Annotated in this window: 53 protein-coding genes and 1 pseudogene (1 of these 54 only partly in view); 25 read left to right on the forward strand and 29 right to left on the reverse strand. The window is 54.8% G+C overall.

Annotated features, from left to right (window positions below; genetic code table 11):
• The 11 genes from TAM4_RS03950 to TAM4_RS04000 all read right to left on the reverse strand — a co-directional run.
• On the reverse strand, positions 1 to 783 hold the 5' portion of the coding sequence (locus TAM4_RS03950) for an MFS transporter (RefSeq protein ID WP_014121950.1). Its footprint begins 378 nt before the window's first position; 783 of the gene's 1161 nt are visible here — the first part of the coding sequence; the start codon lies at positions 781 to 783; its stop codon lies off the left edge, out of view.
• Positions 784 to 791: 8 nt separating this feature from the next.
• The gene (locus TAM4_RS03955; protein ID WP_014121951.1) at positions 792 to 1712 is read right to left on the reverse strand and encodes an isoaspartyl peptidase/L-asparaginase family protein; all 921 of its coding nucleotides are present in this window, start codon (positions 1710 to 1712) and stop codon (positions 792 to 794) included.
• 53 nt (positions 1713 to 1765) lie between these two features.
• On the reverse strand, positions 1766 to 2635 hold the full coding sequence (locus tag TAM4_RS03960; RefSeq protein WP_014121952.1) for a DMT family transporter: 870 nt from the start codon (positions 2633 to 2635) through the stop codon (positions 1766 to 1768).
• A gap of 160 nt (positions 2636 to 2795) precedes the next feature.
• A complete protein-coding gene (locus TAM4_RS03965) occupies positions 2796 to 3875 on the reverse strand; it encodes a hypothetical protein (protein ID WP_148258607.1) in 1080 nt (359 codons plus the stop codon).
• 201 nt (positions 3876 to 4076) lie between these two features.
• Complete coding sequence (locus TAM4_RS03970; RefSeq protein ID WP_014121954.1) at positions 4077 to 4376, reverse strand: hypothetical protein; 300 nt, start codon at positions 4374 to 4376, stop codon at positions 4077 to 4079.
• 66 nt (positions 4377 to 4442) lie between these two features.
• Positions 4443 to 5168, reverse strand: a complete 726-nt coding sequence (locus tag TAM4_RS03975) for a tRNA-binding protein (protein ID WP_014121955.1) — start codon at positions 5166 to 5168, stop codon at positions 4443 to 4445.
• Positions 5128 to 6228, reverse strand: coding sequence for a tetratricopeptide repeat protein (locus TAM4_RS03980; RefSeq protein WP_237702124.1), 1101 nt, complete (start codon positions 6226 to 6228; stop codon positions 5128 to 5130). Before TAM4_RS03980 ends, TAM4_RS03975 begins: the two co-directional genes overlap by 41 nt.
• Positions 6182 to 7345 carry a hypothetical protein gene (locus TAM4_RS03985; protein WP_014121957.1) on the reverse strand — a complete coding sequence of 388 codons (1164 nt, stop codon included), beginning with the start codon at positions 7343 to 7345 and terminating at the stop codon, positions 6182 to 6184. The genes TAM4_RS03980 and TAM4_RS03985 overlap by 47 nt, the downstream gene beginning before the upstream one ends.
• A gap of 58 nt (positions 7346 to 7403) precedes the next feature.
• Positions 7404 to 8066, reverse strand: coding sequence for a 16S rRNA methyltransferase (locus TAM4_RS03990; protein WP_014121958.1), 663 nt, complete (start codon positions 8064 to 8066; stop codon positions 7404 to 7406).
• Positions 8044 to 9117, reverse strand: a complete 1074-nt coding sequence (locus tag TAM4_RS03995) for a saccharopine dehydrogenase family protein (RefSeq protein ID WP_014121959.1) — start codon at positions 9115 to 9117, stop codon at positions 8044 to 8046. The genes TAM4_RS03990 and TAM4_RS03995 overlap by 23 nt, the downstream gene beginning before the upstream one ends.
• A gap of 1 nt (position 9118) precedes the next feature.
• Positions 9119 to 9784 (reverse strand): HAD family hydrolase, encoded by a 666-nt coding sequence (locus TAM4_RS04000; protein WP_048149938.1) that lies wholly within the window; start codon positions 9782 to 9784, stop codon positions 9119 to 9121.
• 148 nt (positions 9785 to 9932) lie between these two features.
• On the opposite strand from TAM4_RS04000, the gene eif1A reads away from it, so the two are divergent.
• From eif1A to TAM4_RS04045, 9 genes and pseudogenes are all read left to right on the forward strand, one after another.
• Positions 9933 to 10301 carry a translation initiation factor eIF-1A gene (eif1A, locus tag TAM4_RS04005; RefSeq protein ID WP_014121961.1) on the forward strand — a complete coding sequence of 123 codons (369 nt, stop codon included), beginning with the start codon at positions 9933 to 9935 and terminating at the stop codon, positions 10299 to 10301.
• Positions 10302 to 10321: 20 nt separating this feature from the next.
• The gene (locus tag TAM4_RS04010; protein WP_014121962.1) at positions 10322 to 11098 is read left to right on the forward strand and encodes a serine protein kinase RIO; all 777 of its coding nucleotides are present in this window, start codon (positions 10322 to 10324) and stop codon (positions 11096 to 11098) included.
• A gap of 4 nt (positions 11099 to 11102) precedes the next feature.
• Entirely contained in the window at positions 11103 to 11801 is a 699-nt protein-coding gene (locus tag TAM4_RS04015; protein WP_014121963.1) for a KH domain-containing protein, read from the forward strand.
• Positions 11802 to 11803: 2 nt separating this feature from the next.
• A complete protein-coding gene (gene top6B / locus TAM4_RS04020; protein ID WP_014121964.1) occupies positions 11804 to 13486 on the forward strand; it encodes a DNA topoisomerase VI subunit B in 1683 nt (560 codons plus the stop codon).
• Positions 13479 to 14639 (forward strand): DNA topoisomerase IV subunit A, encoded by a 1161-nt coding sequence (locus TAM4_RS04025; protein ID WP_014121965.1) that lies wholly within the window; start codon positions 13479 to 13481, stop codon positions 14637 to 14639. The genes top6B and TAM4_RS04025 overlap by 8 nt, the downstream gene beginning before the upstream one ends.
• Positions 14636 to 15884: pseudogene (locus TAM4_RS04030) on the forward strand (DUF530 family protein); the annotation flags it as partial. The gene TAM4_RS04025 and the pseudogene TAM4_RS04030, both read left to right, overlap by 4 nt.
• A gap of 207 nt (positions 15885 to 16091) precedes the next feature.
• The gene (locus tag TAM4_RS04035; protein WP_014121967.1) at positions 16092 to 16295 is read left to right on the forward strand and encodes a helix-turn-helix domain-containing protein; all 204 of its coding nucleotides are present in this window, start codon (positions 16092 to 16094) and stop codon (positions 16293 to 16295) included.
• The gene (locus TAM4_RS04040) at positions 16271 to 17041 is read left to right on the forward strand and encodes a DUF4129 domain-containing protein (protein WP_014121968.1); all 771 of its coding nucleotides are present in this window, start codon (positions 16271 to 16273) and stop codon (positions 17039 to 17041) included. Before TAM4_RS04035 ends, TAM4_RS04040 begins: the two co-directional genes overlap by 25 nt.
• 45 nt (positions 17042 to 17086) lie before the next feature.
• Positions 17087 to 17890, forward strand: a complete 804-nt coding sequence (locus tag TAM4_RS04045; protein WP_014121969.1) for a GTP cyclohydrolase IV — start codon at positions 17087 to 17089, stop codon at positions 17888 to 17890.
• On the opposite strand, the gene TAM4_RS04050 is transcribed toward TAM4_RS04045, so the two are convergent.
• Positions 17887 to 18453, reverse strand: coding sequence for an Era-like GTP-binding protein (locus TAM4_RS04050; protein ID WP_014121970.1), 567 nt, complete (start codon positions 18451 to 18453; stop codon positions 17887 to 17889). The genes TAM4_RS04045 and TAM4_RS04050 overlap by 4 nt on opposite strands.
• Positions 18454 to 18528: 75 nt before the next feature.
• Between TAM4_RS04050 and TAM4_RS04055 the strand changes: the two genes are divergently transcribed.
• From TAM4_RS04055 to TAM4_RS04085, 7 genes are all read left to right on the forward strand, one after another.
• A complete protein-coding gene (locus TAM4_RS04055; protein ID WP_014121971.1) occupies positions 18529 to 18843 on the forward strand; it encodes a hypothetical protein in 315 nt (104 codons plus the stop codon).
• Between the two features lie 2 nt (positions 18844 to 18845).
• Positions 18846 to 19400: an HD family hydrolase gene (locus tag TAM4_RS04060; RefSeq protein ID WP_014121972.1), complete on the forward strand. Its 555-nt coding sequence runs from the start codon at positions 18846 to 18848 to the stop codon at positions 19398 to 19400.
• Between the two features lie 41 nt (positions 19401 to 19441).
• Positions 19442 to 23698: a PKD domain-containing protein gene (locus TAM4_RS11510; RefSeq protein WP_083820410.1), complete on the forward strand. Its 4257-nt coding sequence runs from the start codon at positions 19442 to 19444 to the stop codon at positions 23696 to 23698.
• An 84-nt stretch (positions 23699 to 23782) separates the two neighbouring features.
• The gene (gene wtpA, locus TAM4_RS04070) at positions 23783 to 24811 is read left to right on the forward strand and encodes a tungstate ABC transporter substrate-binding protein WtpA (RefSeq protein WP_371136996.1); all 1029 of its coding nucleotides are present in this window, start codon (positions 23783 to 23785) and stop codon (positions 24809 to 24811) included.
• Positions 24812 to 24848: 37 nt separating this feature from the next.
• The gene (gene wtpB, locus TAM4_RS04075) at positions 24849 to 25601 is read left to right on the forward strand and encodes a tungstate ABC transporter permease WtpB (protein ID WP_014121975.1); all 753 of its coding nucleotides are present in this window, start codon (positions 24849 to 24851) and stop codon (positions 25599 to 25601) included.
• Complete coding sequence (wtpC, locus tag TAM4_RS04080; RefSeq protein ID WP_014121976.1) at positions 25588 to 26622, forward strand: tungstate ABC transporter ATP-binding protein WtpC; 1035 nt, start codon at positions 25588 to 25590, stop codon at positions 26620 to 26622. The genes wtpB and wtpC overlap by 14 nt, the downstream gene beginning before the upstream one ends.
• A 107-nt stretch (positions 26623 to 26729) precedes the next feature.
• Positions 26730 to 26948, forward strand: a complete 219-nt coding sequence (locus TAM4_RS04085; protein ID WP_014121977.1) for a hypothetical protein — start codon at positions 26730 to 26732, stop codon at positions 26946 to 26948.
• Position 26949: 1 nt separating this feature from the next.
• Here the strand turns inward: TAM4_RS04085 and glp are convergent, their stop codons facing one another.
• The gene (gene glp / locus TAM4_RS04090) at positions 26950 to 28140 is read right to left on the reverse strand and encodes a gephyrin-like molybdotransferase Glp (protein ID WP_014121978.1); all 1191 of its coding nucleotides are present in this window, start codon (positions 28138 to 28140) and stop codon (positions 26950 to 26952) included.
• A gap of 1 nt (position 28141) precedes the next feature.
• A complete protein-coding gene (locus TAM4_RS04095; protein ID WP_014121979.1) occupies positions 28142 to 28657 on the reverse strand; it encodes a molybdenum cofactor biosynthesis protein B in 516 nt (171 codons plus the stop codon).
• 118 nt (positions 28658 to 28775) lie between these two features.
• On the opposite strand from TAM4_RS04095, the gene TAM4_RS04100 reads away from it, so the two are divergent.
• A complete protein-coding gene (locus tag TAM4_RS04100; protein WP_014121980.1) occupies positions 28776 to 28988 on the forward strand; it encodes a hypothetical protein in 213 nt (70 codons plus the stop codon).
• Here TAM4_RS04100 and TAM4_RS04105 read toward each other — a convergent pair.
• The 3 genes from TAM4_RS04105 to TAM4_RS04115 all read right to left on the reverse strand — a co-directional run bounded on the left by TAM4_RS04105 (position 28972) and on the right by TAM4_RS04115 (position 31516).
• Entirely contained in the window at positions 28972 to 29958 is a 987-nt protein-coding gene (locus TAM4_RS04105; RefSeq protein ID WP_014121981.1) for an asparaginase, read from the reverse strand. The genes TAM4_RS04100 and TAM4_RS04105 overlap by 17 nt on opposite strands.
• A gap of 86 nt (positions 29959 to 30044) precedes the next feature.
• Positions 30045 to 31226 (reverse strand): MFS transporter, encoded by a 1182-nt coding sequence (locus TAM4_RS04110; RefSeq protein ID WP_014121982.1) that lies wholly within the window; start codon positions 31224 to 31226, stop codon positions 30045 to 30047.
• Positions 31227 to 31228: 2 nt separating this feature from the next.
• Positions 31229 to 31516 carry a PadR family transcriptional regulator gene (locus TAM4_RS04115; RefSeq protein WP_014121983.1) on the reverse strand — a complete coding sequence of 96 codons (288 nt, stop codon included), beginning with the start codon at positions 31514 to 31516 and terminating at the stop codon, positions 31229 to 31231.
• A 184-nt stretch (positions 31517 to 31700) separates the two neighbouring features.
• Between TAM4_RS04115 and TAM4_RS04120 the strand changes: the two genes are divergently transcribed.
• On the forward strand, positions 31701 to 32744 hold the full coding sequence (locus tag TAM4_RS04120) for a P1 family peptidase (RefSeq protein ID WP_014121984.1): 1044 nt from the start codon (positions 31701 to 31703) through the stop codon (positions 32742 to 32744).
• Here the strand turns inward: TAM4_RS04120 and TAM4_RS04125 are convergent.
• The 6 genes from TAM4_RS04125 to TAM4_RS04150 form a co-directional block, all read right to left on the reverse strand.
• Complete coding sequence (locus TAM4_RS04125; protein WP_014121985.1) at positions 32741 to 33586, reverse strand: deoxyribonuclease IV; 846 nt, start codon at positions 33584 to 33586, stop codon at positions 32741 to 32743. The two genes, TAM4_RS04120 and TAM4_RS04125, sit on opposite strands and share 4 nt — an antisense overlap.
• A gap of 73 nt (positions 33587 to 33659) precedes the next feature.
• Positions 33660 to 34325, reverse strand: a complete 666-nt coding sequence (locus tag TAM4_RS04130; RefSeq protein WP_014121986.1) for an ATP-binding cassette domain-containing protein — start codon at positions 34323 to 34325, stop codon at positions 33660 to 33662.
• Positions 34326 to 36734, reverse strand: a complete 2409-nt coding sequence (locus TAM4_RS04135; protein ID WP_148258609.1) for a hypothetical protein — start codon at positions 36732 to 36734, stop codon at positions 34326 to 34328.
• A gap of 155 nt (positions 36735 to 36889) precedes the next feature.
• Positions 36890 to 37921 (reverse strand): hypothetical protein, encoded by a 1032-nt coding sequence (locus TAM4_RS04140; RefSeq protein WP_048149946.1) that lies wholly within the window; start codon positions 37919 to 37921, stop codon positions 36890 to 36892.
• Positions 37869 to 39032: a DUF373 family protein gene (locus TAM4_RS04145; protein ID WP_014121989.1), complete on the reverse strand. Its 1164-nt coding sequence runs from the start codon at positions 39030 to 39032 to the stop codon at positions 37869 to 37871. The genes TAM4_RS04140 and TAM4_RS04145 overlap by 53 nt, the downstream gene beginning before the upstream one ends.
• A 2-nt stretch (positions 39033 to 39034) precedes the next feature.
• Complete coding sequence (locus TAM4_RS04150) at positions 39035 to 39337, reverse strand: MTH1187 family thiamine-binding protein (RefSeq protein ID WP_048150890.1); 303 nt, start codon at positions 39335 to 39337, stop codon at positions 39035 to 39037.
• A 98-nt stretch (positions 39338 to 39435) separates the two neighbouring features.
• Here TAM4_RS04150 and TAM4_RS04155 point away from each other — a divergent pair, with 98 nt between their 5' ends.
• Positions 39436 to 40053 (forward strand): TIGR00296 family protein, encoded by a 618-nt coding sequence (locus TAM4_RS04155; RefSeq protein ID WP_014121991.1) that lies wholly within the window; start codon positions 39436 to 39438, stop codon positions 40051 to 40053.
• 20 nt (positions 40054 to 40073) lie between these two features.
• On the opposite strand, the gene TAM4_RS04160 is transcribed toward TAM4_RS04155, so the two are convergent.
• The 3 genes from TAM4_RS04160 to TAM4_RS04170 form a co-directional block, all read right to left on the reverse strand.
• Positions 40074 to 40751: an ABC transporter ATP-binding protein gene (locus TAM4_RS04160; RefSeq protein WP_048149949.1), complete on the reverse strand. Its 678-nt coding sequence runs from the start codon at positions 40749 to 40751 to the stop codon at positions 40074 to 40076.
• Positions 40752 to 40754: 3 nt separating this feature from the next.
• Positions 40755 to 43211, reverse strand: coding sequence for a hypothetical protein (locus TAM4_RS04165; protein ID WP_014121993.1), 2457 nt, complete (start codon positions 43209 to 43211; stop codon positions 40755 to 40757).
• 186 nt (positions 43212 to 43397) lie between these two features.
• Complete coding sequence (locus TAM4_RS04170) at positions 43398 to 44753, reverse strand: RsmB/NOP family class I SAM-dependent RNA methyltransferase (RefSeq protein ID WP_014121994.1); 1356 nt, start codon at positions 44751 to 44753, stop codon at positions 43398 to 43400.
• An 80-nt stretch (positions 44754 to 44833) separates the two neighbouring features.
• On the opposite strand from TAM4_RS04170, the gene TAM4_RS04175 reads away from it, so the two are divergent.
• The 3 genes from TAM4_RS04175 to TAM4_RS11955 are packed head-to-tail and all read left to right on the forward strand — an operon-like array spanning position 44834 to position 50659.
• Positions 44834 to 45106 carry a hypothetical protein gene (locus tag TAM4_RS04175; RefSeq protein ID WP_014121995.1) on the forward strand — a complete coding sequence of 91 codons (273 nt, stop codon included), beginning with the start codon at positions 44834 to 44836 and terminating at the stop codon, positions 45104 to 45106.
• Complete coding sequence (locus TAM4_RS04180; protein WP_048149952.1) at positions 45090 to 45563, forward strand: DUF3368 domain-containing protein; 474 nt, start codon at positions 45090 to 45092, stop codon at positions 45561 to 45563. The genes TAM4_RS04175 and TAM4_RS04180 overlap by 17 nt, the downstream gene beginning before the upstream one ends.
• Complete coding sequence (locus TAM4_RS11955; protein WP_014121997.1) at positions 45560 to 50659, forward strand: DNA polymerase domain-containing protein; 5100 nt, start codon at positions 45560 to 45562, stop codon at positions 50657 to 50659. The genes TAM4_RS04180 and TAM4_RS11955 overlap by 4 nt, the downstream gene beginning before the upstream one ends.
• A 9-nt stretch (positions 50660 to 50668) precedes the next feature.
• Here the strand turns inward: TAM4_RS11955 and TAM4_RS04190 are convergent, their stop codons facing one another.
• Both TAM4_RS04190 and TAM4_RS04195 read right to left on the reverse strand, forming a co-directional pair.
• A complete protein-coding gene (locus TAM4_RS04190) occupies positions 50669 to 51370 on the reverse strand; it encodes an HAD family hydrolase (RefSeq protein ID WP_014121998.1) in 702 nt (233 codons plus the stop codon).
• A 46-nt stretch (positions 51371 to 51416) separates the two neighbouring features.
• The gene (locus TAM4_RS04195; RefSeq protein ID WP_014121999.1) at positions 51417 to 51671 is read right to left on the reverse strand and encodes a hypothetical protein; all 255 of its coding nucleotides are present in this window, start codon (positions 51669 to 51671) and stop codon (positions 51417 to 51419) included.
• Between the two features lie 133 nt (positions 51672 to 51804).
• Here TAM4_RS04195 and TAM4_RS04200 point away from each other — a divergent pair, with 133 nt between their 5' ends.
• Positions 51805 to 53298, forward strand: a complete 1494-nt coding sequence (locus tag TAM4_RS04200) for a hypothetical protein (RefSeq protein WP_014122000.1) — start codon at positions 51805 to 51807, stop codon at positions 53296 to 53298.
• Positions 53299 to 53340: 42 nt separating this feature from the next.
• On the opposite strand, the gene TAM4_RS04205 is transcribed toward TAM4_RS04200, so the two are convergent.
• On the reverse strand, positions 53341 to 55566 hold the full coding sequence (locus TAM4_RS04205; RefSeq protein WP_014122001.1) for a DHH family phosphoesterase: 2226 nt from the start codon (positions 55564 to 55566) through the stop codon (positions 53341 to 53343).
• Positions 55567 to 55677: 111 nt separating this feature from the next.
• Between TAM4_RS04205 and TAM4_RS04210 the strand changes: the two genes are divergently transcribed.
• Positions 55678 to 56172 (forward strand): DUF2391 family protein, encoded by a 495-nt coding sequence (locus tag TAM4_RS04210; protein ID WP_014122002.1) that lies wholly within the window; start codon positions 55678 to 55680, stop codon positions 56170 to 56172.
• On the forward strand, positions 56173 to 57195 hold the full coding sequence (locus tag TAM4_RS04215) for a DUF3226 domain-containing protein (protein WP_014122003.1): 1023 nt from the start codon (positions 56173 to 56175) through the stop codon (positions 57193 to 57195). It abuts the gene before it with no gap.
• The last annotated feature ends 6 nt before the right edge of the window (positions 57196 to 57201 follow it).

The following is a 57201-nucleotide window of genomic DNA, read 5'->3' on the forward strand; positions in this document are numbered from 1 at the left end:
GCTCTTACCGCCAACAACGCGCGTCATGAATGAGAACAGCCCGATGACCATCATGTAGTAGCCGAAGAGACTCTGGGGAAGGGAGAGGGACTTGTAGAGGGCTGGGAGGTATGTGGTAACCCCCGCGTAGCTCATAGAGAAGAGGAAGAGCGTCAGCGATGCTGAGACGAAGGTTACCCTTAACAGCTCGCGGTAGCTGGCCCTCTCGTGCTCTCTCGGCTTGACGACTTCACCTGCCTCGCACCACGCGATGAGCGCGAAGAGTGCCCCAACTCCGGAGAAGAGAGCGGTGAGGGCAAAAGCTCCGGCGAAGCCTATCACGTCGGAGGCGTAGCCACCTATGGCCGGCCCGATTATGTTGCCGAGGGAGAACATCATGCCACGCCAGCCAAGGGTCTCGCCAACCCTTCCCTCTGGGGCCAAATCAACGGCCGTTGAGAGGCTTGAAGGGAAGAAGAGGCCCATCGAGAAGCCGTGAATGGCCCTTGCGAAGGCGAAGAGGTAAACGTTGGCGCTTATTGCTGAGACCACGTAGAGAATTCCGGCGAGGAGGCCGAGCAGGTTCCCGCCGACGAGGGCGTGGAAGCGATAACCTCTGTCTCCAACTGCACCCCCTATCGGCTTGGAGACGAGGGCGAGAAATGAAGTAACACCCGCCACGAGGCCGACGAGAAAGGGCTCGGCGTGGAGGCTCACAAGGAACGGGGAAACGACCGGGGTAACGACGCTTATCCCGAGGAAGAAAAAGAAGGTCGAGATATTGAGAAGCCAGACGTTCCTCATCGAGGCCACTAAACACCAGCCTCCGGTTCGTCCATGCCGTCCTTCATGAAGGCGTAGCTCATGTGCTTGGTGTTCTTGGCGAAGCCCACGTTGCCCCTTGCATCAACCATGATGATGCCCATGGTGTCCCTGCCGAAGTACTTCGTGGCTAGGCTTATCGCGGCTTCGCTCGCGGCCTGGGCGTCGAGTCCGAGCCTGACGAGGTCGGTGGCACTCTTCGCCAGAGCGAGCTTTATCGCGACCTCTCCGAGACCGGTGCAGGAAGCTCCAGCCACTTCGTTGGCGTAGGTTCCGCCACCGATTATAGGCGTGTCGCCAACGCGACCGAACATCTTGAGGAAGACCCCGCCGGTTGAAGTCCCGGCAACGACTTCGTCGCCATCGAAGGCAACGGCTCCAACGGTGCTCCTTAAAACCTCGGGGTACTCCTTGATTAGCTCGTTGAGCTTCTTCCAGTGCCTCGTTTCGCCCTTCTCGATGAGCTTCTTCCTCAGCTCTTCCCACTGCTTGAGCCTCTCCTCCGTTACCGGGTCGTACTCCTCGAAGCCGAGAAGCCTTGCGAACTTCACGGCACCCTCGCCGATTAAAAGGACGTGGTCGGTCTTCTCCATGACCTTCCTCGCGACGCTTATCGGGTTCTTAACGCCCCAGATTCCAGCAACGGCTCCTGCCTCAAGGGTCTTCCCGCGCATTATGGCGGCATCCATCTCAACTTTTCCGTCGAGGGTTAGAACGCTCCCGGTTCCGGCGTTGAAAATCGGGTTGTCCTCAAGCGCCTTTACCGCTTCCTCGACAGCATCAAGAGCGGAACCCCTCTTCAGCTCGCGCCAGCCCGCTAAAACAGCTTCCCTAACACCCTCTATAACCTTTGGAATTCGCTCCTCCTTCCTTATTGTACCAGCGCCACCGTGAACTATTATCGCGGCCATGAGAACCACCGGGAAAAGTTCCTTCGAAAGGTTAAAAGGATTGTGGAAACGGGTCAACCGGCGGATATAAGGAGTATCCCCGCTATCGCCAGGGCCAGACCCTCCCAGATCCTCGCGTTCGGCCTCTCTCCGAGCACGAGAACGGCCAGCAGGGAGGTTATCAGAGGGTTTATAGCCGAGACCGGGGCCGAGATCTGGGATCCAACAATCTGAGTGGCATATACAAAGAGCAGCTGCCCGAGAAAGAGTCCGCTGAGAGCTGCCAGGGCCAGAACTTTGAGCTCCCTCAGGTTTACCTCCCGAACCTCGGGCCAGTACCTCGGGAGGAAGAGCGAAACACCGATGGCGGCGGAGAACATCCTCAGGGCGGCGAGGGGAAGCGGATCAAAGTACTTAGTCAGCCAGTCCATCAGGGTTATCGCCAGGCTCCACGAAACAGGGGCGAGGAGGGCGAAGACGAAGCCGAGGGGATCGGACCCTTCCCTTTCCTCGGCCCTCTTGACTATTGTGATGGCAAGGACTATCAGGAAAGCGCCCGCGTAGACCCTGATCGGAACCTTTCTGCCAAGGAAGAGGGCGGCCCATACAACGGCCCAGAGGGGGTAGGTGGAGGTAACCGGTACAGTTCTCGAAACGCCGAGGCGGTGGAGGGCGTTGAAGTAGAAGTAGTCCCCTATCACGAAGCCAAACTGGGCCGAGACGAAGGCCATGACGAGATACCTCGGCTCGGCCCGGAGGATCTCGTCGAACTTGCCAGTCAGGAGAAGGGTGAGTGCGTAGAAGACGGAAACCAGGTAAAGGCGGATGATGTTGACCGATACTGGGCTCTTTGAGCGCATGCCTATCTTTATCAGGATAGTGGAGGCCGCCCAGCCGAAGGCAGAGCCTATGGCAGCGAGAACGCCGAGGATGAGCTGGTTCATGATCGAAGGGATAACCCCTAAACTTAAAAACTTAACGTTTCGACGGTTTTCAAAAAGAGACCTATAAATCCCCGGAACGAGTTAACGGTGTGATGACCTCGGCAGTTGCTGACGCAAGGATGATGAGGATCTTGAGTGCTGATAGAGGTAAAGAGGTATCTCAGCCGTGGAACACGGTATGGGGCGGATATACGAACACCGATAGCTTTATGTCCTTCGGGGAGGTCTCTAAATAAGGCGGCATGCTAATTGGGATTATGATCGCTGGTGTCAGAGAATAAAACTCAGCACTTGCATCGTATTTGAAGATACCGAAGTGGCAGGCGTTGCCGGGTGACCTGACCTTTATCGTTACGGCACTCTCGAAAAAGAAGGACTTGCCGAACGCCGGCGGATCCGGCAGCAGGGGGACGTTCTTTTTAAAATCATACGCGTGAAACTCCACGTAATCGTTTGGGTTAAGCGTATGCGTGTCCATTCTAAAGTAATAGCCATCGTTGGTGTTCAAAGAGTAACCGGCGCTTGCGCTGATCTTGGCTGTGCTATCTGGACTCAACTCCACAGTCACTGCCTCCGAGTAGCCGGTTGTCGGGCCTATATGCCCATCGGGAAGGAAGTCGTCGATGGCTTCATATGCCCCCTCTTTGCTCACGCGTAAACGGAGATCCTTGAGAGCCATGTCCGAAGATGACACGTCCCCACGGATCTTTGTTTTCGCGTAGTACTCAATTGTGTTGGTATCTATGGGGTAGTAATAGTAGAAGCCCTTAAGCTCAAGGACGCCCTTACCGCTGAAGAAAGACCCGGTCGTTGAAGTTATCCAGTCTATTGAGCCTGCGTAGTTCCAGTTAACGTTGGGTTCGATTGTGGAGCTAACTTTAACGCCGGAAACTTTGGTGCTGAAATGAACCCTGGCGAATTCTTCGAATTCCCTTTTTAGCGCTCGATATTGCGCGGGTGTAGCCCCTTCCACTATAAGGTAAGCGGGCACGTAGGTGTTTTCGCCCACCGGTCTGAGAGCCACCCCCACAAAGGTCACGTTCTTTTCAGAGCCAAGTCCAATTCTCAAAGTTAGACGCTTTCCGGCGAGGAATTTTGAGACCTGTTTTACGGCATCTTTTCCGGTGAAAACTTTTGAAAAGCCCTTAAAATGCTCAAAAGGGGGCAGTGCCGGGGTTTTCAGGGGAGAAACGCCAGCGGTTACACCGTAGCTTGAGATCCCCACGAAGGCTATGAACACCACCCCCAGAAGCACTATACCCAAAGGTTTCACGAACATGAATCCCCCTCGGTATTTTTATGGGCCCTTCGAAATACCTACCATGGCTTAGTTGTATACCAGGCCTTTATGAATTTTTCGATTTGATAGTAATTGACATCCACAAAAAAGTAAAGAGCAAGTTCAATGTTTGGTTAAACCCAGAAAGACCACCTCCAAAGATCACTTAAAACCCAAAAAGAACAAAACGATGATTAGGTAGAGGATAAAACTCGCCAAAAACAGCGTGAAAACGGCTTTTCTTATGTCTCTCCTCTTTGTGAACATCAGAGGCATCGACGAAAGAGCCGTATATAGGACAGATGAAACGAATGCCACGACGATTGGAGTTAGTGAAAAAGGCAAGTGCTTATCAATCCCAAGGTAATCAACGATGGCCGAGCCCGCGAGGATGAAATACGGAATGGAAAGAAAGAGGATAATCCCGTAACCCATCGCGATAACGACGTTTGTGGTCTTCATGGTTGCCCCCTAATTCATGCTGTTACGTAAGTTGCAGCTATGGGGAGGAGCAAATAAAACAGAAGATCACCCCTTCAAAAACGCCTCAACCAAATTCCTCGTCTCGTTTAAGGCCTCCAGTGGAATGCCCTTGGGCAGACCGCCGATTTCTCCCTTGACATCTTTGAGAACGCCCTCTCCAGCGCCAAGGAACATACCCTCGCTGACTATTCCCCTGAAGTTGGCCGGCGGGAGCAACGCGACCGCCACACGGTTTCCTTCCTTCACGGTCAGGTCGTTGGTGACGACGGTAATGGCTCTGTCGCCGATGTTCACGTTGGTGACGAGAAGCCTGTCGGCGTTGGGGTGCTTGGCGACGCTCATAACCTCGCCGACCTTGATGTCGACCGCTATAACGGGGTCGTTTATCTTGCCGAGGGCGAGGCGCCTGTCGAGACCTAGTATCGTGTTCAGGAAGAAGCGGATTTTGGCCACCTGCTCCTCAACCTTCTCGCGCTCGTCCTTTGAGGCGTTGCTTATGAACTTGTGGTGCCAGTCCTCTCCGCCAAGGGCCTCGATTATGGCTAAGGCTTTCTCCTTCAGGGCCTTCATCTGGGGGGTCTCAATGAGCTCCTTAGGCTCTATGTAGCTGTATCTCATCGCCTGTATCTCGGGGAGCATTTCCTTTCCGAGCTTTACCGCCCTCTTCTTGTCCCAGTGCCCCTTGAATTTCGCGCCCTCTATCGTCTTGAGGAACAGCTCTATCGCCTTCTCAGCCACGAGTAAGCGGTAATCCTTGCTCGTATCCCACATTGCCGCCACCGCCAATCTGCTGGAGCACCTTGCTCTTAATGGTTTCGTTCGGTATGCTGAAGGCTATTGTCCTCGCCATGAGCTCGTCGCCCTCGTGGAGGTACTCAACCGCAACCCTCGCGAGGACCCTTGACGACAGCTCGTCGTTCCTTATCAGTCTGACGAGACGCATTGCTAGATCCGGATAGCCGAGCTTTACGAAGTCCATCGCTATGCCCGAGAGATAACGGTCCGAGATCCCGAACCGGGAGAGGAGATCAAAGGCATCGTTGAAAACCTGCTCGCCGAGGTCTTTCCTGCCGTTGGCGAGCAACCAGAAGGATATCTCCAGAAACGCACCCCCCTTCACATCCGGGGGCATGTAGCGGGCCATCAGAACGGCTCCGTCGAGCCAGTCCTCGGCGAGGATCCTCCTGAGGAACTGAATGTCACCGGCAACTGCCCTCTCTATCAGGGCGGCCTTGGCCCTTGCAGTTTTTGCCGGAATCCCCAGTCCGGCGTGCTCGTAGACCTGAGAGGCCTCTCTGAGGAACTCAACCGCCCATTCTCCCGAGTCAATCCACTCGACGGAGAAGACCATTGAATCGCCGAGCTTCCGGAACAGACGGAGGGCCTTCTCAGGTTCCTTACCCTCAACGGCCTTAACGGCCCTGAACGCCTCGTTGAAGAGGTACAGTGCGTCATCGTAAAAGCCCGCCCTGACGAGGTTGAGGGCAACGCCGATTAGGGCCTCCGCACGCCATGCCTCGATGCCTATCCCCCTCGCTACGGACATGGCCTCCCTGAGGAACTTGATCCCCTCCTTCTCGTCCCCAGCTGAGAGGAGGGCCTCCCCTATAACGGACAGTATAAGCGCCTTGGTCTTTCTATCTGGAGCCTCGTACCTGCACCGCAGGAGTTCCCTCTTAACGTAGCGGTAGTCGTCAAGCCGGGTAACCCTCTTGAGGAGCTCCGCCAGGAGTTCGGCCTTGACTACACCATCTCCCTCGCTCAGAATAAGCCTGACCGCCTCATCAACTCGGTCTCTCCTCACGTACTCCTCTATCCTCTCCATCCACATCCACTAGGCCTCCCCCACCCCGTTCATTATTGGGACGCTCTGATTCGATCATCGCATCGAGGTGCGACAGTGTGCTTTCAACACCCTTTATGGCCCTTAGTACCTTATCCCTAATAAGTATATCGCCAATCCTAGCGGCCAGTTCGCGGGCGTGGTCGACCTCACCCCTCCTCGCGTAGGCGATCGCTATCTCCCCCACAAGCTCGGAGAACCTCCGCTCGTCCTTCAAGAGACCGGCGAGAACCAGGGCCTCCTTGAGCTTCCCTATGCGCAGGAGCTTGTAGGCGACGACCTCAATTTCGCTCTCCCTCACGTCGAACTTCCCCACGAGGAGCATCTCGGTTGCGTCGTTGAAAACGGCCCTCGCCAAATCGGGATAATCATGGATGAACAGCCAGTACGTGACGTTGAGCATCGCAACCGCACGCTCGGCTGGCGGCAGGAAGCGGGCCATCTGGAGCGCCCTATCGACGTCTCCCCTTTCGAGGAGCTCCGTAACGGCCGAGGAGCCCCTTTTGAACACCTCCCTTGCGATCTTTATTTTGGATTCTATCTCCCTCGCCTGCAGTTTGAAGCCTATGCTCTCGTAGATCTCCCCGGCCAGGCGGTAGAAATCGAGGGCGGTCTCGTTTGGGATCTCCTCCGCGCTCTTCTCAACCCTTCTGGAGAGGTTCACGAGGTTTGAGACGACCTCGGAGTACATGGCCCTGGCCGACTGGATCAGCTCAAAGGCCCGTCTGAAGGCGGCAAGTCCATCGCTGTACCTTCCAGACAGGACGAGGTTCTTGCCGATTATTCCGAGGACCTCCGCCCTGGCAACGGGGGAGCTTATCTTCTCCACGAGCTCGAGGGCACGCTGAAAGTGCATCTCCCCGTCCCGCTCCATCTCCAGGGCATAAAAAGCCCTGCCAACGTAGGACTCAGCCACCGCCCTGTCGATCGGCGATTTTATCTCGTTGAGCGCGTCGAGCAGCTGGGGGACGAACTCCTCCCTGTAAGATCTCGTCACGATCTCAGCTATCATTACAGTTCTCTTGAGGGGATCCCTAACGCGGAGTGCCTCGGCAAAGGCCCCCCGATAGTTCCCAAGGCGAAGATGCTCCCTGAAGCGCTCCACCCTTTCCACCCTTCGCAGTTTGGGTTTGAAAACCTAAAAGGGTTTCGAAGTGGGGAGTTTAAACTCCAAGGGCGGACTCGAAGTTCACCAAAACCTCGTTTACAATAGTCCACGCCATCAGGGGCTCGCGGTAGAGGCTGACCCTCTTCCCCTCGACCTTACTCCTGAAGTCCCCGTGCGGGAAGCCGCCAACGATTACAATCGGGTTCTCCAGCCCCGCTAAAACCTCGCCGAAGTCCCTCGGCTTCATCAGCTCCCCCTCCTCGTGCATCACGAAGACCCCGTCGGGACCAATCTCCTCCACGAGCTCACCCAGCGTTTTCTCCTCGATGCGGAGTAGAGCTAAATCCTTTGGAACGACGCGGTTCTTGAAAAGGCTCTCCATGAGACCGAGAAAGCGGTTGTAGTTCCTCGGAAGCCTCGTCTCTGGCTTTATGTATATCACCTCGTCGTTCCTCGTGTGGACGTAAATGCGGAGCTTCCCCTCCCTGTTGGCTATGCTCTCCAGAGCATTGAGGAGGCAGATGTGCACTATGTCCGGCCTTCCCCTTCTCTCGCCGTCTTCAAGTTTCTTGAGCGCCGCGTGGTGGTAACTGCCCTCAAGGATTACCTCCTCCGGCTTCTTGCCCCTCCTCCTCGCGTAGTTCACAACGGCTGGATGCTCCACTATCGATTTTGGCACGAGCTCAAGCTCGGAATCAGCTATCACCAGGTGGAGCATTCTCCTCCCTCCTCGGCCTTATTCCTCTCTCCTCAAGGTCGGTAATGATTCTCTCGAAGGTGTCTATGCGCATGCCGAGAATCTCGGGCGGAATGACGCCGAAGATGCAACTACCTTCTGCTACGAGCCTCGCTATGGCGGAGGCGGTGTAACCCGTTACGCGTGCCATCGAGGTGAATTCCCTCTCCTCATCGTAGAGGGTGTAGCTTATCGTCCTTCCGGGCTCGCTTCCGATAACTTCCATAATCGAGAAATCGGGACTCTCATAGGTCATCAGTGGGGTTATGACCTCGAGCGTCTTGTCAACGTGTTCCTCCTTGAAGAACCCAAGCTCCCTTAAAACTTTCATCTTCTCAAGGTGTCCCGGCCAGCGGAGCGTCCACTCCTCAAGTCTCTCGACCCTCACGCTCTCAAGCAGGCTCCTCAGGCCGTCGCTCGGGAAGGCCTCGAAGGTGAAGCCCTCTATTTCAACGGTCTTAACCTCTGAGAGCGGGTCTATCCCCTTAACCTCGCCGTCCCATATAACCCGCGCCGGCCGGGTGTACTCTTCAATTAAATCCTTAGGTGACCATGTAATTCTGTAATAGAGCGGCGGTTTCGGCTCCTTCGGAAGGCCTCCAACGTAGATGTAGCCCTCGCTCATGTCGTCGAGCTCGTTCCAGATTCTACCCATCAGAATGTGGCTCAGTCCGGGGGCGAAGCCCGCATCGAATATCACCGTAACCTGTGCGTTTTCAGCTTCTTCGCGGAGTTCAAGAGGGTTCTCTCTCATGAATGATACGTCCACCATGTCAACGCCGGCCTTTATCGCGGCCTTGATTGATGAATAGCCGAAGCGACCGGGCAGTGCGCCGATAACGAGCTCGAACCCTTTCATTGCCTCGACGAGCCTGTCGAAGCGGGAGGCATCGAGCTTGAGCGGTGTGGCGAACCCGGAGACGGCCTTCAGCCTCTCCTCGCTGAGGTCGGCGACGTGGACGTCGAACTCGTCCCTCAAGTCCCACGCTATGGCCCTTCCAACGTTTCCGGCACCGAGAATGAGGATCTTCACTTCAATCTCCCTCCTCAACGAACTCGGAGAGCCTTTCATCTATATCGAGGATCTCCCTGAGGCTCTTTATCTTGAGGAAGTTCTCCCTCTCAAAGAGAAGCGCGACGTCGTGCTTGTAGGGGGACGCCTTCTGGACGAGGAGCGTGTTCTCGTCCGTTATGTACGTGAACCTTCCAGGGCTGTCATCGACCCACACTATCGGTTCCTCAGGATAGAGCTCCCTGATCGCCTGGAATTTCTGAAGCATGTCCCTCGTGCTCTTGAAGGTTATAACCGAGTCGAACTCATCGTACCAGTTCGTCTTTTTGAGGAAGATCACCTTTCCACCGGGATAGGTGTGCTCACCGGAGAAGCTTATAACAGTCCTTCCGGCCTTTCGAAGGGTTCTTACAACCCGTCTCGCGTGGGGCAGATCCTGGATGAAGCGCGGCATCAGGCGGTAGTACTCGTGTATCGTGCCCTGCGCAACCAGTTCGTGAATGACGCCGAGGTGGCGGTAGGTGAGCTTCCCCTTGATGAAGAGGAAGAGCGCGGTGTAGTACTCGTCGTAGAGATCGCTCTCGATAACCGCGGGCATCGTCCTCTCTATCGCAAGTCTCAGGGCCTTTTCAACGGCCTGATGACTGTCCACGAGCGTCCCATCGAAGTCAAACAGGTACACCACCATGGCCAACACTGTAAATATCTTCCGGGCAGGGAATATAACGGTTTGCCCGTGCAAAAATTTTAAAAGTCCAGGGTTGTACACGGAATGGAAAATTTTTGCAAGGCGCAGGTTTATAAGGGCTCTAACCGAGTGAGTGGGGGTGATGCTCATGGCTTACCACAGGGGAAACAGAGGTAAGGGTAAGAGGAACAATCAGGAAGGGGAGGAGATAATTCGCGTTCCCCTCCCGGACAGGAGCAAGGGACAGCTCTTCGGGGTTATAGAGCAGGCCCTCGGAGCGGGCTGGATGGACGTCCGCTGCGAGGACGGAAAGGTCAGGAGATGCAGGATTCCGGGCAAGCTCAAGAGGAGGATGTGGATGCGCGTTGGCGACGTGGTCATCGTTCAGCCCTGGCCGGTCCAGACCGACAAGAGGGGCAACATAGTCTACCGCTACACCAGAACCCAGGTTGACTGGCTCCTCAGGAAGGGCAAGATAAGCCAGGACTTCCTCACGGGCGGCGAAGTGCTGTTCTGAAAGCTCCTTCAGTGGTGGCGATGCGCGAAGAAGCCCTGGAACGAGAGATCGAGGAGATACTGGGTCTCCGGGAGAGAAGGGAGAAGGACAGCGAGCTCTACAAGATAGCCAACGAGGTCTTCGACAGGACGACCAAGGAGACTTTAGCTTACCTCCACCGTCGCGGTAAAATCGAGGAGCTCTACGGGGTAATAAGCACCGGCAAAGAGGCCAACGTCTTCGCGGGAGTTGACGCAGAGGGCAACAGGGTAGCGGTGAAGGTTTACAGAACTTACACCACCGAGTTCCGGAGGATATGGGAGTACCTCGCGGCGGACCCGCGCATCGGCTACCTGCCGAAGGACATGAGGAAGCTCGTCTTCGTCTGGACACGGAGGGAGTTCAAGAACCTCCAGAGGGCGATAAAGTACGCCGTTAGAGTTCCTGAGCCGATAATCTTCCGCAACAACGTCCTGGTAATGGAGTTCATTGGCGATGAGATGCCCGCTCCAAGGCTGAAGGACGTTGAGAGGGAACTTGAGAAGAAGGACTTCGAGGAACTCTACGATTACCTCATCGGCGTCATCGAGAGGCTCTGGAAGCGCGGTGACATGGTTCACGGCGATTTGAGCGAGTACAACGTCCTGCTCTGGGACGGGCCCGTTGTAATAGACTGGTCGCAGGCCACCGTTAGGAGAAACCGCATGAGCGTTGAACTGTTAAAGCGCGACCTGAGGAACGTTACCAACTACTTCGCGAGGAAGGGGGTTGAGGTTGAGGATTACGAGGTTAAGCTCCGCGAGCTGATTGAGAGGTGAGAGCATGGACGAATTTGAGAGACTCCTGAAGAAGTACGAGCGCGTTGATAAGGACGGAAAACCGATTGAAGAGCCCGAAGAGGTTGAAATCGATTACCTCGCCGAGGGTGAGCAGGAGGAGTTCGTCAGGATCCCCAAGGAGAGGATAGCCGTCCTCATAGGCAGGAAGGGCAAGACCAAGAGGGAAATCGAGGAGCGCACCGGGACCAAGATAGAGGTCGACAGCGAGACCGGAGAGGTCTTTATAACATCCACGAAGGAAACCAAGGACCCGCTCGCGGTCTGGAAGGCGAGGGACGTCGTGTTAGCCATTGGAAGGGGTTTCTCGCCGGAGAGGGCCTTCCGCCTGTTTAACGAGGGTGAGACGCTCGAAATCGTGAACCTTACGGATATCGTCGTCGGGAACGAGAAGAACGCCCTGCCAAGGGTGAGGGGTAGAATCATCGGAAGGAGAGGTAGGACGAGGGAGATCATCGAGGAGATGAGCGGTGCCGACGTTAGCGTTTACGGGAAGACCGTCGCGATCATCGGCAACCCGATTCAGGTCGAGGTTGCCAGAACGGCTATAGAGAAGCTCGCCAAGGGCTCGCCCCACGGAGTCGTTTACCGCTACCTCGAGAGGAGAAAGAAGGATCTGGAGCTCGAAAGCTCCGCCTACTATGAGGCCCTTGAGGGCGAGCCCGAAAGTCTGGAGGAGGAATGAGCATGGCCGAGGCAAGTCAGCTCTTTAAGGAGTTCAAAATCCAGAGCGTCAGCGAGTTCTTCAGGCGAAACGCGGCAATGCTCGGCTACACTGGCAAGGTCCGCTCGCTTACGACGCTCGTCCACGAGGCCGTTACGAACTCGCTGGATGCCTGCGAAGAGGCCGGAATTCCACCCTACATAAGGGTCGAGATTGAGGAACTCGGAAGGGAGCATTACAAGGTTGTTGTTGAGGACAACGGCCCGGGAATCCCGGAGAAGTACATAACCCACGTCTTCGGAAAGATGTTAGCTGGAACGAAGGCCCACAGGAACATACAGAGCAGGGGCCAGCAGGGTATCGGTATAAGCGGTGCGGTGATGTTCGCCCAGATAACGAGCGGAAAGGCAACGCGCGTGATCACTTCAACGGGCGACGATATAATCGAGGCCTGGGTAAAGATCGACGTCGATAAGAACGAGGGTAAAATCGTCAGGAAGGAGAAACACCCCAACCCGGACGGCTGGCACGGGACGAGGATAGAGCTCGAGGTCAAGAACGTCAAGTACATGCGCTCGAAGCAGGGTGTCTACTGGTACCTCAAGCTCACCGCGATAGCGAATCCACACGCACACATTGAGCTCATCGAACCGGATGGAAAGCTCATAGTCTTTCCTCGTTCGAGCGACGAGATTCCTGAACCGCCTGTTGAGATGAAGCCCCACCCGAAGGGTGTCCTGACGGACGACGTCTACAGGATGGCCAAGAAGACGAAGAGGCAGAGCGTAAGACGCTTCCTGATCGGCGAGTTCTCGAGGATAAGCGACAAGAAGGTTGACGAGCTCGTCGAGTACATAGCGGCATTAAGGCTCATCAAGAAGGTCGAGGACAAGAAAATCCAGGAGCAGCTCTACGAGAGGCTCATGAAGGGAGAGGTCAAAGCCGTTCTCCGCTCCTTCAGGGGCTACACCAAGGTCGTCAAGCAGGTCGCTAAGATGATGGAGAAGCCGCCCGAAAAGTTAACGTGGCACGAGGCCGAGGAAATAGTCGAGGCCTTCAAGTACATGAAGTTCCTCGCCCCGCCGACGCACGGCCTCAGGCCCATAGGCGAGGAGAACATTGAGAAAGGTTTGAAGGGAATCCTCAAGCCGGAGTTCGTGACAGCCGTAACGAGACCGCCGAAGGTTTACTCCGGTGGAATCCCCTTCCAGGTCGAGGTCGGTCTCGCCTACGGCGGTGAGATACCGAGCGGTTTCGAGCTCCTCCGCTACGCGAACCGCGTTCCGCTCCTCTTCGATGCAGGCTCGTGTGTGACCACCCAGGCGGCCCGTTCGATAGACTGGAAGCGCTACCGCGTTGACGACCTCGACAGAACCCCGCTCGTGCTCATGATTAACGTCGTTTCAGTCCACGTCCCCTACACCGGAACCGGAAAGCAGAGCATAGCGAGCGTCGATGAGATTTACAACGAGATTCGTCTGGCCATAATGGACGCGGCGAGAAGGCTGCAGACTTACCTCAGCGGAAAGCACAGGCGCCTTTACCAGGTCAAGCGGAAGAAGACCTTCGAAAAGTACGTGCCCGAGATAGCGAGGGCTCTGAGCGTTCTCACGGGTGAGCCGGAGGAGAAGATTAGGGAGTACTTCATCAGGTTTATAGAGAGTCACTTTGCCTCCAAGGGGCAGGAGGTGAGCGAGAATGCCTAAATCCAAGGCAATAAAGCGAGAGAGGCCCAAGGAGAAGTTCTCCTACGACCCGAGAAAGGTGCTCAGCAAGCTTGAGGAGTACGGAAGGAGCGTCCTTGAGGCTATCAAGGCCGGTAAGAACCCCTACTTCGACATACCGACGCGCGGACTCAACAACGTATACTTCGACGAGAAGAGCAGGCTAATCAGGATGGGCGACAAGCTTTCGAGGCGCTACTTCCTCAACGTGGCTCACGCAAGAAAGTTCATGCAAACCTTGCTCATAATGGCCTACGTGAAGAGGCTCGTCGCCGAGGGCAAGCACGCGAGCCTTCGTGAAGCCTACTACGCCAACAAGCATACCATCCCGGGAACGAAGGAGAACACCTTCGAGGACCAGCGCGAGAGCGACCCGATTATCGAGGATTTGGAGAGAATGCTCGGTGTCCTGCGTGAGGAGATGCACATAACTGCCGACAGGCGCGGTTACATCTACGGCGACATAGTCATTCGCGACGGAGAGGACGAGTTTAACGCTTCAAAGCTCGGAAGCGGTGGCTGGGCGGTTCCCGGAACGGTGGAGCACATTCAGTTCCCTGAGATAAACGTTGATTACGCCCTCGTTGTCGAGACCGCCGCTATGGCCGACCGTCTCATCGAGGAAAAGTTCCCGAAGAAGGAGAAGGCTCTAATCATAGCGACCCAGGGACAGGCCTCGCGTGGCGTTAGAAGGCTTATCCACAGGCTCCACTACGAGGAAGGCCTGCCAATCATCGTCTTCACAGATGGCGACCCCTACGGTTGGTACATCTACTCCACCATAAAGCAGGGCTCGATTAACCTCGCCTACCTCAGCGACAAGCTGGCAACCCCGGAAGCGAAGTTTGTGGGAATGACGATGGACGACATAAAGCGCTACGGCCTTGAGAACGTCACCGAGAAGCTCAAGGGGATTCCTCCCAACAAGAAAGGCGGCCCGACGGGAGACTACAAGCGCATTTTGGAGGAGATGGAGTACCCCTGGTTCCAGAACAGGGAGTGGCAGAGACAGCTCAAGATGGCCCTCAAGTGGGGTGTCAGGATTGAACAGCAGGCTCTAGCTAATAAATCCCTCGAGTTCGTCGCCAAGGAGTATTTACCTGAAAAGATAAACAGCGGTGATCTGCTGCCATGACGACCACCGAGGAGCTCGTCGCCCAGGTCAACAAGATACTCGACGACATCGGGATAGACATGGCCGGGTTATTTGAGAATCTCAACGTTCCAGAGCTGGTCTACCGCCTCAACAGAAACCTCGCGATACTCGGCGAGCTCCAGGAGGAACTCGAAAGGCGCGTCGGAGAGGTTCCGTCCGCCCCGGCCTCCTATGACAAGAAAAACCGCGATCCCCACCTCCAGTGGGTTTACAGGAAGAAAAGAAACCGTCTCCTCGCCCTTGAGAGGTTAAAGTCGGCGATAACCGCCCACAAGATGGCCCTCGCCCTGATTTCGGCCAACTACACCTTCAAACTGGGAAAAAGGGAGCTGAAGGCCGAGGAGCTGAAACCCGAGCACCTGCCGAAGGTCAGGGCCGTGGCAAAACCCGTTCAGCTCGGCAGGCTTGAGGTCCTTCCGCACCTCGCCTACTCGGGGGACGTGCTCAGGCTCTTGGCCAGGGAGAGCATAGACGTCAGGGAGCAGTTCAAGCTCATAAAGGGCAAGCTCAGGGAGAAGGGGACCGTCCAGACCAAGAGCCTCAGGATAGAGGTCGAGTACTTCGAGGAAAACAGGCTGAAGAAGACCCGTCTGGACCTCCCGGCGGACGCTGACATAGAGGCCGAGCTGAGAAAACGCTTCGGCAGAAGGTTCCGCTGGAGGATCCTCAGCTTCGTCAAGACGAAGGGCGTGCTCATAAACAACCACTACACCGTTGACAACCTCGCCTTAGCCTACGCCTCCCTCGATCCGGAGAGGGGAGCCGAAAAGCTCGGCCTCGACCTCTTCCGCTACTACTTCCTGACATCCGAGACGGAGAGGCAGAGCCTCGGCCTCTATCCCGACATAAGGCTCTGCATCGACTGCCACTACTCCATCTTCGACCTCCCGTTCAGGGGCGAGGGAGATTTCAAAACCGGCTACGGGAGCATGCTGATAATCCGGAAGTGTGAGATGGAGGGCCAGCTCTCGGGGAAGAGGGCCGACATAAGCACAATTCCCAACTACGTCCTCGGGGGCGTTCTCCTCTATGGAATGAGCGGCTGGGACGAGAAGAAGGTCGCCGAAGTCCTCGCGATCCCCCTTGAAGAGCTGGAGGAGGGACTGAAGAAGTTCGTTATTTCCGGCCTCCACAGGGTCATCTTTACGAGAACGAGATCAAAAGATTTGAGAAGTTCATGCCCAAGAGCGACCGGGCAAGGAGTTCCTGGCGCTCCTGCAGGGTGAGGGAATGAGGGTGAGGTCAAGGCCCGGAACACGCCGAGCTCATACGAGCTCGGAGAAGCTCGGGCTGAGTGACGAGTCTACATAACTCGCCCACGAAGAGATAGTGTGAGATCCTCGAAACGCCCCACGTGCGCAGATAAGCTGTCCGCCGAGCCTTTACCCAAAGGTCTCGAAGAAGATAATCCACGCCCTGTCTCAGATAGGCGTGCAGCTGGTTCCCGAGGGCTACCCGAGGGGGAGACCGAGGAAATACGACGAAAAAACTGTTCGGGAGATACTCAGGATGCTCTCCTCCGGAAAGGGGCCGAGGGAGATAAGCTCCTCGCTCGGAATCCCACTCAGGACGGTTTACTACCTGATTGAAAGGGCCAGAGAGGTGGAGGAATGGCCCTCAGAGTTAAGGCGGTGACCCTCTTCTCATTCCTCCTTCTGGCGATGGCGCTCCTGCTCGGTCCCTCAGTTAGGAGTGGTGTAACCGCAGTAAACCTCGACATCCTGTACCTCCTCTGGGCGATAGTCTCGTTCTCGCTCCTGGGCTACGCCCTCTCCTCAATCCGGGTTAAGGTCATCAGGCGGAGGAGAAAGAGGAGCCGGTACGCCATAATCTCGGGTCTGCTCTGGCTACTTGCCATCGGCGTCGCGATCTACTCCTTCCTTCACCCGGCTGAGCCCGAGTGGACTCCCGGCAACGAAACTGGGATCCCGGAGAGCGGGCCCTTCGAAACGATGCGCGGGGGCCTCAGCGTTTTCTACAAAACCGTCTCCCCGTATCTGTACGTGATCCCCTACGTTCTCCTCATCGCGATCCCGATTATCGTGTACCTCAGGCGGAGAAGATCAAGGGCCGTTCTATTCTCGAAGGCGCGGTTCGATCCCGAACTCAGGTATCAGGATATAACCGGATCTCCCAGGGAGAAGATCATTCGGATGTACCGGAACGTCGTCGCGGGCCTAGTCATCAAGGGCTACCCATACAGGAAGAGCTGGACCCACCGGGAACACGAGGAGAAGCTCCGGGAGATATTCCCCGATCTGGACGATCTGGACACACTGACAAGGCTCTTCGAGAAGGCCAAGTACGCCGGGAGGGTAGAGCTTGAAGACCTTGAACGGGCCGCCGAGAGTTACGAAAGACTGATGGGGTTCCTCAAGTAGGGTTTAAAAGGCCACGCCGGAGATAAGCTCAAGGAGGGATTGAGGATGACGATAGAAACCCAGGAGGAAACCCCGAGGATTAAAGAGCCCCTGCGGCGCGTTGGAATAACGAACCTCAGGAGCGTAGCGAAGATAAACTGGAAGGGAAAGGTCTACACCTTCCTCCCGCTCTTCGAGATAACGATAGACCTCCCCGCGGAGAAGAAGGGCATACACATGAGCAGGCTCGTGGAGAGCGTGACCGAGGCCATGAGCGAGGCCGTTGAGGAAGAGGTCAGGGAAGCCCACACGTCCCTGGAAGACCTCGGAAGGGCGATAATAGGCCGCCTTGAGGGGAAGCACCCCCATAGGAGGGCCGAGGTGTGGATCAGAACCCATCTCATCATACCCCGCGAGACCCCCGCGAGCGGAAAGGTCAGCTACGAGCCGTACGATGTGGAGGTCGGGGTGATAAAAAACGAGGACGGAACGTTTGAGAAGGTCCTGAGGGTGAAGGTTATCGGGAACACGGTCTGCCCCCACGCGATGGCGAACAACGAAGGGAAGACCCACATTCAGCGGGCCGTTGCTGAGCTCGAGGTCAGAACGGCGTTTGAGGAGAACGTTGCCCTTGAGGACATGATAGAGGTCGTCGAGAGCTCCTTCAGTTCACCGACGTACACCCTCCTGAAGACCGTTGACGAGAACGCGGTGGTCAGGAGGATGTTCGAGAATCCGAAGTTCGTCGAGGACGTTGCGAGGGAGATATTCTCAAAGGCGAGGGAGCGGTTCAAGGGAAAAATACACGTGAGGGTCATAAGCAACGAGAGCATTCACAAGCATGATGTAATAGCCGAAACGTGGAGCTAACGTCCCCCCGCGTACATGGCCATGTGGGCTATCCGCTCCAGGAGCTCGTTGAAGCCCTCGTAGGTAACGAGCGAAAGAGCAAGTGGCTCCTGCTCCAGCCTCTTCTTTATGATTTCCCTGAGCTCTTCCACGCGCTCCCTCGGAACGAGGTCGATCTTGTTGATAACCACGATTATCGGCTTGTCGTAGCGCATCTTCAGCATGTGGTGGAGCTTCTCCATCCCCCTGTGGAGGCCCACCGTCGCGTCAACCATGTGGATTATTATGTCCGCCGAGACTATCTCGTCTATGAGCTCTTTGAACTTCTCCTCGCTCAAAACCTTCCCGCGAAGCTCAAGCCTCGGGTCGAAGAGACCTGCAGTGTCGATGAGCACGAACTCGTCCGCCCCTCCAAGGGGGTTCTTCATTCCCTTGGGTATCTTCAGCTTTCCAAAGCGTCTCCGGATTATCCCCTTCGTCGTTCCGGGCAGGTTTTCTACCTCGCTTACCCTACCCCCGAGGAGGGCGTTCATGAGGGTCGATTTTCCAACGTTTTCGGCACCGATGATCGCAACCTTTATCAACTTCCCACCTCCGCAAGGTTTATCGCACCTATCGAAAATTATCCTAACGGTTATATAACTGCCGGAGGGGTGGGGATGGCCAAGAGGGTTAAGATGGGGCATCACTATTACTACATCGTCACTCCCGAGGACCTGAAATCCGGGGCGTTCAAGGGCAAGAACGTTGTCGTTGAGGGAGTTATAGCCGACAAACCCTGCGTTGAGTTTCTCCCGATGGAGCTTCCAAGTTACAGGACGACGTTCCTGCTCGAAGGGATCAAGGTCGAGTTCTCGGGGAGCCCCTGCATCGGGATCGGCGAGAGGGTTAAGGTCTACGGCAGGTTCCTCGGGGACGGGATAATGGCTACCGCTGTGGAAACGGAGCGGGCGATCTTCACAACGGAGGAGTGACCATGCTGGAGCTGTTCTTGGAGCTCGGAAACCTGAAGAGGCTCCCGAGAACGGGGTGGCTCCTGAGGGGGATCCCAAATCCAGAGCCCATAGCGGCCCACTCCTACAGGGTCGCCATGATAACCCTCTTTCTGGCCGATGAGCTCAAATCGAGGGGCGTTGAAATCGACGTCGAAAAAGCCCTCAAGATAGCCCTTCTCCATGACGTCGGCGAGGCAAGGATAACGGACGTTCCCCTGCCGGCGCAGAGGTACTTCGACAAAGTAAAGGGGGAGGTTATAGCGCTGGAGGAGATGCTGAGCGTTACAGGCAGGGGGGATGAATACCTCGGCCTGTTCCGCGAGTACGAAGAGGAGCTAAGCCTCGAAGGAAGGCTTGTGAAGTTCGCCGACAGGCTGGAGATGCTGATCCAGGCGTTCGAGTACGAGAAGGCCGGCTTCAGGAACCTCGACGAGTTCTGGGGCGTCGTTGAAAAGCTCAGGGAGAGCGAGTTCTACGACCCCTTCAGGGAGCTGGTTGAGGGGCTCGTGGAGCAGAGAACAACCTTTAAAAAGTAATTTCTCAATAATTGATCTGAGCAACATATTGGGGTGGTACGATGAGGTATCGAGTTTTAACAGTGTTCATTATTTTGCTAACTATTCTATCTAGTGTACCGTACACGGCTGCGGAGGAGCGCTCCAGCGACACTTTGAGAATAATGAGCATAGACACCGGCTATTTCCCCACCGTCAGAATGTTCTTCAGATACACAGGGACAGAGGAGATCTCAGGATTTGAGGTTTTTGAAAACGGTACAAAGATGAACGCCACGATTATTCAGAAATCGGGGTCAATATCTCCCGCCGACATAGTTTTTGTTTTCGATGACACCGGAAGCATGGACGACGAAATAGGAACGATGAAACGAAACGTTAACGAACTCGTGGAATCCCTCGAAGGGTACGGGATAAGGGCCCGCTACGCTCTCGTCACGTTCAAAGACAGCCCAAGTTTAAGGCTGCCGTTCACCACGAACGTATCGCTGTTCACCCAAACGGTGTCCAAGCTATACGCCAGCGGGGGTGGAGATACCCCGGAGGACGATCTGGACGCAATAGCTATGGCACTCAGGCTCAACTACAGCCGTCTAAGCCAGAAGATCCTGATTCTCATAACCGATGCCCCCACACACTACGCGGGAGACGGAAGCGGGTACTCTGACTACACCATACCCGAGATCGCCGAAATGCTGAGGGAGCAGGGCGTTCTCCTGATAGTCGTTTCCCCCAACTTCGGAAGCATAAATCCCAAAAATGACGTCAGGGAACTCGCAGTTCTCACGGGAGGGCTCTGGATAGACATACATTCCGCTGACTTTGGAAGAATCCTCCAGAAGGTTATAGACTCCATCGGGGAGTCCTATGAGATCCAGTACAAAACCAGCCTTAAGCCCTCCGGACTCAGAAAGGTTCTGCTCAAGGTCTACCTCAAAAACGGCACCGTGCTAACAGCTGAATCGGAGTATATGGCGCCGTCCTTTAACGTTACCCCGTACGTGCCCCCGAAGCCCAGAGAAGAGCCCGCCGAGGCAATACTAAGAAAACTGGCCGAGTGGTTCAACGAGAGCAAGACGGTTATAAACCAGACTGAGCCCAAAGGGGTCTGGGACTACTTCATCGAGAAACCGTACATACCCAAACTTCCCGAGTTCAGCTCTTCAGAGAGCAAGGAAGTCATGAAGGGAATCTTCGATTACATGCTTGAGGTGAACCGGCTTAACAAGCCCGCCCTGAGCGATGGGGACATGAGGTACCTCATGGACTACCTCTCAAACGTCACTTCCATCGTTACAATGCCCAACGGAACCGTCGTTCGTCAGACTGGCTTTGGCATTTACAGAGTTGAGGTTCCTGGATTCGATCCCTTCTACGTGAGCCTGTCCTCAAAATCCAAGACAACCGTTAAACACGTAACGTTTTTCAAGAAAAACTTGAACGTTAAGGTCACCGCTCACGGAGATATGCTAACCGCGTACATGCCTGTGAACGTGAGAAGGTTCACTCTTACAGTAACCCTGAACTACGTTAGGGTCTCGGGCTTCGTCAACGATTACCCCGTCTTCGACCGCCAGTTCATCTTCCCCCTCACGGACGTTTCGGATATGGTACTCTACGACCTTGGAAAGGCACTGAGGATCAAGTTTGATAAACCGATTCTCGATGGCAATCTCTACGGCACGCTTGAGCTCGAAGGAGGACTTTACTCACCCATTGGTGAAGTTTACGTAACCGGCGACCTCATCAGTATCGATGCCCCCCTCACGGATCTCCTCAACGGACTCCTGGGATCCATTGAAATCGCACCATCGATTGGATACACAATCGAAAAACCAAATGGAGACGAGTTCTCAGCCGATATAGCGATGAGCGTTCCAATTTCAGACTTTCGACTTGGAACCCACACCAAGATATTCCTCTACTACACAGCCTACAAGGTTTTTGACTCGGACTTCTTAAGAAAGCACTACCTCTATCCCAAGCTCGTGGACAACATTGAGAAACTGAGCTGGGAAGCGAGGTACAACACGTATCTTAGCTACGGAGAAAGCAACTCATTCCTTCCCTCCGACAACGAACTCCTCCAAATGCTCAAGAACATCGAGGGGCCGGGATGGATCAGCCATACCAGCGGATCGTTCATTTCCTTCGACTGGGATGTATCCTACGGACAGTCTGTCAGCACTAACCTGCTCCCCCTCACTTCGAGGGACTCAAGAATACTGTATCATGCGGGCATAGATGGGGACGTCAGCTTAAACTTAGGGGGAAACGCCTACCTAGGATACGGAGTCTTCATTGGACCCGTGAAGCTCGGAATAGGCGGCACGATCCGGGCGAAGGTTGGATTCTCCGCACCGCTCCTCGGCCTGACGGTTATCGATCCTCCAACCAACTCATCAACCCTTAACAACATCACCGTCAAGCTTGTCAACTTCACGGCGGAGGACGTTAACGGTAACGGTTACTTCGACGGCATTCTCCTCAAATTTAGTGTTTCAGGGCTTCCCGAAGGCAACTATACGGTGTACTCGCCGCTGTACTCGTCGAACGGAACCTTCCTCATCTCCGGGGTGAACGAGAGCGTCCACGGGAACACGTCCTCAATATCGGTGTGGATACCGGGGCAGTACGTTTACCAGACCCATTACAGCGGAAACGTCAGTGTCAGGATAATAGTGCAGAACAGCGGAGGGGCCCTTCTTTACAGCGGGACAGCCTCCAACAGGACCTTCAAACTCGACTACCGGCTGTTTGATCACGTCTCTCTGAACGCGACGATCAACACCTCAAAAACCAAAAACGGCCTGGTGGTCACAGTTAGGAACATCCCGCCGGGGGTTACAGTAAAACCATATCTGACGAAGCCGGGATGGTTCATAGAACTCAACTCCACAAACGGATCTTTCTTCATAGACGGCATGCACATCAAGAAGCTCGGCGGTAGGTTCTCGATCGTGATCGAGCTCATAAACAGGAGTACTGGAGTGTTCCTCGGTTCCATAGCCAAAAACGTAAGCCTAGACCCCACCGAATTTTCATCCGAGTATCCTTGGATACTAAACGTTAGACCCGCCACCGTGGATTACTCCCCGGCAGTGCTGGTTGAGGTGAACGTAACCCGCGCCTCAAACCTCAGCCTGAGGGTTACCTACGGAGTAGGAAACTACACCAAGAGTACAACCGCCGTCTTCTACAACGTCCCGATAGGGATAAAGAACCTGACGGTACCCCTCGATCCGGGCGTCTTCGTAATGACCGGCTCAAGAATGGCCCGTATTGACGAGGTCGTCCTGCGGACAAACGGACTGACCACTGATTCTAGGGTTGTAAACTCCACCTTCACCTACGACCTACTCCAGAGGGCTTACATCTTCAATGCAACAGCTTTGCCGTATCCCACGGGGAAGGGAGTAAACGTTTCATTCCTCGTTCTCAGCCATGCGGGAATAAACTCAACCGTCAGGATAGTCCTACTCTCGGGTAACTACACCGCTGTGAAGTATCTAACCCTGCCCAAAGAAGACGTCCTCTACAACGTCTCTCTCTTAATTCCGCTGAACTTCTCAGCAATTTCGCCGAAAAGTGTTGTGGAGATCACAGTCTACGATCCGTCCGATGTTATCGTTGCAAACGAACGCCTCAGAGTTAACCTTTCGATATTCTTCCCAAAGGTGAACTTCCACTGTCCGGCCACAGCAAACACGAGCTCTCCAGTGAAGTTTGAAGATGCCTCCATCGTATCCAATGGAAGGATCGTTAAGTGGATTTGGAATTTTGGAGATGAGGCGAGTGGGGAAGGAAACGTCACATCTCACTGGTACACGGTACCAGGAAACTACACCGTAACTCTGACCGTCTGGACAAACTGGGGAACAAAGGACAGTGCCTCAAAGGTGATAAGGGTAATCGACACAACCCCCCCAAACCTGACGGTACTCAAACCAGTGAACGGCGAGACCGGTAAGTCTTTCATCGTCAGGGCAAGGGCCACTGACAACTGGGGGATACGGCTCATCAGTATCTTCGTTGATGGGAGGAGCATAAAAGAGTGCACCTCTGCTTCGTGCAACGCTACGATCGTCAACCTCAGTCCCGGGAACCACACCCTAACAATCACCGCAATGGATCTCGCAGGAAACTCCGTAGCTAAAAACATCAGTGTGAGCGTACCCCAGCCAAAGACCTCGACTCCAAGTGAAACGCCATCGGGCCAGACAGATTCCGGACATGGGATACATCTTCCATACGCCTACGCAGTAATCGCCATTATCGCCATCGTCTTGGGATACGTTCTTTTGAGACGCCGGGGCTGATGCCCCGCAAACATTTCCATTTACGTTTAACGCTTTTATTTGCGCAAAATGTTTAAATACCCGTTTCTGTCCATTTCTTTGGTGATGCCCGTGAAGAAGGCCGCTCCTTTACTGGTTCTCGTCCTCCTGCTGTCGGTTGTGGCTGCCGGCTGCATAAACGGCTCGAATGCGAAGGAAGAGACGCTGATAATCTTCCACGCGGGCTCGCTGAGCGTCCCGTTCAAGCAGCTGGAGGAGGAGTTCTCGAAGTACGCCGAGGAGAACCTCGGAGTTAAGGTGAAGTTTCAGGACGAGGCCAGCGGTAGTGTCGCTGCTGTGAGGAAGGTCACCGACCTCGGGAAGAAGGCTGATATAGTCGCCGTTGCAGACTACACCCTCATCCCCCAGCTCATGGTGCCCAACTACACGGACTTCTACGTCCTCTTCGCGACCAACGAGATAGTCATAGCCTTCACCGAGAAGAGCAAGTACGCCGACGAGATTAATTCAACCAACTGGTACGAAATCCTCGCGAGGCCGGGCGTTACCTTCGGCTTCTCCGACCCCAACCAGGACCCCTGCGGCTACCGTTCGGTAATGGTCATGAAGCTCGCGGATTACTACTACGGCAAGCCCATCTTCGAGACCCTCGTCGAGAAGAACACCAACATCTACTACAACGGCTCCCTAATCGTTGCCCCGAAGGAAATCCAGGTGAAGAACGACAAGGTCGTCATAAGGCCGAAGGAGACCGATTTGACGGGCCTCGTCGAGAGCGGAAGCCTCGACTACTTCTTCATCTACAAGAGCGTCGCCGAGCAGCACGGCCTGAAGTACATCGAGCTCCCCAAGGAGATAAACCTCAAGGACTTCAAGATGGCGGACTACTACGGAAAGGTCAGCATAAAAATAGGGGCCACAGGAAAGGTCATCAAGGCAAAGCCCATCGTATACGGTGTCACCGTTCCAAAGGACGCCCCCCACAGGGAGCTCGCGATGGAGTTCCTCAAGTACCTCCTGAGCGAGAAGGGCAGGGACGTCTTCAAGGCCAACTACCAGGACTTCATCTGGCCGCCGATAGCGTTCGGCAACGTCCCCGAGGAGATAAAGGACGAGGTAAAGGTCGAGGGGTGAGCTTTTTATTCCCCTCTCCCAACTCAGGGGGAGAGCGATGAGGCGCGACTACACCCTCTACTTTTTCGCGTCGCTGGGAAGCTTTCTCATCGTCTACATAGCCCTTCCGTTAGTGGTTATCTTCGCCAAGCAGCTCTCGGACTTGGGGATGCTTGTCAAGACGCTCCACGACCCCTACGTAACCGAGGCCCTCAGAAATTCCCTCCTGACGGCGACCGCGACGGCATTAATCGCTCTCCTCTTCGGCGTCCCCCTCGGCTACGTTCTGGCCAGAAGGGATTTCCCGGGAAAGAGCCTCGTTCAGGCCCTCGTTGACGTCCCAATCGTAATCCCCCACTCCGTCGTCGGTATAATGCTCCTCGTCACCTTTTCGAACGCCATACTCGACAGCTACACTGGCATAATCGCGGCGATGCTCTTCGTTTCTGCGCCATTCACGATAAACGCCGCGCGCGACGGCTTTTTGGCGGTTGATGAGAAGGTCGAGGCCGTCGCGAGAACCCTCGGCGCTTCCCGCTTAAGGGTCTTCTTCTCGGTCTCTCTGCCGATAGCCTTTCCCAGCGTGGCGAGCGGGGCGATAATGACGTGGGCCCGGGCCATAAGCGAGGTTGGAGCCATACTCATCGTCGCCTACTATCCGAAGACCGCCCAGGTTCTCGTCATGGAATACTTCAACAACTACGGTTTGAGGGCTTCGAGGCCGATTTCGGTGATACTCATCGCGATAAGCCTCACGATATTCGTCCTGCTCCGCTGGATCGTCGGGAGGAGTGCCAATGCTTCGCGCTGAAGGAATCTCCAAGGACTGGAAGGAGTTCCACCTCAGGGATATAACCCTTGAGGTTAAAGAGGGCGAGCACTTCATAATACTCGGCCCGAGCGGTGCGGGAAAGACGGTTCTCCTCGAGATAATCGCGGGGATAATAGAGCCCGATTCCGGGAGGATTTACCTCAAAGGCAGAGACGTTACGGACCTTCCGCCCGAGAAACGCGGTTTGGCCTACGTCCCCCAGAACTACGCCCTCTTCCCGAACATGGATGTCTTCGATAACATAGCCTTCGGTCTAAGGGTCAGGAAGGTGCCAAAGCCCGAAATAGAGCGCAAAGTGCGGGAAATTTCCAAGGTTCTGGGCATAGAACACCTCCTCCACCGGAAGCCGAGGACGCTGAGCGGTGGGGAGCAGCAGAGGGTAGCTTTGGCGAGGGCGCTCGTCGTCGAGCCACCTTTAATCCTCCTCGACGAGCCCTTCGCGAACCTCGACGTTCAGACGAGGGCAAAGCTTTTGGGTGAGATGAAGCGCTGGAAGCGAGAGCTGGGCTTTACAGCCCTGCACGTAACGCATTCCTTTGAAGAAGCGATAAGCCTCGGCGACCGGGTTGGGGTGATGCTCGATGGAAAGCTCGTCCAGGTTGGCGAGGTGAGGGATGTCTTCTCAAGGCCGGCGAGTGAAGAGGTTGCTCGCTTCCTCGGCTTCGAGAACATAATTGAGGGAATCGCCGAAGGAAGAAAGCTCAGGGTCAACGGTGTTGAGATTGAGCTTCCGGTCGAGGCCGAAGGGAAGGTCAGGGTCGGCTTAAGACCGGAGGACATCATAATCTCAACCGAACCGATAAGGAGCTCCGCGAGGAACGAGTTCAAAGCAACCGTTGAGTCAATCGAAGAACTCGGTCCGCTCGTGAGGGTCCACCTTTCCCTCGGCGAGATACCCCTTACGGCATTCATAACCCGCTCATCGATGCTCGAACTTGAGATAGAGAAGGGGAAAGAAGTCTACGTCAGTTTCAAGGCGAGCGCGCTTCACGTTTTTTAACGAATTTACAACTTCCGGTAGTTTTCCAGATTTTGCTTTCTCCCTCCGGAAGTTTGCGAAATCTGGATAGAAAACGCTTATATATTCTGTGTGCACATAACATAACGATGAAGATGAGGGCCATAGTTGAGCGGGATGTTAATAGAACTGTGAGGGAAATCCTGCCGTGGGCCACATCGAACTACCTCGAAAGGGCCATGGAGGAAAGGAAGAGGGAAATGACAGAAGTTCTGGAGGTCCTCGATTCTCTAAGCCTCTCAGAGATCCCGGAGGAGATCAGGGACATCGTGAAGAGGCCCCGGTGGGAGACCCTGCTCGCGGACTGAATCAGTACAGGGTGACCTCTACTTCCTCCCCCTCCAGGTATCCCTCGCTGTTCTCGGGAATCACCAAGTACCCGTTGCTCTCTACGAGCGAGCTTATTATTCCGCTACCCCGCTTTTTAATGGGCTTCGCTTTTCCATTCTCATACCCCACCTTCACGAACTCGTACCTTCCGAGCTGGCTCGAAACCCTGTTGGTAAGGATCGCCTTGACGCGAACCTCGTAGTTTCTGGCCCCAACGAGTTTCGCCAGGGCGTGCTTGACGTACAGGTGGAACTGCGCGAAAACAGCCACTGGATACCCGCTCATTATGAAGACCCTCTCCCCGTAGCCTATCGGCCGGCCAGGCTTTATCGTCGTCCCGTGGAAGAGCAGCCTAACGAACCTGTGGGCAAAGTCCCTGTCCCCAAAGGCCGAACCACCGGTGACGAGCACGAGGTCGTTCTCGGCCTTCGCCCTCTCGATTGCATCTCTTATCGCGTCTTCATCGTCGGGAACAACGCCGTAGAAGACTGGCTCGCCGAAATATTGCCTCACGAGGCCCTCTAGCATAACGGAATTGCTCTCAAGGATTTTGCCGGCGTTTAAGGCGTTCTCATCAAACTCCTCAATCAGCTCGTCGCCGGTTACGATTATCCCAACCCGAGGCCTTCTTTTGACCCTAACCGTCTTGAAGCCCACGCTCTTGAGAATCGCGAGATCCTGAGGCCTGAGCACCTGCCCCTTCTTCAGGATTACTTCTCCCCTCTTCACGTCCTCACCCTTGAAAGCAACGTTCTGTCCTGGAGCAACGGGACGGAGAACCCTTATCACGTCCCCCTCCCGCTCCGCCATTTCCTGCATCAGAACCGCGTTCGCCCCCGCGGGGAGCTTCGCCCCCGTCATGAGCTTTACCGCAGTTCCGGGCTCTACCTTCGCTCTGCTCTCCTCTCCAGCGACAATCTCATCAACGATCTTCAGCTCCACAGGATTATATTCCCTCGCCGGAAACGTGTCTTCAGCTCTCAAAGCGTAGCCGTCAACCGCCGAACGGTCAAAGGGAGGGCTGTCTATCGGTGAAACGACGTCCCCCACTAAGACCCTGCCGAGGGCATCGTCGAGCGGAACTTCCTCGGTTTCATCAATCTCGCTCAGGTCGTCAAGGAGGAGCTTTAATGCCTCCCTATAGGGGGTGAGGCGCTTGAACTCCCTCATGTCACTCCCTCCCGTGCTTGAGGACGTGGCCGGCCTCGCGGAGGATGATCTTTATTCCCGTCTTCGCTGCCCCGAGGCTTCCGGGGAGGCAGAAGATAGCCATCGCCCGTCCGGAACTCCGGATTATTCCGGCGGTCGCCCTGGTCATCACGGCCGCCGTACCTATCTCCTCGTAGCTTATCAGCCGGAAGATCTCGCCGAAGCCGGTGAGCTCCTTGTCGAAAAGCGGTCTGAGGCTTTCTATCGTGACGTCCCTGCTCGCTATTCCAGTCCCTCCCGAGGTGACGACAACGTCCGCCCCCGCCTCAAAGGCCTCGACGACGGCACCAATGATGGAAATCTTCTCATCGGGCACGACCTTGTAAAGAACGCACTCGTGTCCGTTTCTCTGAAGTTCATCGACGAGGAACTTTCCGCTCGCGTCTTCTTTCTCCCCCCTGCTCGCGGTGTCGCTGACCGTTATGACAGCAAAGCGGAACTTCCTGGGTGCCTTCCTCTTGTGCTCCTCAACGCCCATGGTACCACCGCATGAAGTTGATCCCGTGGTTAATAACGTTTGCCTTGTTAAAGGACACCGTTTAACCGGCGATGCGAGATTTTTTAACCCTTCAAACGAAGATCGAACGGTGATGCCCATGTTCATGGCCGAGTTCAAGCTCAGGTTTGGGAACAGAAAGTGGTACGTCAGGAGAATCGTCGAGGCTTCCTCGCTTGAGGAGGCTGAGGAAAAGGCAAAGCGCTACGCAGAGCTCATGAACAGGGGAGAAGTGGAGTGGAAGCTGAGCTACGTCATAGAGGCGAAGAGGCCGCTCATAATAGGCGACGAAGAGCTCAAAAAGCTGAGCTGAGCTCCCCGGCGAGGTTTTTCTCCATTATCCTCCTCACTTCTTCAATTTCCCTCGTCCTTCCAAGTGCGTACATGAGCTTGACGAGCGTCGCCTCCTTCGTCATGTCTCCAGCCGGAATAACGCCGGCCTCGAGGGCCCTCCGTCCCACTTCATAGCGCGTCAGATCAACGCCGCCGTAGAGGGCCTGCGTCGTCATGACCACGGGTTTTTCGCGGGCGACCTTTGAGACGGCCTCGAGGAGGTTCCGTCCGCGGTAGGGAATCCCCCCGGCGCCGTAGCCTTCGAGAACTATGCCGTGAACCCTCTCCGCAACCGCGAGAAAGACCTCTGGAGAGAGGCCCGGCGTTAGGCGAATGTGAACGACGTTCGGATCTATCCTCGGGTCGAAGGACGGTTCCCCGACCGGGAGCTCGGGTTTGTGCCTCACGATTATTTCATCGCCCTTGATGTAGGCGATGTCGGGGTAGTTTATGCTCTGGAAGGCGTTGAGGCCGAGGGAGTGCACCTTTGAAACCCTCGTTCCGAGCATTATCTTGTCCATGAACGCCACATAAATCCCCGGAAAGCCCTTCATCGCGAAGGTTAGGGCAGTTTTCAGGTTCCTCGGCGCGTCGCTGTTGGGTTCCGTTATGGGGAGCATCGAGCCCGTTAAAACGACAGGAATCGGGACGTTCCTCAGCATGAAGCTCAAAGCCGAGGAGGTGTAGGCGAGGGTATCGGTTCCGTGGGTTATGACGATTCCATCGTAGTCGTTCAGGCTCTCAAAAACCGCCTCTCCAATCGTTATCCAGTCCTCCGGCTGCATGAGCGTGCTGTCCACGTTCAGAACGTCCCGCGTCTCTATTTTAACGCCGTCCCCCCTTATTCCAGCGATCGCAAGGATCTCATCAACGCTTAGCTTCGCCTTGTAGCCCCTCTCGGTCTTCGCACTCGCTATCGTCCCGCCTGTGCCCATTATTAGAATCCTCACTCCCACCACCGGGTTCAGTACGCTCGACGCTTTTTAGTCTTTTTGACAAATTTTACCTGAATAAAGGCCAAAAAATTGTAGAAACGTCAGGAGCGGTCCCGTATCAGGATCATCAAGACAAGGGCGAGAAGGTTCATGAAAGCGGCGAAGAGAAAGCTATACTCCAGCGAATAGGCGCTCCAGAGGTAGCCGGCCATAACCGAGGCGGGAAAAACGAAGATCCCGAAAACGGTGTGATATGCACCGATTATTGTTCCCTTCTCGTGCTCCTTTGCGAGATCAGCCATGTACGCCCTCGGAACCGTGTCCTCAATGGCTATGTAGAGGCCGTAGAGCACGAACGCGATGATGAGGGTGTAAACGTTCCTCGCGTAGGCGAATGTTAAAGCCGCCAGAGTCGCGATTCCAAAGCCGAGGGTTATCATCCTCTTCTTGCCAAAGGTGTCGGAATAGAGACCTATCGGATAGGCGGCGAGGGCGTATACGAGGTTGAAGAGGGCGTAGAAGGCTATGTCCTGCTCTAGGGAATAGCCCAGCTCGCGGGCCTTCCACAGGGTGAACGCGTAACTGTACCTCCCGAGGGCGCCGATGGCTATAACGGCCAGGAACAGCTGAAGGCTCCTATCCCGAAGGGTCGAGATGCCCTTTACCTTCTTCCTAACCTCCCCGCCCCTATCCTTCACGAAGAGGAGTATGACGAGAAGAGACACCGCTCCCGGAACTGCGGAGATCAGAAAGACGTGCCTGTAGGCGCTTTCCTTAGGAAGGTTTTTCAAAAGCCCCAAGAGCGCTATCGCAACGATTGGCCCCGCAACGGCGCCGAGGGTGTCCATCATTCTGTGAAAGCCGAAGGACTTCCCAGTTTTTCCCTTTTCGCTCGACTCGGCTATGAGGGCATCGCGGGGAGCTGTTCTAATGCCCTTCCCCACCCGATCAACCGCGCGGAGCAGCAGGAAGTCCCACCAGTGGCGCGTAAAAGCGAGGGCTCCCTTCGCGGCGGTGGAGAGAGCGTAGCCCGTGAAAACGAAGGCCTTACGCTTTCTAAAGATGTCGCTGAAGTAACCGAAGAGCACCTTAAAGAGCGAGCTCATGCTCTCTATTGCGCCCATGACCGAGCCGCTCGCGAGTTTTCCAGTCCCGAGGACGTCCGTTAGGTAGCTGGGAACTATCGGCGCTATCATCTCACTGCTCATGTCGTTGAGGAAGCTGACGATGCCGAGGAGAAAGACGTTCCAGCTGATCCCGAAGACCTTCCGCTCCTTCTCCATATTCACTCCCCCAGGAGTTCCTCGCAGAGCTCCCTCAGCTTTTCTTTCCCCTCTACAAGGGCTCTAAGGCCATTCTCCGTTATCGTGTAGACCCTAACCCGCCGTCCGTTTCTGATTTCTTCCCTGCTCGTGAGAAGGCCCTTTCGCTCGAGCTCGTGGAGGAGGGGATAAATCGTACCGGGACTGAGTTTGTAACCGTGCCTCCTAAGTTCTTCCATCATGAAACTGCCGGTGACCCCTTCCCTCGCGTGGTGGAGGACGTGTAAACTCAGGAAGTCGCGGTACTTCATATTGAACACCGATATCGAGATGCGATATCTCGGTTAAAAACCTACCCCAAACCACTGGCACAGAAGGGGCTCGGAGGGTGTTCACTTCATCATGAGTCTCAGAATGCTTGCTATTCGTCATCGCCCCATGTCACTACCCCCCAGCCTTTAAAAACCATCCCTCCCAATGTTAATGGGGATCGAAATGAAGGCCCCCGAGCTGGGAATCAAAATCGGCGTTTACGAACGCGGAGAGAGGAACTCTATAGCGGATTTGGGGGTTAAAGTCGGCCACGCGACGCTCATCGAGGGAGAAGACGTGAGAACTGGCGTGACGGTTCTCCTACCGCCGGTCAAGAACCCCTACAAAGAGAGGCTCTTCGCATCAACCTTCGTCATGAACGGCTTCTCCAAGCCGATAGGCTTCGTTCAGGTTGATGAACTCGGCTACATCGAGACGCCAATTGCTTTAACCAACACGCTGAGCGTCTACACGGTCGCGAGCGCGGTTGTGAGGCACATGATTGAGCTGAACACCGATTTAAAGAGCGTCTCCCCGGTCGTCATGGAGTGCAACGACGCTTACCTCAACAACGTCAGGAAGATGGCCGTTAGGGAGGAGCACTACTTCGAGGCCGTCAAAAAAGCATCGCTGGACTTCGAGGAAGGTGCCGTTGGAGCGGGAACCGGAATGAGCGCCTTCGAGTTCAAGGGAGGAATAGGCTCGTCTTCACGGGTCGTTGAGATAGGTGGCGAAGAGTACACCGTTGCCTCGCTCGTCCTTGCGAACTTCGGAAAACGGGAGGACTTAACCGTAGCGGGCGTTCCCGTTGGCCTCGAGCTGAAGGACTATCCGGGAAGGGGAACCTCTGGTAAGGGCAGCATCTCGATGGTCGTTGCAACGGACGCTCCGCTAACGGCGAGGCAGCTGAGAAGGCTCGCGAAGAGGGCAGTTGTTGGCCTCGCGAGAACCGGTGGCTACGCCTATCACGGCAGCGGCGACGTCGTTCTGGCTTTCTCGACCGCTCAGACCGTTCCCTTCGACAAAGAACCACACCCGATAAGCTTCCTGCCCGACAACGCCCTCAGCAGGCTCTTCAAGGCAACGGCGGAGGCAACGGAAGAGGGGATAATCAACGCCCTCCTGGGGGCGAAAACCGTCGAGGGCAACGGCCACGTTAGGTACGCCCTGCCGGTCGAGAAACTGCTCGAGATAATGGAAAGGTACGGGAGGCTCGAGAGGGCCTAAACCTTTATCTCCTCGTACTTCTTCTTCATCAGGAGCGCGTCCTCCTCGATGTTGGGGCTCTCGCTTATGACGACGCCCTTGACGCGGAACTCCTTTAGAACCCTGAGCAGGTCCTCCCACTTCATGTCGCTCTCCTGGAGCGGGAGATGCCTCTTCTCTCCCTTCTCCGTGTACTCGATGCCGCTCATGTGAATGTGCATGTTGTCCAGAGCCTCCCTGCCAAGCCTGTCCTCGATAAAGGCCAGCATCTCGCGCCACTCCTCAACGGAGTTGCACCTGCCTTTGTTCCTCGCGTGGGCGTGCGCGAAGTCTATCGTCGGAAGAACAGTCTCGAGCTCCTCGCTGAGCTTCACTATCTCCTTCAGGTCTCCGAACTGGGTCGGCTTTCCCGTCAGCTCGGGCCTGAGCCAGACCTTGACGCCCCTGTCCAGGAGTTCCCTCTCAATCTCCTTCAGCGCGTCCCTGATTCTGTTGTAGACCTTCGCAGGGTCCTGCTTGAGGTAGTAACCGGCGTGAAAGACGACGCTCCAGCCACCGGCGTCGTAAAGCCTCTCGGCACTCTGGATTATCCTCCTCTTGCTGGCCTCGACTTTTGCCTTCTCGTTCGCGTTGAGGTTGATGTAGTAAGGGGCGTGCGCCGTGAGCAGGACGTCGTGCTTTTTGGCGACGTACTTGATTTTCTTCGCGAGTTCCGGCTTGAGGTTGACCCCTCTGACGAACTCAAGCTCCATCGCATCCAACCCGAGGTTCCTCACGTGGATTATGCCGTCTATCGTTGAGCGCTTCGGCGTTGAGAGCGGTATTCCAGCGGTTCCGAAGCGCAACCTGTCCACTTTGAACATCTCTCCCACCGGTTTGATTAGGGTTGCCTAACTTAAAAACTTAGCCCAAACACAAAAGATGAGATGAAAAACCCTATCCGGCCACGAGACGGCCATAGCGGATCTTGTAGTGAACGTCCCCTATCTCGATGAGCTCAGAATCATGTGTTGAAACTACCACAGTTTTTCCGTCGTCCCTTAACGCCTCTAGGAGTCCAATGACTCTCCTGACTGATTCCAAATCGAGGTATGCAGTGGGTTCATCGAGGACTATGACCTCTGGATCGTGGGCAAGTGCCCTAACTATGGAAACCCTCCTGAGCTCACCGCCACTCACTTCTCCGGGCCTCTTGGAGAGGAGATCCTTAACCCCCAGCATTTCGGCTAGCTCTAAGGCTCTCTCCTTACTTTTCCTGTTTAGTTTTCCTACCGCACTAAGCGTGAGCTCTACGTTCTCCCAAAGCGTTAATGAATCGACAAAAATCGGCTCCTGAAAAGAGATTCCAATTCCTTTCCTCAAATCTCTGATCCCTGGTCCAATAGAGTAAACGTCGATTCCATCGTATTCAACTGTTCCCTCGGTGGGAGAGAGGAGTGTAGAGAGGGTCTTTAGGAGAGTGGTCTTTCCCGCACCGCTCGGACCGAAAACAACCGTTATCTTACCCTCCTCAAACTCACCGGAGAAGTCTTTGAGAGCCTCATACCTTCGGTTTCCCATGGAATACACGACCGTAACGTTTCTGAGAACCACACGAACCACTCAGATCACCTCCTTTTCACTATTCACTATCGTGACCGCATAAAGAACCGGCGCAAGCCCCATTCCGAGGGCCGGAACGAGGAGCAGGAAAAACCTCGACGTTACGAAGCCGAGGGAGTAGAAGCTCAGGCCATCCTTTAAGATAAGGAACGATAGGAATAGCGCGGGCAAAAGGGCCAGCAGGGGGAGGTTGCTCTTCCCACAGCTTCCGCCCAGGGATCCAAGAAGGAACTTCAGCTTCTCCAACCTTTCGCGGTCCCTGAGGCCGAGGATTATGGCCGTCAGCGGCATCAGAAGTCCGGACAGCGCAAAGGGTAAGGTCCCCTTGAGGGTACCCAGGCCGTCCATGAAGTAGCCGGCGGGTTCCTCCATCGACCATACCTCGACGTCCTCACCGTACTTTGAGAGCTTTGCCCTCAGCTCATCGAGGATTCTTCTGTTTCCCTTAATGTACACCGTTTCCGGAATGGGCGTGAAGTTCTGAACTTGGTTCCGTATCAGGTCACAGCTTGCCATCGCCAGCCTGCCCATTCCACGCTGCGGGCTTACAAAACCCCTGATCCTGTACGTTTTGTCCCCCAGGTAGAGGTCGATCTCTGCATTCCCACCTTTTGGAACGCCAAGATCCTGGGCGATAGCATAACCTGCCATTATCCTGTCCCTGTTCTCGGTGAGAAGCCTGTAGAACCTCGACGCCGAGGAGCTGGCTGTGGAAGCTTCCCTGACGAATTGAACCATGTCGTCATCGTAGCATTCCATGTCCCCGAAAACGTTCCAGCTCAGCCCATTCGCCCGGTAGACCTTGCCTGCACTCCAGACCGTTGCGAACTCAACTCCTTCCGACCTCAGGAGCGAAACGGTTGTGTTGTAGGCTTCCAAAGTCTGCACGCGATCCTCGATGGAATTCGGGAACGAGACCGTTATGGTGGCCCCGTAGCTCCCGTCCGTTGCGGCGGAGTACAGCGAACCGGCTGGCAGGGAAAGCACAAAGCCCGTGTACGTGAGGAGAACCAGCAGGGAGAGAAGACTCGGAATGAGTATCCGGGCGGAAGCCCTTACTTCAATCCCTCCCCTGAGATCGAGGAGCAGGAGGATGAAGGCCCCGGCGGCTATCGAAAGGAGGAGGTGAGGCAGGTAGTGAAACGCGAAGATGAGGGCTCCCCAGTAGAGGTTCACATCGCCGGAGAGCATGAATGGGGAGGCAAAAGCCATGGCGGCGTAACGCCTAAACTCCGGCTCTAGTAGGGTCAAGGCAGAGGGAACGGCAGTCGCAAAGAAGAGAGCGACCAGGAGCAGTCTTCCAACCTCTCTCCTCGAGCCGGCTATGAAGTTTTTGAGGAAGAGGAACAGGACCAGGAGCAGGGTTATTATGAACCCGTATTTTGCTCCGAAGTAGAGAGACGCCACCGCAGAGCCGCCGAGGACGACACCTGCCGTGATCAGCTCCAGGAAGAGAGCGTCCCCGCCGTGAACGAGGATCAGCTCCTTCATTTTCCTCTCATCGCTCTTTTCGCGCCCCAGGATCACGAGCATCGCGGGAATGAGGGGCAGGAGAAGCACCAAGTACTGCCAGAGGTACCTCCACAAAGGTTTTCCTTTCTCCTCGTGCGCAATGACCCATTGGGATGTTATTACCCCCACCTCAGGGTACCAGCCCCTCGGGGCGAATTTCTCGTACAGGATCCGGTAGATGGCGCTCGCGTTGAATTTCCTTCCAGGAATTACCAGGAGAAACTCCTTCATCGATAGATTTTCAACGCCTCCTACTGAATTTACGGCGTCGATGAAGTTCCTGTAGAAATTGCCTCCAATTAGGCAATAGCCTTCGTACTCACTGAGGACTGCCAGCAGAACCCTGTCTTCCTCGGATCGAGGGTGAAGCCGTTTGACGGATCGTATCGTGGCGTTGTGATAGATTGCACCAACCCCCACGGGTGTCATGAGCCTGATCATATAGTTTGTACCGCCTTCAAAATCCGTGGATGAGCCACGGGCCACGAGGCAGTCCGCGTCACGCGGTTCGCCGCGAAGGGGCACAATGATCCCATATCCGTTTTCAAGGGCATACATGCCATAAACGTGAAAATCCCCGGCTCCGGCCTGCTCCAAAAGATGGACCACTTCCCCTAGGAGGGGCGGATGACCCGAGTCTGTAAAATTCCTGTATGTAATCAATGGAGCGTCGATTGTGAGCCCTCCAGGTTTAAGGTTGAAGACGGTCCGGGAGGGCGGAGTATTGTACTGGAACCTAACAAACAGGTACGTGTTCCCCAGATTGCCCAAACTCATCTCTCGGTACGTTTTTATCCCCGCCGAGGTCACCGCGGGGAAAATTGACACGAGCAGAACGAGGAGCAAAAAGAAAGAAGAGACCTTGAGGTAGAGGACCGAGATTCTCAGCCGGTTCATATTCACCACTCCCGCATCTCACCCATCAATCCCGTGTGACCATTATCACGGTCCATCAGCCCATGATTCCGCCAACTAAAAGACAAACACTCGAAGGGTTTATAAATCTTACGAGTCAGAATTGGTAAAAAGAAGCTCAAACGGAGTTTGGAGCCTCAGGTAAGAACTCTCTCTAGAAGTTCGATCTCTTTCCTAAGCTGCTCTTCCAGCGATCCCAACCTGCCGCGGAGTTTTCTGAGCTCGTCCTTAAGCTCATCGGCCCGCCTCCGGAGATCCTCCATCTCCTTGAGCCTGAGGGATGAAGAGCCCGCGAGCTCGGCTTCCCTTCGCGCTATCTCAGAAAGCTCCGCTTTAACATTTTGAAGCTCCCCTATTTTGGCAGGAAAGTTTTTCAAAATCCAGTCCGCGGCCTTCCGGCTTTTTCCGTCGAGGCTTGGATAGACCTTCTTGACGAGCTCCAGGAATTCCTCCGGATGCTCAACCGCGTAGGAAGAATCGCTCAGGAAGGGATTGGCTTCGGGAAGGCGCATCCTTTTCAGGGGCTTCTGAAGTTTTGAGGCCTTTGATCGGATTTCCGTTTCAAGGGTCCGGGCCTTAACCTCGAGCGACTTCCTTTCGCGTGAGATCCTCTCCAGCTCATCATCATTGGACGGGGCATTCTCAAGCTCAGAGAGGCGCTTTCTGACCCTTTCAAGCTCGGCTTCCAGCTTCCCTATCGCTTCCCGCGTCCTCTCGATTTCCTCAAAGGTTCTAGCTGGATCGACCTCGGGGAGTTTCAGCTTTGCCACCTCGGCCGAGTACTCCGCGTAAAGCTCCCCCAACTCCTTGAGAAGGCGGTTTATTCGATAGACTTCCTTCTCGAAAATCGCCAGCAGGTACCTCCCGTGCCCGACGTGGAGCTTTGAGAGCTCGCCCAGCTTCCGCCCGAGGTCCTCCATTGAGGAAACGCTTTCGAGGATTCGCCTGAGGGTCGAGACGTAGGCGTTCCTCTCCCTGAGGGCGATCTTCAGGAGGTGCGGGTCAACCTTCTCCGGCGGCTCCTTTTTCTCGAGTTCCTCCAGACCATCAAGGATTTCGCGGATCAGGGCACGGGTTCTCCGGAAGTATTCCTCCCTTACCTTCTCGATTTTCTCTTCACGCTCTGCTCTCAGCGACTCGTATTTCTTCAGAAGGTTCTTCAACTCCACCGTTACCACCACTGGCCCAGGATAGGAAGTACTTCCTTATGAACGTTGAGATGAGGACGCTAAAGATGACATCGACGAAGGCCCCGAGTATCTCCAGTATCGTGCTGAAGGAGTGGAAGTTTATCACCGCCAGCGCATACCTGGCCGTTACGTCGATTATTATCCAGAAAGCGGGAAGTATAAAGAGACCGGCTATGTTGTACCAGATGTGGGGATCCCTCCGGAGGTAGGCCTGAACTATGCGCCCGACCAGGACCACGGCGATTCCTATTATGACGGTCGTGTTTATGGCGTGAATGTAAAGGATGAACTTTATCAGCCCCGGTTCAGGGACGTAGCCCAAAAGCTGCTTGGCGTACGTATCGATGTTGACGTAGGCGTTTATCATGCCCGCGATTATGATAAGCAGGCCGGAGACTCCGAAGATAACCTGGATGAACTCGTTCGTAATCGCCCTGAACACCTGTATCCTGAAGCCCTTGGTGAAGGCGTAGCCGCCGATAAAGAGCAGTATGATACCGACAACTATGTTCGAGATGATGTTCATGCTCTGGGGATAGCTAACGGAGATCAGCTTGCCGACTCCATAGAGGAGGAATATCAGGCCAGGAATTCCGAGGAAAACCCTTGATGCCTCGGGGTCACTCAAGATCTCCTTGATGTACCGGTAAATGACGTAATAGGTCGTCTCGATGGTCTCGTTCTGCTTAACGACGACCCTCTTGGAGGATATTATCGGCAGACGGGAGGAGAGTATCGGGAAGACCTGCTCATCCTCCGCACCGTCGGTTACGGGAATAACTCCATCCGCCGGAAACTTCCTCAGAACGGCCTCCAGCTGTCTTCCGAGCTCAATGTCGCTCTTAACTCCCACGTCCGGATGGCCGGTGATGAGAGCAACTTCCACGTCCTCGAACTCCCCGCTCTCCTTCAGTTCGTCGTAGAGCTTAACCGCGGCGTAGAGAACGTTCGCATCGCTGTCCTCGGGATCGGCGAGGCTGAGCTTTAACGCAGCGTCAATGCACTTACCCTTCCCGATCACCGGCCCCTTCACGCCGGCCTTTATACCAAAGTCATCGTCCCTATCGATGGCCAGCACGAGAACTTTCATCACTACCCCCCACGGGCCTTCTCAAGGACGGATTGAACCTTGTCCTCCATATGGACCGTCTTATCGCGTCGGTCATCGATCCTAACGGTCGTCGAGACCCTCCTTGCACCGAGCCGGAACATCAGCTCGTGGGCCTCTTCGATCACATCGAAGGCATCCCTAACCGTTTCAACCTCTATTATCGTTGACATCGGAGTCAATTGATACTTAATTCCCCTCTCCTCTAAAAGCTTTACTACCTCCGCCACGTATCTGCTCAAACTCGTCTCTCCGAGGGGAACGATTACAAACTCCACGATAACCACTTTCGGCACCTGACTTAACTTCCTTCGGCACATTTTAAACATTGCGGCAGGTTAAGTTAATAAATAACCTAAGGGTAATTTAATCGGGGGTGAGGGACATGTACCGGATAAAGGACGAGTGGGGCGAGTTCTTGGTTAAGCTCGCGAGGAAAGCCATCGAGGAGTACGTGAGGAACGGAAGAATCATAGAGCCCCCAGACGACACACCGCCGGAGCTCTGGGAGAAGATGGGCGTCTTCGTAACGCTCAACCGCTACAACGTTCCACCGCAGACCGCGCTCCGCGGGTGCATAGGATTCCCCCTGCCGATTTACCCGCTGGTCGAGGCGACGATTAAAGCAGCTATTCACGCGGCCGTTGAGGACCCGCGCTTCCCGCCCGTTAGGCCGGAGGAGCTCGACGAGCTAACGGTGGAGGTCAGCGTTCTGACCCCGCCAGAACCGGTGGAAGGCCCACCCGAGGAGAGGCCGAGGAAGATAAAGGTCGGCAGGGACGGCCTGATAATCGAAAAGGGCATCTACTCAGGCTTGCTGCTCCCACAGGTGCCGATAGAGTGGGGCTGGGACGAGGAAGAATTCCTGGCCCAGACCTGCTGGAAGGCCGGTCTACCACCGGACTGCTGGCTCGACCCAGACGCGAAGGTCTACCGCTTCACCGCGGAGATTTTCGAGGAGGAGTACCCGAGGGGACCCGTTAGAAGGAAGCCGCTGGTTTAAAAAGAGGATTTAGAAAGCCATTAGGAACCAACGACCCTACCGTATCTGAGCCTGTAAGTGGCGTCCGCGATGCCGATGAGCTCTGGATCATGGGTCGATACGATGATTGTCTTTCCCCTTTCCCTCAGCTCCCGGAGTATCTCAACGACTCGCTTTGAAGACTCCTCGTCCAGATAGGCCGTTGGCTCGTCCAGTATGACCACTGACGGATCCTTCGCGAGGGCCATGACTATAGAGGCCCTCCTGAGCTCACCGCCGCTGACCTCGGTGGGCTTCTTCGACAGCAGTTTCTCAATGCCGAGACGCTCCGCCAGATCAACCGCCAGATCCCTGTGCTTACCGTCCAGTCTGCCCGAGGAGTTGAGTACGAGCTCTACGTTCTCCCATAGCGTGAGCTGGGAAACGAAGACCGGCTGTTGAAAGGAAATTCCAATTTCCCGCCTGAGGGCGAGCAGTTCCTTCTTGGGGAGCTCGTAGGGGTTTCTCCCGTCGTAATCCACCCTTCCCTCAGTCGGTTTGAGAAGCGTCCCAACGGCCTTCAGCAGGGTCGTTTTTCCCGAACCGCTCGGGCCGAACACGACCGTTATCCTTCCGGGGACAAATGAGCCGTTAAAGCCCTTAAGTGCAACGGTCTGGCTTTCTCCCGTTTTATACCTGACGGTTAGGCCTTCGCAGGTTATCTTCCAACCATTCGACAAGGATCACACCCCCTTAACCTTTCTCAGTATTGAAGCGAAGTAGAGGAGGAGCCCCGCGAAGAGGCCAAGCAGGGGCACGAGGCCGAGCAACATCAGCTTTCCGCTTACGAAACCTGTTGAGGCCAGGTAGTAGCCGTCCCTGATCATCGAGGCGGGAACAAAGGCCAGCACGAAGAGGATTGGAGCCACGACAGCCGGGAGAGCTAACGGCTCCTCCCCGTTGACCTTCATGAGCTCCGCCAGCTTTGAGAGCCTCTCCCCGTCCCTGAGGCCCACCACCAATCCGGTGGCGATCATCAGAACGCCGGAGAGCAGGGAGGGTATGAAACTCCTCGGGTCTCCAAACTGGGACTCAACGTGGGTGGAGATGCCCTTTAGAGACCACAGCTTGTCAAACGCTTCCGGATACGAGGCGGCCGTTCTGTTCACTTCTTCCATCGCTTCCCCAGTCGTTTTGGAGTCCCCGTTGAGCAGGAGGAACGCGGGTTTTGGGTTAAGGCCGTTTTTCCTCGCGACTTCACACGAGACGAGAAGGCCGTCGATGTTTCCGGGAAGCAGGTCAACGGTCTCATATGGGCCGGAGATCTCATGGGGGCTCCACTCATCGTCAACTACTGTGAAGGTGAGAGATTTTCCCGAAATCCGCACGGCCCCGGCCCTTTTGAGTTCGTCGAGGTAGTACTCTGGAACCACGATCGCCCCGGGGTTAGAGGACAGCTTGTGGTAAAGCAATTGGGCGGTCGTGCTAATCCCACCTGCCTTCTTCAGGAACTCCAGGAAGTCCCTGTCGTAGCATAGGAGCCTGCCATGGGTTGAATACGTCATCCCGCTACCTTGGACAACGGTACCGGCCTTCCAGAGGGTGGAGTAGACCACGCCCTTTCCCAAGACTGCCTCAAGGGTCATGTTGTAGACTTTTGGCAGCTCTTTTGAGTCCGCAAAGTTAATCGCCCCCGTGGCGCCGCCGCTGTAGGTGTCGACCACTGAGGCCAGCGAAACCAAAGGCGTCGAGAACAGCAACCCCGTGTAGAGGAACAGCACCCCTATGGACACGATCCCGGGGAAGAGAAGCCTTGCAACTGCCTTGTGCCCGGGCTTTCCAACCCTCGCCGCGAGGAAAACTAGCGAGAGGGCCCCGATTGAAATCAGAATTCCGGGTAGATACTTGAACGCCACCAGCGTGAGCAGCAATGAAGCGTCAGAGCTGCCGAGGGACAGGAGGTAACCCAAGATACCCGACGCGTAAAGTCTCAGCTGGAGGTTGTAATGGAGGAGAACTCCGAGGATGCCCAGAAGCACCAGTGGAAAAGCCACAAGGGTGTACCTTTTTCCGAGCTCCCGGCCCGCCAAAAAGTTCCTCAGGACGTAAACGAGCAGGAGCATCACAGCCGATAGGAGGGCGGCCCTTCTTTCGAGGAAGAGAGCCACCAGTGCAAGGGCAAGAAGAACGGCTCCCGCGGTTATTAGATCAAGAACGATTTTCCTTCCCCCGCTGGTCGAGATCAGGTACCTCATCCTCTCCTCGTCTTTCCTTTCCCGGCCCATTATGACGAGCAACGCGGGTAGGGCCGGGAGAAATAGAGCTATGTAACCCCACAGATAGTCCCAGAGGCTCCTCCCGGTGGAGGATTCCACCGCAAAAACCCAGCGGGGCGTTACAACCTTCATGACGACGGAGAGGTTGTGTTTAGCAGCCTCCCTGGAGATAGCCCGGTAGATATCATCTACGCCCTGGCTTCCATCGGTTATAGCTATTATCCCCTGATCCCCCACGGAGAGCTCTCCCAGATCGTCTCCAACGCCGTAGGGCTTGAGAAGTTTTCTCGCGAAATCCGGAGAGGCTATACAGGCCCTATCATCGTACTTCTCCCAGCTCTTTAGAACCGCCCTGAGGACCCTGCTCTTCTCGTCGTTTCTCGGGAGAACCTTGACTGTACCGATCCTGATGGTGGCGATTCTGTCATAACCTAGGGAGCTGTCATAGTAATAATACTTTATTTTAACTCCTTCAATTTTCTCGGCGGCCATTTCGCCCGAAACGTAGCAGTCAGCGCCTTCATATCCCCCTATGAGGGGCACAAAAATTATCCAATCTAAATTAGACTTATGGTCCGAAACGTACAGCGGAAGGTAAACTTTCGTGGCCCTTATTCCAGCGCTGGCAAGGATTTTCCGGACGTCGTTTACCGAGAGACCGCCATAAACCTTCACGGAACGAGGGGATTCAGCGCCAGTGGGGGCTTCTTTTTCGCTTTTCAGATAGATGATGCCCCCTTCATTGTAATCTTTTGGAAGAAACCGGAGCGAAAAGTAGTTACCCGAAAACTCCCCGAGCCTCATTTCGGTGGCCTGGTTTACCAGGGCGCTCGCCGTTGCAGGCAGTACTGCAACGAGGAAAACAAGGAGAAGGAAGGAGAGAAAAACCTTTGAGTAGTGCTTTATCATCGGTCTTATCTTCATTCCAACACCTCCATGCGGACACTGATCCACTTTAACCCCAGTTACCGTTTATTCCAAATGATCGTCGGGTTTCTGGAGGGTCGTAGAGCTCGTTCTTTAAAAGATTTACTCTAAATTGTGCGATGCTTAATACATAGCACAGGAGACAATAAGCACAAACGAGAAAAAGTAGTACATCATGTGGACTCACAGTCTACCCATCTTCGCTATGAAGAAGCTGTTGCAGTCGTGCCTGTGCGTCCACGCGCGGAAGACCTTATCGCCGATTTCGAGGAAGCCCCTATCGCCCCAGCTGAAATCGTAGGGGATTACCTCCAGTCCAACCCTCTCGACGGCGAAGAGGACGTTCTCCTCGTCTTCATCAACCCTGATTGAGCACGTCGAGTAGGTCATTTCCCCGCCTTCGCGGAGGTTCTCGTAGGCGTTGCGGAGCATGTTCCTCTGAACGCTTATTATGCGCTTAATCTTGTTCTCGTCGAAGCGCCACTTAACTTCGGGGAACTGCCTGTAGGTTCCGGAGCTTGAGCACGGCGCGTCGAGGATTATCCTATCGAACTTGGCCTTATCCCTAAAGCTCTGCCCGTCCGCGTGAACCAGCTTGACGTTCTTAATCCCGAGGAGCTTCATCTTCTCCTTCATGCGCATCAGCCTGTCGTAGGAGTAGTCCACCGCGACTATCTCGCCCCTGTTCTCCATTAACGCGGCGGCGTGGAAGGTTTTTGAACCGGGGGCAGCGGCCAAATCAAGAACCCTCTCGCCAGGCTCCGGAGCCAAAACGTGGGCGACGTAAGCACTCGCTAAATCCTGAATGACGAACTTCCCCTCTTTATACCAGTCGAGCCTCGTCACCGGCGTCCTGTAGTCAAGAACCTTCAGAACGTCCGGAACTGGTGTTAGAGCTGTCCTTACGCCGTTCTCCTCAAGGTAATCTCTCAGCGAGTCCACATCGGTCTTTAGAGTGTTCGCGCGAACGTAGTATCTCTGCGGCCGGTTGTTGCTGAGGAGAAGCCTTACAGCTTCGTCGTAGCCCAGAAGCTCTATTACGTACTCGACGTACCAGCGCGGGTGGGAGAAGCGAACAGAAAGCCACTCAATTCTATCCCTCTCCTTGAGCCGTTTCAAGGCCCTCTCCACGTCGAACTTCTCTATCGAGTGCATCAGCGCGTTGACGAACTTCGCCCGGCTGAAGTCAAAGCGCTCCTTAACGACCCTCACGACGGAGTCGGTAGCTATGGCGGGAGGAACCTTCCGGAAGTGGATTTCAAACGTCCCGATTCGGAGGAGATTGGCGAGATAGGGGTCGAGGTCTTCAACCTTCGAACCCCTCAGCACGGAGTTGATGATGAAGTCTATCTTTCCCCTCCACTTCTCAATCTCGAAGACGTAGGCGTGCGCCAGTCCGCGAGCCTTCTCCCTGTCCTTTCCGGCAACCTTCCGGAAGACCCGCTCAAGGGCGTGCTTGGAGGAGAGCTCGCGCTCCTCAACTAAGCTCAAAGCGTCCGCAACGACCTCCTGAAAGCTCACCCTGTAAAACAGCTCCATGCTCGGCCCTCCGAGGGATACCTTAAAAACCTGGCGGTGAGGTTTATTAGTCCCGACTGCAATTTCATAATGGTGAGAGCATGGAAGAGGTTGACAGGCTCGTCTTCAACTTTCCCCTGTTCAAAGATTACCGTGAGAAAGAGCGCTTCCTAAAGGTGATTGGACTGCTCGTAAGCCACCAGATAACGTTCGAGAAAGCCGCAGAGTTGCTCGACATGAGGTTAGATGAACTTGCGTTTCTCCTCGACAAGTTAGGCGTTGAGTACTCCCTTCTCGATGAGGAGGAGGCGAGGTTAGAAAAAGAAGAAGCAAAAAGAATCTTGGAGGAGCTGAAACGTGAGGGCCGTTTTTAATTCATCTCCTCTAATAACCCTCGCCAAGTTAGGATACATAGACGTTGCGGTTAGTCTTTTTGACGAGGCAATAATTCCCAGAGGGGTTTTGGAGGAGATTACTGCGAAAGAAGATGATGTCAGTTCGTCAGTACTTAGACTCATTGAAGAAAAACGCATAGAACTCCACGAGGTCAGTTCAACTCCGGTGTATCCCGGCCTACACAGGGGAGAGCTCGAGGCAATAGCGCTCGCAAAGGAAACTGACTCAATCGTCGTTCTTGATGATTTAAAGGCCAGAAAAGCCGCAAGGCTTGAAGGAATACGTGTTATTGGAACGCTGGGCATATTGAAAATTTTACTTGACGGTGGGCTTATTGAAGAGAAACCCGATGAGCTCCTGAGTAAGCTGAACCGTATCGGTTTTAGGATTCGTCCAGAGTTGTTTTATGAGGTTATGGGTGGTGAGTTGTCATGATTCTCGATACCGACTACATCACCGAGAACGGGAAGCCCGTGATAAGGGTCTTCAAGAAGGAGAACGGCGAGTTTAAAATCGAGTACGACAGAACCTTCGAGCCTTACTTCTACGCCCTCCTGAAGGACGATTCGGCGATAGAGGACGTCAAGAAGGTAACCGCAAAGAGGCACGGAACGGTCGTCAGGGTGAAGCGCGCCGAGAAGGTGCAGAGGAAGTTCCTCGGCAGGCCGATAGAGGTCTGGAAGCTCTACTTCACCCACCCCCAGGACGTCCCGGCGATTCGAGACAAAATACGCGCCCACCCCGCGGTTATCGACATCTATGAGTACGACATACCCTTCGCCAAGCGCTACCTCATCGACAAGGGCCTGATTCCGATGGAGGGCGACGAGGAGCTTACGATGCTCGCCTTCGACATCGAGACCCTCTACCATGAAGGTGAGGAGTTTGGAACCGGGCCGATTCTCATGATAAGCTACGCCGACGGGAGCGAGGCGAGGGTCATAACCTGGAAGAAGATTGACCTTCCGTACGTTGATGTCGTCTCGACCGAGAAGGAGATGATTAAGCGCTTCCTCAGGATTGTTAAGGAGAAGGACCCTGACGTGCTCATCACCTACAACGGCGACAACTTCGACTTCGCCTACCTGAAGAAGCGCTGTGAGAAGCTCGGGATAAAGTTCACGCTCGGCAGGGACGGAAGCGAGCCGAAAATCCAGCGCATGGGGGACAGGTTTGCGGTCGAGGTGAAGGGCAGGATTCACTTCGACCTCTATCCCGTCATAAGACGCACGATAAACCTCCCAACCTATACCCTTGAGGCCGTTTACGAGGCGGTCTTTGGAAAGCCCAAGGAGAAGGTTTACGCCGAGGAGATAGCGCAGGCCTGGGAGAGCGGGGAGGGCCTTGAAAGGGTTGCCCGTTACTCGATGGAGGACGCGAAGGTGACCTACGAGCTGGGGAGGGAGTTCTTCCCCATGGAGGCCCAGCTTTCCAGGCTAATCGGCCAGAGCCTCTGGGACGTCTCGCGCTCGAGCACCGGAAATTTAGTTGAGTGGTTTCTCCTGCGGAAGGCCTACGAGAGGAACGAGCTCGCCCCAAACAAGCCCGACGAGAAAGAACTTGCGAGACGGCGCGGGGGCTACGCAGGTGGATACGTTAAGGAACCAGAGCGGGGATTATGGGACAATATTGTGTATTTAGACTTCCGCTCGCTGTACCCCTCAATCATCATAACCCACAACGTCTCGCCGGACACGCTCAACCGCGAGGGCTGTAAAGAGTACGACGTCGCCCCGGAGGTTGGACACAAGTTCTGCAAGGACTTCCCCGGCTTCATACCGAGCCTCCTGGGAGACTTGCTCGAGGAGAGGCAGAAGATAAAGCGGAAGATGAAGGCAACGGTTGACCCGCTGGAGAAGAAGCTCCTCGATTACAGGCAGAGGGCTATCAAAATCTTAGCCAACAGTCTCCTGCCAGAGGAATGGATTCCGGTAGTTAAGAACGGAGACATCAAGCTCGTCAGGATTGGCGAGTTCGTTGATGGACTCATGAAGGACGAAAAGGAGCGAGTCAAAAGGGACGGAAACACTGAGGTTCTTGAAGTTACAGGAATTCGTGCGGTTTCCTTTGATAGGAAGACGAAGAAAGCCCGCCTAATGCCAGTGAAAGCCCTGATAAGGCATCGCTATTCTGGAAACGTCTACGAGATAACCCTGAGCTCAGGCAGGAGAATAACCGTAACAGAGGGCCACAGCCTTTTCGCTTACAGGAATGAGGAGCTCGCGGAGGTAACTGGAGGGGAAATCAGAGCCGGAGACCTCCTCGCGGTTCCAAAGCGCGTGCGCCTGCCCGAAAGAAAGGAAACGTTGAACATTGTCCAACTACTTCTCGAACTGCCGGAGGAAGAAACGGAGGACATAGTACTGACGATTCCGACGAGAGGCAGAAAGAACTTCTTCAAGGGAATGCTCAGAACCCTCCGGTGGATTTTCGGTGAGGAAAAGAGGCCGAGAACTGCGAGGCGCTACTTGAAGCACCTGGAGGAGCTCGGATACGTAAAACTCAGGAAAATCGGCTACGAAATCATCGACGGGGAAGGGCTCAAAAAGTACAGGACCCTCTACGAGGGCTTGGTGGAAGCCGTCAGATACAACCGCAATAGAAAGGAGTATCTCATCGAATTCAACGCCGTTAGAGACGTTATAGCGCTCATGCCTGAGGAGGAGCTGAAGGAGTGGAAAATTGGAACCAGAAACGGCTTTAAAATGAGCCCGTTTATAGAGGTCGATGAGAACTTCGCAAAGCTCCTTGGCTACTACGTGAGCGAGGGCTACGCGGGCAAGCAGAGGAACCCAAAGAACGGCCGGAGTTGTTCCGTTAAGCTTTACAACAACGATGAGAGCGTTCTCGACGACATGGAGCGTCTCTCAGAAAGGTTCTTTGGAAAGGTGAGGCGTGGGAAGAACTACGTCGAGATTCCAAAGAAAATGGCGTGCATTATCTTTGAGGCTCTCTGCGGGACTTTAGCGGAGAACAAGCGGGTTCCAGAGGTAATCTTCACATCTCCTGAGAGCGTGCGCTGGGCATTCCTTGAGGGATACTTCATCGGCGATGGCGACGTTCACCCGAACAAGAGGGTTCGCCTTTCGACAAAGAGCGAGATTTTGGTGAACGGCCTGGTCCTTCTCCTCAACTCCCTCGGCGTCTCTGCCATCAGGCTTAGATACGACAGCGGAGTTTACAGGGTCTACGTTAACGAGGAGCTTCCGTTCACGGACTACAAAAAGAAAAAGAACGCCTATTATTCCCACGTTATTCCGAAGGAAGTGCTTGAGGAAACGTTCGGTAAGGTCTTCCAGAAGAACATGAGCTACGAAAAGTTCCGGGAGCTCGTTGATAACGGAAGACTCGACGGGGAGAAGGCCAAGAGAATAAAATGGCTAATCAGTGGGGACATCGTCCTCGACAGGGTCGTGGAAGTCAAGAAGAGACACTATGAAGGCCACGTCTACGACCTGAGCGTCGAGGAGGACGAGAACTTTTTAGCTGGCTTTGGACTCCTCTACGCGCACAACAGTTACTACGGCTACTACGGCTATGCCAAGGCCCGGTGGTACTGCAGGGAGTGCGCCGAGAGCGTTACGGCATGGGGAAGGGAGTACATAGAAACCACCATTCGCGAAATAGAGGAAAAGTTCGGCTTTAAAGTGCTCTACGCGGACAGCGTTACTGGCGAAACCGAAATCATAATCAGGAGGAATGGAAAGGTTGAATTCGTGCCGATTGAAGAACTCTTCCAGCGCGTTGATTATCGGATTGGAGAGAAAGAATACTGCGTTCTTGAAGGCGTTGAGGCTCTGACACTGGATAACAGAGGCCAGCTCGTTTGGAGAAAAGTTCCCTATGTAATGAGACACAGGACAAACAAGAGAATCTACCGCGTCTGGTTCACGAACTCGTGGTATCTCGACGTTACAGAGGACCACTCGTTAATAGGCTACCTGAACACCAGCAGGGTGAAGCCCGGAAAGCCGCTGAGAGAGCGCCTCGTCGAGGTAAAGCCCGAGGAAATCGGCAAAGAAGTTAAATCACTCATCACACCAAACCAGCCGATTGCCAGGAGCATTAAGCCGACTCAAACCGCCGTTAGGCTGTGGGAGCTTATAGGGCTGTTGGTTGGCGATGGCAACTGGGGAGGGCATTCAAACTGGGCTAAATATTACGTTGGCCTTTCCCTGGGGATAGACAAGGAAGAAATAGAAGAGAAAATTCTGAAGCCTCTTAAAGAAGCTGGCATAATTTCCAACTACTACGATAAAAGCAAGAAGGGTGATGTTTCAATACTCTCAAAGTGGCTGGCAGGCTTTATGGTCAGGTACTTCAAAGATGAGAACGGAAACAAGAGAATCCCCAACTTCATGTTCAGCCTTCCCAGAGAGTACATAGAGGCGTTTCTGCGGGGACTGTTTTCAGCGGATGGAACGGTAAGCCTCCGCAGGGAAATCCCAGAGGTAAGACTGACGAGTGTTAATCCAGAACTCAGCGAGTCTGTAAGAAAGTTGCTGTGGCTCGTTGGCGTTTCAAACTCGATGTTCACTGAGACCAAGCCAAACCGCTACCTTGGAAAAGAAAGCGGAACTCACTCAATTCATGTCAGGATAAAGAACAAACACCGCTTCGCTGAGAGGATAGGATTTGTTTTGGACAGAAAAACATCAAAGCTCTCCGAGAACTTAGGTGGCTATACAACTAAGAAGGGTGCCTATCAGTACGGGTTTGACTTGGTGTATCCGCGGAGGATAGAAGAAATTCCCTACGATGGCTACGTCTACGACATCGAGGTTGATGGGACGCACCGGTTCTTCGCAAACGGAATCTTGGTCCACAATACGGACGGTTTCTTTGCGACAATCCCCGGAGCCGACGCCGAGACCGTGAAGAAGAAGGCCAAGGAGTTCCTCAAGTACATTAATGCAAAACTGCCCGGCCTGCTCGAACTCGAGTACGAGGGCTTCTACGTCAGGGGGTTCTTCGTGACGAAGAAGAAGTACGCGGTAATAGATGAGGAGGGCAAGATAACCACGAGGGGTCTCGAGATTGTGAGGCGCGACTGGAGCGAGATAGCGAAGGAGACGCAGGCCAGGGTTCTCGAGGCGATACTCAAGCACGGTGACGTCGAGGAGGCCGTCAGGATAGTGAAGGAAGTGACGGAAAAGCTGAGCAAGTACGAGGTTCCGCCCGAGAAGCTGGTAATCCACGAGCAGATAACGCGCGATTTGAGGGATTACAAAGCCACCGGTCCGCACGTTGCCGTTGCGAAGAGGCTCGCGGCGAGGGGAGTGAAAATCCGGCCCGGCACGGTGATAAGCTACATCGTCCTAAAGGGCTCTGGAAGGATAGGCGACAGGGCGATTCCCTTCGACGAGTTCGACCCGACGAAGCACCGCTACGATGCGGAATACTACATCGAGAACCAGGTTCTCCCGGCGGTGGAGAGGATTCTAAAGGCCTTCGGCTACCGGAAGGAGGATTTGCGCTACCAGAAGACGAAGCAGGTCGGCTTGGGCGCGTGGCTGAAGGTGAAGAAGTGAGTAGGCGGGTTATTCCCCGTTTTCTATTCTCTCCAAAACCTCCAGAATCCCCTCTACACTGGGCACCTCGAAGCCCCTCTCGTGGATTCTCCTCACACCTTCGGCCTCTGGATTAATCCAGACCGCCCAGAGGCCGGCCCCTAATGCACCTTCAAAGTCCTCCGCCTTCGTGTCGCCTATGTGTACGGCCTCCTCAGGCTCCACGTTGAAGGTCTCCAGCGGCTTTTTGAACATCTCAGGCATCGGCTTGTAAGCGAGAACCTCGTCGGCGAAGAAGGTTCTGTCGATGTAGTTCATGAGCCCGAAGCGCTCAAGGAGAAGTCTCGTGTACGAGCCGGGCCAGAACATCACGTTGCCCGTGACGGTAACCTTCAGGCCCTTCCGCTTGACGCCCTCAAGAGCCTTTTTGGCTCCGGGGAGCACTATCTCCTCATCGACCCTGAGGACCGCCCTCGCCGCGGCCCGCTTTACCAGCTCGACGTCTATTCCAAGGAGCTCAGCCAGCATCTCCTGGCTCTCCTCTAAAGCCCGCCTCGGGTCGCCTTCGCCCTTGGCGCGCATGGCCTTTATCCTCTCGCGCGTCAGCATTATTCCCTCGGCCACGTCGAGTATGCATGCTCCCATGAGCTTCGTGAGTTCCACCGTGAGGGCATCGAGCATAATCTCTATGTCGAGGAGGGTGTTCCAGACGTCGAATGAGACGAGCTTCATGTTCTCACCGAGGGAAGAACGAAACTCCGCTTTAAAAGATAAGCGGTTACGGTTCGACCGCTAAGTACTGGCCGTTTCGCTCGAAGGCCTCGAAGACCTTTCCCCCTTCTTTCGTCTTCAGCTCGACGAGAACCTTCTTCGGAACCTTTTCAACCTCGGTTTCAACCCGCTGATGGCTGAGAACCTGAATAAACGCATCGCCGAGCCTCTCGAACTCAAAAACGAGGTTTCCGTCCTCCCATCTCGTACCGCGGAAGTTCACTCCGCCCATCCTGAAGGTTACCTCAAGAACTATCTTCATCCTTGTTCCCCCGTTGTCTGTATGGATACCTCAGCAGGAGAGCTTAAAAAGGTGTGGCTGGTTTTTCCCCACCGAAAATTTATTAAAACTCATTATGTCGAGATTACAATGCAAGAACATAAAGGTGACAAAAATGGCCAAAAGGAGAGTGTACGTTGCTGTAATAACTTTGATTCTGATAGTGTTGGTATGTTCAACCGCTTTAGTCAGGGGGTACCTCTCTCCAGCGGACGTTGACGTTCAGACTAACACCAAAATTGAGTACTACCGGACTTTTCCCCTGATGAAGCCAACCTTAGAGTTCGAACTGCCGGGAAAGGGGCCGATGAGCCTCAGCATCGGGGGAATCCTCCCGAACGGCTCTTTTGTTGATCTCGGCCTGTACTTCGGAAAAGGTACCCTCAGAATCCCCCGAAAGAAACTGCTGTGGTACTTCAGGAAATGGGCCGAGTACGGGAAGAGGAACAGTCTAAAGCATGGAGAAGTTGTTCCCGGTCTGATACTGCTGGGGACGGTGGTGGAAGGCAATCAAAGCTATTCGATCGCTTCCTCTGTCGTGCTCGATCCAGGGAAGGTTCTCGGGGGTTACACCGTAAAGGTAGCCCTTCGCGGAGAGTTAGTTCCGATGGGGAAACCTCCACAGGTATCTAAAGATTCCACGTATGAAATTTCAAATCCTTACGGCTGCACCGCCACCGAGCAGGACCCCTTCTTGAGGGAGTACTGGAAGCTCGGGGAAGTCCTGGACAGCGGAAGCTCATTCGTGCCGCTCGGGAACGTCTACCTCCACGGCGACACTTCAAAGATCAACAACATTGTACTCAAGGAGAAGTTCCAGAGCACCGAAGACGTTGGGATAAAGTTCTCGGGAGTCCTGGCGTACCAGACAAAGAGCCTGGATATTCACTCGCAGCTTGTAGACACGGTGCTCGAGCTTAGGGGCAACCGCATATGGCTCAATTACCAGAAGGACTTCTGGAGGAACGCTGAAATAAGAGGGGCAACTCTTCTCGGGATGGGTGTGAGGGGGAGATACGTCATCGCCAGGTACTGGAAGTTCGTCGGGAAGGGCTGTCCCTGGGATTGGAATACGAGCGAGTCCGCGTACTTCATAGCGTTCATCCCCGAAATAAAAAACGGGGAAATGGTCGGAGAGTATCGGGTGGAATACAATACTCCCGAGGCCAATGATCCAGTTGAAACCCAGGGAGTGCTGTCAAGGACCATGTACTACGTCCAGAGGCACTACAGAGGCCAGGAGAGCTGGATGAGCGGGGCGAAGGTGATCGACAGCATAAGATCTCTCAGCTATGAAAGCGAGAGCCCCCTCTTCAGCCTTGGGATACCTCTCCTCCCGTTGCTGGGTGAAAGCGTGCCCCCATCGTTAAAGCCGCCTCTGATGTCGGCCACAGTGGGGATAACCTCCAACAAACAGGAGTTCTCAATTGTGGCAGTGGCAATCTCTCCAGCCTCCAAGGACGTTGAATACAGGGTTACACGTTACGAAAGTCCCGCAGTTTTCTGGTATAAGGGACAGTACTACCGGATATCGACGATGTTCCTCGACGTCTATGTCCCAGAGGAGAAGGAGGAGCGCCCGGATGCCTTAAGCCGGGTTCAGAGTTAGTATGTCCCACAAAAGAAAATGGATGAATGGTTGTCCATTTGCTCATTCTTTTTTCTTCAGCTTGACCACCTGCTTCGCGAACTCCTCAAGCACTTCCTTGCGCATGCCCTCGAAGAATTTGATTGACCCTGCGTAGCTGTGGCCGCCGCCCTCGATTCCAGCCGCGGGAAGCTTCTCCTGGAGCTTTGGAATTATCTCGTTGAGGTCGAAGCTGTAAGCCGCCATTCCGTCGCTCGCTCTAACCACGGCGAAGTCAGGTCCATAAGCCAGCGTCAGGATTGGACTGTCTTCACCGTACTTCTCCTTGAAGTGGTCGTGGATTAAACCGCTCAGCTTGCCCGGTGAAGGATAGCTGAACTTCGGCGCGAAGAGTTCGACATCGATGGTGTTGAACCTTATGCCGTTGGGCAGGACGACGCTCTTGACGTGCGGTAGCGATGCCTTCAGCGCTTTCTCCTGCTTCTCTTTCACTTCGGGGTAAATCGCGTTTATCAGCTCGCGGTGCCTCTGCAGGTTCCCGGTCAGGAGGAGAATCTCGTCTATTATCCCGTGCCCGTCCATGAACTTCCAGTAGAAGGCCTCGTGGTCTATGACCTCTGCAATCTTCTTCAGGTCCTCCTCGGTGAGGCCCTTCGCCTTCTTGGCAATCTCAAGATACTGGTAGAACTCCGGAGCCTTGCTCCTGTCGCCGGTTCCGGCTATGGCAGGCAGGTGCTTTATCTTGTCCTCAACGTCGGGGTTGACGAAGCGGGCCACCTCGGTGGCAAGCATTCCGGCAGTTAGTTCGTAGTAACCGCGCTTGACGTGGTGCGGATTGACGTGAACATCGACGTACTCGTCAACCTTCGCCTTGTCCTCGCTCACCCACTCGCGCGGGTCGTGGTGGTCTATGACCACTATCGGAACCCCGTAGGCCTTTATCCTCTTGTAGGCCGGGATGTCCTCGCTCGTTCCGCCGTTGTCCACTATGACGACGAGCGGGAGTGGGTCGCCGAACTTCTCGTGGTCCTCGACCATGAAGATTATGTCCTTGAGCACATCTTCCAGCTCGTAGAAGGGGGCCCTGCTCGGTCTGCGCTTGAAGAGCTTCCACCTCGCCTGCGGGTCCGGCGAGATGCTCTCTATCAGCGGGACTATCGCGTATTCAAGGGCCAGACCGGAAGTGTAACCGTCGGCATCGGAGTGGTGCCTCAGGAGAATCGGCCTGCCCTCGAAGATGGCCCTGCGTATCATGAAGGCAGCCTTCATAATCTTCGGCTTGAGCTTTTCGAGAACCTCGCTCTGGACGAGAAAGCCGACATCCTGGGGCTGGGCGCGCTTGTCGAGCTCGGCCTCTATCTGCTGCTTCACTCTCGCCGCGTCTGGCCCCCAGAGCCTCGCCATGTCGCTGACTTCAATCTGAATCTCGCCAGAATGGAAGGCTATCTTTCCGATGATTTCCACGATGTCTCCTACCTGAATGTTGGGATAAGCTCTCACTCCCGGCGCCTCGAAGGCGGCCGCCCACGTTATTCCCGTTCCGTCGGTTATTGTGAATACCGTCGGCCCGCCGGTGACCTGTATCTGCGTAACCTTACCCTGTATCCTCACGGTCTTTCCGGCCATGTCCTTGCTGAGCTCGGCTATCGGCGTTACGGGCAGTTCCTTCCTTACAGTCACCGTCTTGTAGTTCTTGAGCGCCGACTCGATGAGGTCTATCTCCCTCTTGTCGGGCCTGACGTCGAGAACCTGGACGAGTATCTCCTCACCCGGCTTGTACTCCCTTCCGCCGAGAAGGTCCTTCCTCTTAATCAAGCCAACCACGTGGGGGTTGAGCCTGACGAAGACTCCAAAGCGCTCCACGCGGTCGATTGTTCCCTTGTAGACGTTTCCGATCTCAACGTCCTCGTAGTCGCAGGTTTTGTCAAGGATGTAAACGACCTTGTACTTCCGCATGCAGTCTGGGCAGACCCACGTCGTCTCCATTCCCGGCTCCCACGGTTCTTTTATCTTGCCGCAGATGTCACAGGCGAGCACTTTGCCGGTTCCGCCGCAGGTTGGGCAGGTGTCGTAAACCGGAACCGTTCCCTTGCCGTGGCACTCGGGACACGGAATCTCGTCGACTTCGTCCTCAACGCCAAAGTAATCAAGGTTCCTGTAACCTTTTAGCTTGTCTCCAATTTTAAAATCAGCCGGAACGTAGCCCCAGCCCTCGCAAACGGGGCACTCCTTCTCGCCTACCTTCACCTTTCCCGTTCCGTGGCATTCGGGACACTCCTTGACTACCATCGCTCCCACCACCGGTAAAATCTGCCATGATCTTATAGTCTTTTCCCAAACGGTTTTATAGTGTCGGGAAGAGTGAAGATCGCGATGATGAGTGAATCCAATGCTGACGGGATGATGAACCCCAAACCTGAGCGCGAGGTGGTTGAACTGGAGAAACTCCGAAAGAGCGTTGAGGAACTTACGAGACAGGTCGCTAAGCTGGAGGAGAGGAGAAAGCCAGATTCCCTAGGCTGGGACGACATAGCGCAGGAGATAGTCGGGGCGATAACCTTCGCGCTTCCCTTCATCTTCACCGGCGAGGTCTGGGACGTGGCAAAGGACATCTCGGTCGAGCGCTCGCTCGCCATCTTCCTCATGACGATTGGCCTCGCTTATCTGTTCCTCACGAAGGCAGGGCTCGGAAACCTGAAGCGCGAGGAAATTTTCCACGTCCCCAAGAGGCTTATAACCGTCGCCCTCATCTCATACGCCGTTTCCGCGGTTCTAATCTACCTCTTCGGCATAGATTACATAGCCCACTTCGACGCGGTCCAGTACTTCAACGCGACGGTCATAATAAGCACCTTCGCGGTCATAGGCGCGATAGCGGTTGACATGGTGAGGTAAATGAAAGTAGTAACGGGAAAGCGCTGGGAGGCCTTCGCCGATGAGAATGCTGTCCTTTTTCCCGAGTATCAGAAGAACCGAGACGAGCTGGTTGACTTCGTGAGCTCACTGAAGGGCGACGAGACGATAGTAACGGCGAGTCTGGAGCTGGTAGACCTGATAGCTAACCGATTTAGGAAGGGCGAGGAGAACGTTCTAATCTACTCCGACACCGGGAGAAGCATAACGCTCAAGGAAGCCTACGAGCTGAGGAAATACCTCGACTTCGACGTTCGCGGGGGCTTCTCGGGGGAAAATGCCAAGGCGAGCGTCCTCTTCGTCGAGGGAAAGACCGACGCCAAGTTCTTCAAGGCCGTCTTCAAGAAGCTCTTCGAGTTCAGGGAGAGCCGAAATGCCCCGTACCAGTTCAGGTTTATAGAGCGTGTCTTTGAGCGCGACAACTTCGACCTCCTAAGACGGGAATCGGACGGGGTTTACCTCGCCGTTATCCCGAGCGAGGGCAACTCCGGGGTGATTAGAAACCTCGGAAACTTTCTAAGGGCCATGGAGGTCTTCGATTTCAGTGTTGAGGGGCTCGGCGTTGCCATCGACATCGACGAGAGCAGGGAAAGCGCCCTCGCCTCGATAGCGGGGAAGCTCTCGGGCTTTGAGCATGGGACGACGGCGAGGGGCTACCTCGTCGGAAAAACCGAGGTAATTCCGCTCGTTATCGGACTGCCCTTCGAGGACGAGCTGATAGAGTGGAAAAAACCGACGGTCGAGGACCTGATGCTCCACCTCATCGAGCGCGAGGGACTGCTCGACAGGGTCAGGCCGGGCATTAAAGCGCTAAACGAGAGCCTCGGGAGAAAGCTCAAGCCCAAGGAAGTCATGTATCTGGCGCTTTCCGCATACGGACACTGGGGCAACCTCGAGGGCTTCTACGAGCTGTTCGTCATGCGCTCCCGGTTTAGAAACCTCAAGGCGGTTCTGAGGGAAGCCGGGCTTATGGAAGGACTCAGGTATCTCGCATTCGTGTCCTAGTTTCAG

It is taken from the genome of Thermococcus sp. AM4 (assembly GCF_000151205.2).
Classification (GTDB): Archaea; Methanobacteriota_B; Thermococci; order Thermococcales; family Thermococcaceae; genus Thermococcus.

What these genes read in the sequence shown, in the direction of transcription:
- wtpA (WP_371136996.1), top strand. Translation starts at nt 23,783, where the DNA reads ATGCCCGTGAAGAAGGCCGCTCCTTTACTGGTTCTCGTCCTCCTGCTG.
- TAM4_RS03955 (WP_014121951.1), bottom strand. Translation starts at nt 1,712, where the DNA reads ATGGCCGCGATAATAGTTCACGGTGGCGCTGGTACAATAAGGAAGGAG.
- TAM4_RS04205 (WP_014122001.1), bottom strand. Translation starts at nt 55,566, where the DNA reads ATGGTAGTCAAGGAGTGTCCCGAATGCCACGGAACGGGAAAGGTGAAG.
- TAM4_RS04190 (WP_014121998.1), bottom strand. Translation starts at nt 51,370, where the DNA reads ATGAAGCTCGTCTCATTCGACGTCTGGAACACCCTCCTCGACATAGAG.
- TAM4_RS04010 (WP_014121962.1), top strand. Translation starts at nt 10,322, where the DNA reads ATGCGCGAAGAAGCCCTGGAACGAGAGATCGAGGAGATACTGGGTCTC.
- TAM4_RS04155 (WP_014121991.1), top strand. Translation starts at nt 39,436, where the DNA reads ATGTACCGGATAAAGGACGAGTGGGGCGAGTTCTTGGTTAAGCTCGCG.
- wtpC (WP_014121976.1), top strand. Translation starts at nt 25,588, where the DNA reads ATGCTTCGCGCTGAAGGAATCTCCAAGGACTGGAAGGAGTTCCACCTC.
- TAM4_RS04200 (WP_014122000.1), top strand. Translation starts at nt 51,805, where the DNA reads ATGGCCAAAAGGAGAGTGTACGTTGCTGTAATAACTTTGATTCTGATA.
- TAM4_RS04025 (WP_014121965.1), top strand. Translation starts at nt 13,479, where the DNA reads ATGCCTAAATCCAAGGCAATAAAGCGAGAGAGGCCCAAGGAGAAGTTC.
- TAM4_RS04135 (WP_148258609.1), bottom strand. Translation starts at nt 36,734, where the DNA reads ATGAACCGGCTGAGAATCTCGGTCCTCTACCTCAAGGTCTCTTCTTTC.
- TAM4_RS11955 (WP_014121997.1), top strand. Translation starts at nt 45,560, where the DNA reads ATGATTCTCGATACCGACTACATCACCGAGAACGGGAAGCCCGTGATA.
- TAM4_RS04015 (WP_014121963.1), top strand. Translation starts at nt 11,103, where the DNA reads ATGGACGAATTTGAGAGACTCCTGAAGAAGTACGAGCGCGTTGATAAG.
- TAM4_RS04115 (WP_014121983.1), bottom strand. Translation starts at nt 31,516, where the DNA reads ATGAAGTACCGCGACTTCCTGAGTTTACACGTCCTCCACCACGCGAGG.
- TAM4_RS03980 (WP_237702124.1), bottom strand. Translation starts at nt 6,228, where the DNA reads ATGTGGATGGAGAGGATAGAGGAGTACGTGAGGAGAGACCGAGTTGAT.
- TAM4_RS04195 (WP_014121999.1), bottom strand. Translation starts at nt 51,671, where the DNA reads ATGAAGATAGTTCTTGAGGTAACCTTCAGGATGGGCGGAGTGAACTTC.
- TAM4_RS04100 (WP_014121980.1), top strand. Translation starts at nt 28,776, where the DNA reads ATGTTCATGGCCGAGTTCAAGCTCAGGTTTGGGAACAGAAAGTGGTAC.
- TAM4_RS04085 (WP_014121977.1), top strand. Translation starts at nt 26,730, where the DNA reads ATGAAGATGAGGGCCATAGTTGAGCGGGATGTTAATAGAACTGTGAGG.
- TAM4_RS03990 (WP_014121958.1), bottom strand. Translation starts at nt 8,066, where the DNA reads ATGCTCCACCTGGTGATAGCTGATTCCGAGCTTGAGCTCGTGCCAAAA.
- TAM4_RS04165 (WP_014121993.1), bottom strand. Translation starts at nt 43,211, where the DNA reads ATGAAGATAAGACCGATGATAAAGCACTACTCAAAGGTTTTTCTCTCC.
- wtpB (WP_014121975.1), top strand. Translation starts at nt 24,849, where the DNA reads ATGAGGCGCGACTACACCCTCTACTTTTTCGCGTCGCTGGGAAGCTTT.
- TAM4_RS04120 (WP_014121984.1), top strand. Translation starts at nt 31,701, where the DNA reads ATGAAGGCCCCCGAGCTGGGAATCAAAATCGGCGTTTACGAACGCGGA.
- TAM4_RS03960 (WP_014121952.1), bottom strand. Translation starts at nt 2,635, where the DNA reads ATGAACCAGCTCATCCTCGGCGTTCTCGCTGCCATAGGCTCTGCCTTC.
- TAM4_RS03975 (WP_014121955.1), bottom strand. Translation starts at nt 5,168, where the DNA reads ATGTGGGATACGAGCAAGGATTACCGCTTACTCGTGGCTGAGAAGGCG.
- TAM4_RS04125 (WP_014121985.1), bottom strand. Translation starts at nt 33,586, where the DNA reads ATGTTCAAAGTGGACAGGTTGCGCTTCGGAACCGCTGGAATACCGCTC.
- TAM4_RS04060 (WP_014121972.1), top strand. Translation starts at nt 18,846, where the DNA reads ATGCTGGAGCTGTTCTTGGAGCTCGGAAACCTGAAGAGGCTCCCGAGA.
- TAM4_RS04175 (WP_014121995.1), top strand. Translation starts at nt 44,834, where the DNA reads ATGGAAGAGGTTGACAGGCTCGTCTTCAACTTTCCCCTGTTCAAAGAT.
- TAM4_RS04170 (WP_014121994.1), bottom strand. Translation starts at nt 44,753, where the DNA reads ATGGAGCTGTTTTACAGGGTGAGCTTTCAGGAGGTCGTTGCGGACGCT.
- top6B (WP_014121964.1), top strand. Translation starts at nt 11,804, where the DNA reads ATGGCCGAGGCAAGTCAGCTCTTTAAGGAGTTCAAAATCCAGAGCGTC.
- TAM4_RS04000 (WP_048149938.1), bottom strand. Translation starts at nt 9,784, where the DNA reads ATGGTGGTGTACCTGTTTGACTTCGATGGGACGCTCGTGGACAGTCAT.
- TAM4_RS04040 (WP_014121968.1), top strand. Translation starts at nt 16,271, where the DNA reads ATGGCCCTCAGAGTTAAGGCGGTGACCCTCTTCTCATTCCTCCTTCTG.
- TAM4_RS11510 (WP_083820410.1), top strand. Translation starts at nt 19,442, where the DNA reads ATGAGGTATCGAGTTTTAACAGTGTTCATTATTTTGCTAACTATTCTA.
- TAM4_RS04055 (WP_014121971.1), top strand. Translation starts at nt 18,529, where the DNA reads ATGGCCAAGAGGGTTAAGATGGGGCATCACTATTACTACATCGTCACT.
- glp (WP_014121978.1), bottom strand. Translation starts at nt 28,140, where the DNA reads ATGAGGGAGTTCAAGCGCCTCACCCCCTATAGGGAGGCATTAAAGCTC.
- TAM4_RS04045 (WP_014121969.1), top strand. Translation starts at nt 17,087, where the DNA reads ATGACGATAGAAACCCAGGAGGAAACCCCGAGGATTAAAGAGCCCCTG.
- TAM4_RS04095 (WP_014121979.1), bottom strand. Translation starts at nt 28,657, where the DNA reads ATGGGCGTTGAGGAGCACAAGAGGAAGGCACCCAGGAAGTTCCGCTTT.
- TAM4_RS04215 (WP_014122003.1), top strand. Translation starts at nt 56,173, where the DNA reads ATGAAAGTAGTAACGGGAAAGCGCTGGGAGGCCTTCGCCGATGAGAAT.
- eif1A (WP_014121961.1), top strand. Translation starts at nt 9,933, where the DNA reads ATGGCTTACCACAGGGGAAACAGAGGTAAGGGTAAGAGGAACAATCAG.
- TAM4_RS04110 (WP_014121982.1), bottom strand. Translation starts at nt 31,226, where the DNA reads ATGGAGAAGGAGCGGAAGGTCTTCGGGATCAGCTGGAACGTCTTTCTC.
- TAM4_RS04145 (WP_014121989.1), bottom strand. Translation starts at nt 39,032, where the DNA reads ATGAAAGTTCTCGTGCTGGCCATCGATAGGGACGATGACTTTGGTATA.
- TAM4_RS04210 (WP_014122002.1), top strand. Translation starts at nt 55,678, where the DNA reads ATGATGAACCCCAAACCTGAGCGCGAGGTGGTTGAACTGGAGAAACTC.
- TAM4_RS03970 (WP_014121954.1), bottom strand. Translation starts at nt 4,376, where the DNA reads ATGAAGACCACAAACGTCGTTATCGCGATGGGTTACGGGATTATCCTC.